The following is a 55944-nucleotide window of genomic DNA, read 5'->3' on the forward strand; positions in this document are numbered from 1 at the left end:
ATCAGCCAGCGTCGGCTGGGGGGCTTTGCATGCGCTGTGGGGCTGGTGCGAGCGGCGGCTAGCCCCGGGTGTCGTTCCCGTTCAGATCACCGATCAGTTCGGGCAGGCCGGGGCGCTGGCCCGGGCCCGATTCCAGGTCGAGTCGGTTGCAGGCTTCGGCGAAGCGCAGGTAGGTGTCCACACTGGCGATCACGATTCGCACGTCGATCTTGATGAGTTCGATGCCGATGACCGAGATGCGGATCTCCGCGTCGATGACCAGGCCTCGGTCAAGGATGAGTTCCAGGACGTCGTACAGTCCGCTGGTTCCGCGTGATGGACCGCCTTGCTGTGCGGGGAGCATCGCTGCCACTTTCCTGAGTCGTCCGAACTGGGCCGTTCAGAACTTCGCGGGTGTTGTACGCCTCTCTCACGGGGTGTTGTGTCGGAGCGGCGTCCGCCTGGAACCTGCTGGGCATGTGCCTCACAAGTAGCGGCGGATGGGGGCGACGGCAAGTTCCCGTGCCCGCTGCGTGACAGGGCGGCGTTTCCAGCGTGAGTGCAGCATCTGCTTGCTCTTTCGCAGGTCTTGGTCGAAGTGCTGGTCGAGGGTGGCGGTGAAGTCCTCGTCCAGGACCGCGAGCATGACCTCCTCGTCGTGGTTCAGGGAACGGCGGTTGAAGTTGGTGGAGCCGACCAGGGCCGCGATCCGGTCCACGGTGATGACCTTGGCGTGCATCATCGTGGGCTGGTACTGGAAGATCTTCACACCGCAGGAGAGCAGAGTCGCGTAGTAGTGCTGGCCGGCCAGTTGGCAGACCCGCTTGTCGGTATGCGGGCCGGGCAGCAGGATCTCCACCTCGACACCGCGGCGTGCGGCCGCGCACAGCAGCTCGATGAAATACGCGTCGGGAGCGAAGTAGGCGGTCGCCAGGCGGAAGTGTTCCTGCGCGGATTCGAGGGCGACCCGCAGCAGGGTCTGCATGTCCTGCCAGCCGAAACTGGCCGAGCCTCGAACGACCTGTACCACCGCTCCACCAGCGGGCGTGTGCTCGATGAAACGGTCCCGTTCATCGAACAGGGTGTCGTGACACTCGGCCCAGTTCTGGGCGAAGGCGGCCGCGATGCCATCGACGGCAGGCCCGCGTACCTGGACGTGTGTGTCGCGCCACTCGTTCGCGTTGCGGGCGTCCCCGCACCACTCTTCGGCGATCCCCACCCCGCCGGTGAACGCCATGTTCTCGTCGACGACCAGCACTTTGCGGTGACAACGGTGATTCTGCTTGAGGGGAGAGAGATAGAGCGGCTTGCGGAACCATGCCACCTGGGCTCCGGCCTCTTCCATCATGTCCAGCAGCTCCTGCTCGATGAGGCGGCTACCGAAGCCGTCGAGGAGCAGGCGGACCCGCACACCGTGGCGGGCCCGGTCGGCGAGGGCATCGGCGAACTGGCGGGCTATCTCGCCACGCCAGTACACGAACGTCATCATGTCCACCGTGTGCTCGGCAGCACGAATTCCGTCCAGCATCGCCTTGAAGATCTCATCCCCGTTCCGCAACGGGAGGAGCGAATTGCCCTCGGTGGCGGCTACTCCGATCAACCGTTCCAGACGTCGCCGCATCCGTTGCCTGCGCTCGTCCGCGGGCTGGCGCGGCACCTCGGCATGCTGGGCTGACGCCGCGGATCTGCTGTCTGTGCTTGTCATGCTCTTCCTTGGCCGGTCGAGGCAACTTCCCCAGATGCCCGGTGTGGCCGACGGGGTGAGCTGACTGTTGAGGAACTAGTGGCTACGGTCAGTGGTGGCCGCGGGCGCTGGAAGACGCCCCGCCGAAGAGCCTCGCGACCGCACGAAAAGGAAGAGTGACAACCGTGGCGATGGCCCCGCCAATGGCACGGAACACATCTGCAATGGCCTTGAGCATTTCCTGGACCTCCATGCTGGTTTTCCTGCTGAGCTGAGCACTTGGCACCCTGTGGGGGCTGCCTCTGCCGATTGCCCTGCGGATGGAGCCAGAAACAAATTCACGCGGTTCCGTGGCGAGGCGTGGTGCTGGGCGTAGCGACGGACGGAGCCGTCATGTCGAGCAGGAGCAGGGCGTCGTGGTTGGGGCTGCCAGGGTCGGCGGTGTAGACGCCGATGCGCTGGCCGGGGGTGCCTTCGACGTGCAGCGACTGGGACGTGAGGGTGAGCGTGCCGACCTGGGGGTGGCGGAAGGTCTTGTGGGCGGGTTTACGTCCCGTCACTTCGTAGCGCTCCCACAGACCGGCGAAGTCGGGGCTCTTCAGAAGCAGTTCGCCGACGAGGTTGGTGAGGTCGGGCGCGTCGGGGGCCGTGCCCGCGATGGCACGCAGGCGGGCGACACAGGCGGTGATCTGCCGCTCCCAGTCGGGGAAGAGGTCGCGGGCCGCGGGATGCAGAAAGAGATAGCGGGCGAGGTTGCGGTGCTTGGCCGGCCAGTCGTCCAGGCCCGCGTAGAGGGCGAGGCCGCCGGGGTTCCAGGCGAGCATCTCCATGCTGCGGCTGATGACGTAGGCGGGGTTCGGGCGCAGTGACTCAAGCAGCAGCTTCAGGTGTGGGCGCACACTGCGGCTCGGGGCCGGGGGCGGTTCGGCCACGTAGCGGGCGGCGCGGGCGGCGAGCTCGCGCAGGTGCTGGTGCTCCTGGTCGTCCATGCGCAGGGCGCGGGCCAGCGAGTCGAGGACCGCTGGGCTTGGGCGGGTCTCCTTGCCGCGCTCCAGGCGTACGTAGTAGTCGATGCTGATGCCGGCGAGGGTGGCCAGCTCCTCGCGACGCAGGCCGGGGGTGCGGCGGACACCGGCGCCGACGGTGAGGCCGACGTGTTCGGGACTGGTCTGGGTGCGGCGGGCGCGCAGGTAGCGGCCCAGCTCGGCGCCCTCGTTGTGCGCGCTCTGGGATGCCATGGATCCAGTCTTATCCGGCCAGTGCCCGCGGCGCAGGCGCGAGGGGGGCCCTGTCATTACCCCTGAAGGGCCCGCCCTGCCACATCTCCGCGATCCGGCCGACGCTGGATGAGCAAGACGCCGACACCCCCGCACGACGTTGGATGAGCAAGACGCCGACACCCCCGCACGACGCTGGATGAGCAAGACGCCGACACCTCCGCATGACGCGAGTTGCCGGCGCAGGCGCACCCTGCCGGACCGCAGGACGATCAGGGTGTTGAGCGATGTCACGATGAGAAGAGGGCGAGATGCGCTACGTCAACCTGCGTGACCTGGAAGTTTCCCGGATCGGTCTGGGCGCCATGGGCATGTCCCACGGCTACACCGGTTCCGGCACCGACGACGCGGAGTCGATCAGGACCGTGCACCGAGCGCTGGAGCTGGGCGTCACGCTCATCGACACCGCCGAGATCTACGGGCCCTACACGAACGAGGAACTGCTGGGCCAGGCGCTGAGGGGGCGCCGGGACCAGGTCGTGCTGGCCACCAAGTTCGGCCTCGTCTCGCACGGCGGCGGCGGATCCTGGAACCTGGACTCCGGCCCGGCCAACATCCGCACCGCGGTCGAGGGCTCCCTGAAGCGGCTCGGCACCGACCACATCGACCTGTACTACCAGCACCGCGTCGACCCGAACACGCCGATCGAGGAGACCGCCGGCGCTGTCCGCGACCTGATCGCCGAGGGCAAGGTGCGTGCCTTCGGGCTCTCGGAGGCCGGCCCCGACACGATCCGCCGCGCCCACGCCGTCCAACCGGTCACCGCGGTCCAGTCCGAGTACTCACTGTTCACCCGCGGCATCGAGGAGCGCGTGCTGCCCGTCCTGCGGGAGCTGAACATCGGCCTCGTGCCGTTCTCCCCCCTGGGTCGCGGCTTCCTGACCGGCACCGTCCGCTCCACCGACCAGTTCGACGAGACCGACTTCCGGCGTGGCAACCCGCGCTTCAGTGGTGAGAACTTCCAGCGCAACCTGGCCCTGGCCGACGAGGTCAAGGCCCTGGCCGATGAGGCCGGCGCCACGCCCGGTCAGGTGGCGCTGGCCTGGCTGCTCGCCCAGGGTGACGACATCGCCCCGATCCCCGGTACCAAGCGGGTGTCCCGCGTCGAGGAGAACACCGCCGCCGACGCCGTCACGCTGACCGACGAGCAGCTGGACAGGCTCTCCAGCCTGCCGCCCGCCGCGGGCGCCACCCACACCGAGGCCCAGGCCCGGATGCTCGAACGCTGACGCCGCCCCGCCCCCCGGCCGCGACACCAGCCGACCCCCGTTTGGAGTAACACCCCATGCGTGCAGCAGTGATGTACGGAGCCGGAGACGTCCGCGTAGAGGACCGGCCCGACCCCAAGACTGTCCAGCCGACCGACGCCGTGGTGCGCACGCTCGCCGCATGCGTGTGCGGCAGCGACCTGTGGCCCTACGCATCCATGCCCGCCACCGACACCGGGCGCCCCATGGGCCACGAGTTCCTGGGAGTCGTGGAGGAGACCGGGACGAACGTGACCGCTCTCACCCCCGGTGACCTGGTCGTCGCCCCGTTCACCTACAGCGACAACGCCTGCGACTACTGCGCGAAGGGCCTGCACATCTCCTGCCGCAACGGCGGCCGGTACGGCTTCGACGGCGTGGACGGTGGGCAGGGCGAAGCAGTCCGCGTCCCGTATGCGGACGGCACTTTGGTGAAGCTGCCGGTGGCCGCCGACTCCGCGCTCCTGCCCTCCCTGCTGGCTCTGAGCGACGTGATGACCACCGGTCACCATGGCGCTGTCACCGCCGGAGTCGCCCGCGGCGACACCGTGCTCGTCGTCGGGGACGGGGCCGTCGGCCTGTGCGCGGTGATCGCCGCCAAGCGGCTCGGCGCCGAGCGGATCGTACTCGCAGGCCGTCACGCAGACCGCACCACACTCGGCGGGCACTTCGGCGCCACCGACGTGGTCGCCGAACGCGGCGAGGAGGGCATCGCCCGTATCCGCGAGTTGACCGGCGGAGTGGACAAGGTGATCGAGGCCGTCGGCACCGGCCAGGCCCTGGACACCGCCCTCGGGGCGGTCCTGGACGGCGGCACCATCAGCCGCCTGGGCGTGCCCCAGCATGAGCAGGGCCCGATCGGCCCGGCCGTCTTCATGCGGAACATCACCCTCACCGGCGGGGCCAGCCCCGCCCGCGCCTATATCGAGCAGCTGCTGCCCGACGTCCTGGACGGCACCATCACCCCCGGCCGCGTCTTCGACCGGACCTTCTCCCTCGACCGGACGTCCGACGCCTACCGGGACATGGCCGAACGCCGGGTCCTCAAGGCCCTCATCCATCCCTGAGCCCCAACTCGCCCGCACCACGAAGGACTTCCCCCATGCAGCACGTGACCTTGAACAACGGCGTCCGCATGCCGCTTCTCGGCTTCGGCGTCTACCAGATCCCCGCCGAGGACACCGAACGCGCCGTCTCCGACGCGCTGGCCGCCGGCTATCGCCTGCTCGACACCGCAGCCGCGTACGGCAACGAGGAAGCCGTCGGGCGCGCCATCAAGTCCAGCGGAATTCCGCGCGAGGACCTGTTCGTCACCACCAAGCTGTGGGTCCAGAACGCCCCCGCCCAGGACAACACCAAGCACGCCTTCGAGACGTCCCTGGGCAAGCTGGGCCTGGACTACCTCGACCTGTATCTGATGCACCAGCCGTTCGGCGACGTCTACGGTCAGTGGCGCGCGATGGAAGCCCTGAACCGCGAGGGCGTGGCCAAAGCGATCGGCGTCGCGAACTTCTACCCCGACCGGCTGATCGACCTGATCGTCAACAACGAGGTCACCCCGGCGGTCAACCAGATCGAGACCCACCCCTTCTTCCAACGCGCCGACTACCAGGACCTGATGCGCGAGCACGGGGTGCAGATCCAGTCATGGGGCGGCTTCGCCGAGGGCCGGAACGACCTGTTCACCAACCCTCTCCTCGCCGGCATCGGCAAGGAGTACGGCAAGTCCGTCGCCCAGGTCGTCCTGCGCTGGCTCACCCAGCGCGGTGTCATCGCCATCCCCAAGTCCGACGTGCCGAGCGCATGACCGAGAACATCGACGTCTTCGACTTCCGGCTCACCGACGAACAGATGGTCCAGATCACCACCCTCGACACCGGCGGCTCCCTGTTCTTCGACCACCACGACCCCGAGATCGTCGCCCGTCTCGCCGAGCGCCGCTTGGATGCCTGACCTACGCCACCCAGAGATCGGGCGGCCGACCAGGAGCCGGCCGCCGCTCGCTCTTCCCCCCATCGGATCGCCGCGTGAAGGGACTAGCCATGCACCAACGGGACCACACCGCCGCCCGGCGTCGGACGATCCTGCGCGCCGCATTGCTGACCGGGGTCACTGCCATGACCATGCCTCACGTCACCAGCTGCTCATCCGCGGACGAGCAGCAGACTCCGGAACCGAGCCGAACGCCGGGTCCGACGGCGGGTGGTGGGGTGCGCGGCAAGGTGTTGCTCGCGTACTTCTCCCGCCCCGGCGAGAACTACTACTACGGGGAACGCACCCACCTGGAGGTCGGCAACACCGAGGTCATGGCTCGCAAGATTCGCGCCCTCATCGACTGCGACGTGTACCGCATCGAGCCCGTCGACGCCTATCCGGCGAGCTACGACGCGACCGTGAAGCGCAACGTCCGTGAACAGCAGGCCGACGCTCGCCCCGCCATCAAGGGCGGGCTGCCTGAACTCGACGGCTACGAAACCGTGTTGCTGGGCAGTCCCATCGGGAACGTGCGCGCACCCATGATCATGACGACGTTCACGGAGCAGCTCGACTTTGCCAACAAGACCGTAGTCCCCTTCACCACACACGCAATGAGCGGCTTGGGCACCACCGCACGCGACTACGCCGACTCATGCCGGGGCGCCATCTTCGCCCAAGGTCTGGCCGTCCAAGGAGAAGAAGTCGGAAAGGCGGACCGCGCCATCAGGGCCTGGCTGAACCGCATCGGTTTCGCCATGGCCTGATGCGTCCGTCGCCAACCGCCGGTGCGATGTCCGGCCGGCCGCGCCTACGGGTGCGTGTCCGTGATCGCGATGACCTCGTCGAGGCGGTCCAGGGCAGCCTGCAGGTCGTGGACCTTGGCCTGGATGCGGTCACGCTCGGCGCGCAGCATGGCACGTTGATCGGCGTCGGTGTGCCCAGAGTCCCAGCACGGGAGGAGTTCCGTGATCCTTCGGCTGGTCAGGCCGGCGGCGTACATCTGCTGGAAGAAGCGGACCAGGGTGATGGCGTCCTGCCGGTAGAGGCGCTGGCCGGATGGGCTGCGCTCCGCGATGAGCAGCCCCTGTTGCTCGTAGTAGCGCACGGCGCGTACGGAGACGCCGGCGCCCCGCGCCACCTCGCCGATGCGGACCAGCCGCTCGGTCGCGGCCTCTGTGACGGTCATGGTGATTCCTCTCACCCCGGCCTGGACGTCCAGCACTTGCCTCTGACGTCAACGTCAGGTTTTAGCGTACCGGGCATGGACATCAACAACTCAGTCGCCCTCGTCACCGGAGCCAACCGCGGCCTGGGCCGCGCCTTCACCCAGCGCCTGCTCGAACGGGGCGCCCGCAAGGTCTACGCCACAGCCCGCCGACCGGAGGCCGTGGATCTGCCCGGGGTCGAGGTGCTGCCCCTCGACATCGCCGATCCCGCATCCGTGAAGGCCGCCGCAGAGGCTGCCGCGGACGTCTCGCTGCTCATCAACAACGCGGGGATCCAGACGGGAACGGACCTGGTGACCGGTTCGCTGGACGCGGTCCGGCACGAGCTGGAGACCAACGTGTTCGGGCACCTGCAAATGATCCGGGAGTTCGCGCCGGCGCTCGCCGGGAACGGCGGGGGAGCGATCGTCAACGTGCTCTCCGCCATGTCGTGGTTCGGAGGCAAGGGCGCCAATGCCTACCACCTGACCAAGGCCGCAGCCTGGGCCATGACCAACGGCGTCCGCCTGGAGCTCGCCGAGCAGGGCACGCTCGTGACAGCGGTGCATCTCGGTTTGGCCGACACCGACATGGCCGCAGGCTGGCCCGTGGACAAGATCGCACCGTCTGACCTGGCCGACGCTGCGCTCGACGGTGTCGAGGCAGGCTCCGCCGAGGTCCTCGCCGACCAGTGGAGTAGGGACGTCAAGTCCCGGCTGCCGCTGACGCCGGAAGACTTCAACGCCGCGATGGACCGCGCCCTGGCGGCGCTGTCGAGTCGGCGGTAGGAGCGGGCGCGGGCCGTCTCCGCTATATACATCAGCGAGAAATGAGGGTGCCCTAGGTCACGGGAGAAATGCGGAACCAGGAAACGTAGATCTGCATCCGGGGTTTTGGCTCATGCGGGGCGCCAGATAAGTTGCTCACCTGGCGTCCCGACTTCCGGTCGTGATGTACTCGAATGTACTCGTCGCCAATGCCGGCGCTTTTCCACTTGCCCGAGGAGATTAACATGAAGCCTTCCCGATCTCGCTTGATCGCCATAGGCGCTGCCGTCGCGTGTGCTGCAGGCGCCGTGGCCATCTCCCCAGCGATTTCGGAAGTGCAATCACCTTCCGAGGAGGATCGAGAGGGTAATGCCGATCGCGTGATCATTGCTGGGGAGCGTGTGAACATCCTCCAGAAGAAGAGCGAAAAATGGAAGGAGGGGGCCAAGACGCAGTGGGACTGGTGGGTCACGGACAGCACCCCTGCACGGGTCTATGGCGAGTGCGGAAAAGACTGGAAGCAGCACTTCGCCGGTGGCGCGACGGAAGCGAAGCTGTCGCGTGACGGGAAGTCCGTGGTGGTGGCTTCCTCGGCCGGTGGGGTCGCAGTAGTGCCGTACAACCCTGCAGGGCCCGCACGGCCGAAGACGGCGGCCTCCTTCGTAGCGTGTCCGGGCGGTAGTCCGCATTCTGCCGAAATGCTTCCCGACGGTAATGTCGCGGTGGCGACGGCGAGTGGAATCTTCCTGTACTCGGCCACCCGCCCGGCTGATGGAAAAAACGGTTGGGGAGATGGGGACTACGTGGACTGGGTGGAGCTTCCCGCCGCGCATGGCCTTCATTGGGACGAAGAGCGAAAGAAGCTCTGGGCGTCGGGCAGCACGAAGGGCCTGGATAAAGCAGACGGCAAGGGGATGGTCCTGGGTATCACCTATTCCGGCAAGCCCAAAACTCCCAAGTTCGGCAAGACGCCTGCAAAGTACGTGATGCCGACGACCGGTAAGGAACTCGGAGATATAGGGTGGGGAGAGGGTAATGCCTCAGATGGAGTTGCCTATTACGATTCTCCCCACGAGCTCTCTCCCATTCCTGACGGAGTCCGGGATGGCGGGACCATGGCCATCACGACAGACCTGTCGATATACGAATTCAACCCCGACGCGGCGGGAGAAAAGTTCACCTCGCCTCGTCGGCCCATTCCCGGAGCGGCTGAGTGGAACCACGACAAGCACCCACTCAACGAACTCAAGGGACTTTCCATCCGTTCCGACGGGGCGGCAGCCTACGCACGCGGAGCAACCTTCGTGAAGAACGAACGCACGTGCAACACCTACAGTGCTGCCTATATCGACTTCTTCATCAAGGGGAAGCACGACGAGCTGCAGCTCGCACAATGCAACAACCCAAACGCAAACCCTGCTGACGCGGACAAGAAATACACTGCGGGGAGCATCTACAAGGTGCGCTGGGTCGCTGCGAGTGTGACCTGACGGTCCAGGTGGCCTTCGAGGACGGCACCACCGCCGACTTCACCTTCCGCTTCCGCTCAGGAGCCCACTTCCGGCGGCCATGACGCGAGCGCAACGGTGCAGTGGGTGTACCGGGCGCACCGCCCGAAAGTATTCGTCAGGCGCCGTTCCAGACCGGGGCGTCCACCCCCCACAGGCCGGGCGGGCGCGCCCAGTCCACCGGTCCCCCCTCGTACGACACCGGCGGCAGGGCGTGCCGCAGTCGGCCCATGGGGCTGGCGGTCTCGGTCAGCCGGTGCTCGGCGTCGAAGCCCCCGTCTTCGCCCGGAGCGCTTGCCAGATCGTGGACCAACCAGTGCGCGGTCTGCGTCAGGGCCAGACGGACAAGACGGGTACCGCCCGTGCGGTGCTGCTCGGTGAGCGCGCGTAGGACCCCGGCCGCGAGCAGATATCCGGTGCCGTGGTCGAGCGCCTGGGCGGGCAGCACACCGGGCGAGTCCGGCGAACCCTCCAGCTCGGCGATGCCGGTGACCACCTGTACGAGGCTGTCGAAGCCGCGCCGCTCGTGCCACGGCCCGTAACGGCCCCACGCGGAGAGCTGAGCAATCACGAGACCCGGACGGCGCTCGGCGAGTGCCTCGGGTGTCAGTCCGAACCGTTCCAGCGCCCCCGGCCGGTAACCGGTGACCACCACGTCCGCGGTCTTGAGTAGTTCGTCGAAGAGCCTGCGGTCGGCGGCCGCTGTCAGGTCGAGGGTGGTCGAGCGCTTCCCCATTCCTGTGTCGTTGTGGGCCTCCTGACTTTCCGGCAGCTGCGGGGCGTCGATCCGCAGCACGTCGGCGCCGAGCAACGCCAGAGTTCGGGTGGCGACCGGTCCGGCCAGCACGCGGGTCAGGTCCAGGACGCGTAGCCCCGCGCACGGTAGCGCTCCACCAGCAGGCATCCGCTCCGGGGCTTCGTCGATGCGCGCCATCGTCAGCAGCGGCTGTCCCGCGACCATGACCCCCTGCTCGCTGGTGGCCCAGCCCTCGGGGCTGCGCGCAGCGACGGCCAAACCGCCCGCCGCGTACACGCGCTCCTCTACCTCCAGCGCGGGAAGCCGTGCGATGGCCCGGCCCACCGCGCCCGCCTCCTCCCCGCCGATGTCCTCCGGCACTCCGAGAGCGGCGAGCAATCGGGCCCGGTGGTGCGGGTAGTTGGCGTGCGTACGAACCCATCCATCGGTCGCCCGCCAGAACCGGGACAGCGGCGAGAAGGTCGACCACGCTTGCCCGTCGACCCGCACCAACCGGTCGCTGAGGAACGCCGTCGCGACTGCCTCGTCATCAACCCGCACCCGGGGAACGGGGCGCCGCGTGCGAACGGAAGTGAGCTCGGCTGCCGCGAGCGAACACGCCGCGACAGTCGCACGCGCCAGCTCCATGACGGGCAGCCGCGACGGCAGCCCTCCGGACGAACCGCCGTAGGACACCCGGTCGAGCAGCGATGAATCGGCACCCAGTGCCGCCCAAGCCTGCGAAACCCCCGAGGGAAGTGAGGAATCCATGCCCACACTATGGCACTGAGTGTCACCTTCGGGAAGGGATGGATCTGGGATCTGGGACGGACTTGAAGTGCGGATGGCGCGTCCGTCCACGGGCGCCGCATCACGCATGGTGCGGCAATCGGACCAAGCCCAAGAAGCGGGCTGCCGCAGGTGTGCGGCTGCTCGCCGCGCCAAAACAAGGCAGGAAAGGCGGGGTACACGTCATTGCTGACGGAGGTCCGCGGCGGTGATGATCGGCGCCGGGTGCCGCACCACCCGTAACCCGCCCAGCCGAAACGGAACGCCTGTGAAGATCGCCATCGTCCTCTACCCCGGTTTCACCGCCCTGGACGCCGTCGGCCCGTACGAGACCCTCAACGCATTGCCCGGTTGGGACACCGTTTTCGTCGCCGAACACGCCGGCCCCGTCACCAACGATCAGGGGCACCTGACGTTCACCGCGCAGGCCGGATTCGACGAGGTGAAGGACGCCGACGTTCTCGTGGTGCCCGGCGGCCCGCCAGCGGCGATCGACGCCCAGACCCGCAACCCGAACTTCCTGATGTGGCTCCAGCAAGTCGACGCCGCAACCACCTTCACGACGTCGGTCTGCATGGGCTCCGTCCTGCTCGCCGCAGCCGGTCTTCTGAAGGGCCGGCGCGCGACCTCGCATTGGCTGGGCCTGCACCAGGGCCGACTTGATGGCTACGGCGTCACCCCCGTCGACGATGAACGGGTGGTCACGGACGGCAAGTACGTGACCGCCGCCGGGGTCTCCGCCGGAATCGACATGGGCCTGACCCTCGCCGGCCGCCTTGCCGGAGACGACTTCGCGCAGATCGTGCAGCTGATGATCGAGTACGCCCCCGAGCCGCCGTACTCGACCGGCTCACCGCACACCGCTCCCGCGTCGCTCGTCGACGCCATGCGCACGCAAGGCTTCCCGCACTCTTGAGCCGCCATCCGAAGAGGCAGCTCAGGCAGCGCACTCGCCCAACCGCGCCGCTCTGCCCGCCACTCAGTGGGCCCCGCGAAGAGCCACGTCCGACAGCCGATGGTTCCGCCGGATGTAGATGTCGGCGTCGTCGGGCACCGGTACGACCGGGCTGAACGGGCCCTGCTCGCTGTAGGCCTCTGGCGGCGCAAACCTCGAAAATGCCTCGAGTGCCTGCGCGGCAAGGTCAGGGTCGAATGGTGCGGCTGGTGGCCGACCTAATAGCGGAACTGGGCTGCCGCGAGCCCTCCGCCTTCGCCGAGCAACTCGTGACCCTCGCGGACGGCGCCGCCAGCCGGGCCATGGTGCTGGGCGACTTTCACAACACTGCCTAGTGACCCGCGCGAGGGTGCGCGGGCCTCAGCGCGACAGATGTTCGGTGTCGCCGGTCTTCACGCACGGGTAGTAGGTCATCTCGCCCTCGCGGCGCGCGAGTTGATAGCGGATGATCATGTTGTGTTTGCGGGCTATCTGCCCGGCCATGTGCAACGCCCGCTCGATGGTCGACGCCGAGCGGGTTTCGATCACACTCAGGCGGCGGGCGTACGAGCTGGAGCGGGTGCCCAGGGTCGCGCCGTAGCGGTTCACGATGATCTCGAAGCGCGGGCGCAGGGTGTCGGCCACGTAGGGAGGCTGGTACAGGGTGGTCATCGCGAGGAGCCTTTCAGCGGTGGGGCATTCACGCTGGTGCGCTATGTGTGCGTTGGCGGCTTTCTGTACACACAAAGCTAAAGGAAAGGCAAAGGCGGGGGCGGGAGTCGAAGGGCCCCACTACACGGAGTCGGAAGCCCTCACGTGCCAGAGGCCTGTGGGGGTCGGATACGAGCGCAGTGACGGCCCCGGCGGTTGTTGTGGTCACGCCGTTCACCGAGGGTGTTCATGCCGTGGTGTCTCAGGGGTGGTGGTCGGTGGAACAGCAGCGCTCGATCTGGGTCGGCTCGTATTTCGTTAGCAGGTGATGCTCGCGGGCTTCGGGCTTCGGGCATCGGACAGACGCTGAACCGCCGTGCCGCCACCAGCCCCGACGCCCGGCAATGGGATACCCACGCCCAGTCGCATCGCTTTCGACGGACAGCGTGACCGGGACGGCCGCGTCAGGCCCTGTATGCGAAGTGCGGCTTCGAGGTGGTGGGCCTAAGCCAGTCATCGTCGCCAGGCATCGTCGGATTCACTGCCCCTCGCAGTGATGTTCCACCCCGTGCGCACCCCTGAGCCAGCCCGCACAGGGCGGGTCGGCCTCGCCCCGGCTTTGGTCAAGCTCCGGTGATACCAGGTCCTAGCCCTCGGGCGTGATGGTCTTGGTGCGCCGCCACGCGATGTAGCCCACCCCGCCCACCAGCGCGGCGCCCAGGGCGATCTGTCCTACGCTCCCGGCGGTGGTGCTGCCGCCGACCCCGGCCTTGGAGCCTCGCCAGTGGTGGTTGGTGACGGTGACACTGGTGTTCCATTGCTCGCCGGTCGGGCAGGTGCCGTCGATGCCCCAGGACGATTTCCTCCCGACACCGTTGGGCCCGTCGCCCTTGAAGCCGGATGCTCCCGCCAGGACGGCGGAGCCGCGGTAGTTGGTCTGGTCGCCGTAGAGGTTCGCGCCGCCGCCTCCGTACATCGTCAGCTGGACCGAGCCGCCGGAGAATGCCTGACTGTTGGCGCTGATGGACTCCTGATCGCTCTTGGGGCAGGAGACAGTGATCTCAACCGTCGCTCCTGGCGCGGCAGTGGCCGGGGCTACGGAGGCGGTGGCGCCGTCACCGGCGAGCGCGGTGGTGGCCGTGGTGAGGGTCAAGGCGGCGGATGCGGCGAGAGTGCAGGCTATGCGGCGCATGGGGGCTCTCCGGGGCCGTGCGGGCGGTCGACGCGCGGCGAGACCCGGCCAGGGGTAAGGGGCGCCCGCCGCGCTTCATCCCATCGGACACCGTTTGCATGCCGGGTGCCCCCCGGATGCCGCCGACCGGGTTCCCTGTACACGGACAGAGCCCGCACCGACGTGTGGCCGGGGCGGGTCCTGTCCGTGTGCGTGCTTCCCGACTCAGGCAGCCGGGACTATCGGGGCGTCGGTGCCCGGGGCGGGCGTCGGCGCGGGCTTGACGGTGTCGGTGTCCGGAGCGGGCTTCGGCGCGGGCTTCACCACGTCGTCCGGGACGGGCTTCGGGTCCGGCTTCACCACGTCGTCCGGGACGGGCTGCGGGTCAGGCTGGACCTCGTCGTCCGGGGTGGGCTGGGGGTCGGGCTGCACCTCGTCATCGGGGACGGGTGCGGGGGCGGGCTCGTCCCCGGCCTTGTCCATCCAGGACTTGAGGACCCCGCTGGGCGACAGCGTCACGTGCATGCCGTTGTTCTCGCCGGAAGCCGTGCGTCCGTTGGCATCCAGCGAACCGGCGGAGGTGACGGCCTGCCAGTGCGTGGGCGAGAACTTGTAGACCCGGGCCATGGAGCCGTCGGCGAGGGTGTCGTTGCGGACGTGCTCACGCTTCTCCGGGTGCGGCTTGGGCTTGGGCTTGGGCTTCGGCTTGGCCTTGTTCATCCAGGAGGTGAGGGAGCCGCTGGGGGTGAGCTTGATGTGCATGCCGTTGTGGTTGACGTACACGGTCCTGCCGTTGGCGAGCAGCGTGGCGCCCTTGGGGCCGGAGATGACGGCCTTGGCCTTGTTCTTGCCCAGCTTGTAGACCTTGGCGATGGAGCCGTCGCGCAGCTTGACCGTCTTGGCCTTCTTCGGCTTCTTGGTCTTGGAGTGCGCGATGGACTCGACGCTGATGGACGCGGGGCCGGCCGTGTGGGATGCGGTGGCGGCCATGGCGCCGGAAGCGGCCCCCAGGCTGATACCGGCGGCGGCGACTACGGCGATGGCGGTGGTGCGCAGAGTACGGGCGGTACGCATGAGGAAGGTGGCCCTCTCGGGTCGGTCTCAGTGGGGGGTGCGTTGCCGCTTCGTTGCGGCGACATCTACGAAGCTACGCACCTCACATCAACACCACCCGTAGGAGATGTAACAGATTTAAGGAGCATTTGCCGCAAAAGGGACACGAGGGCGGGTGGCTCCACCGTAAATCTTCCTGCACGGGCTGCTGGCGGCCCCGTAAGCCCTGGTCAGCAGCCCAGCGGATGCGCCGAGCGCGGCGGCGGGCGGGGTCGACAAGACGGCACGCGGGGCGGTTTTCATCGGCTTCTCATCCCCGCAGGCCGACGGAGACAGAGACGAAATGCGCCGGCTGTGAGGATCAAAGGGCAAGGCAAAGCAGCACCCACGATCACGGAGACTCCCCATGAAGAAGTCCACAGCGATCGCGACGTTCGCGCTCATCACGCTCGGGACGCTCGGTTCGACCGCCGCCGTCGCGAACGCGTCCACCGCCCCCGGCAAGGGACACAGCCACACCGTCGAGCGCCCGGCTGGTACCGACTCCAAGCCCGCGCACAAGACCGGTGAGGGCTCGTACTCCACGACGGTGAAGGTGCCGGCCGGGACCGACAGCAAGCCCGCGAAGAAGTCCGAGAGCGCCACGCCGAACTACAGCAAGACGGTGGAGAGGCCCGCCGGGACCGACTCGATCCCCGCGCACAAGCGGTAACCCCCGCAGCGCCGGAGCAGACGTCCGGCCCCCGCCCACCACCGTGTGCGCGGGGGCCGGACGCGTGCCACGCGTACCGGATCCGTGGTCGCGGCATCAGACGAACCGGGATCCCAGGGCGACAGAGGGGCACGGAGTGCGAACTGCAGTGCGGTTTGCTGGAATTGGTAGCGGGATGGCTCGAGGCGCGCCGATTCGGCTCGGCACGCCGGGATACGCGCCGCCCTCCGGACGACGGTTTCGCACGAAACGCTGTCTGAGTGGCCGTATCGGGGGAAGCCGTGAGGCATGGCTGTTCTCAGGAAATTCGCACGCCCCATGCTCGCCTCCGTCTTCCTGTCGGGAGGCATCAGTACCCTCCGGGACCCCAAGCGCGTGGCTTCCGCCGCGGAGCACGTCGCGGTTCCCCTGAGTTCCCGGATTCCCCGTCTCACGGAGGACCCCGAACGCCTGGTCCGCATCAATGGTGCGGTGCAGGTCGGCGCCGGCGTGATGCTTGCCACCGGGCGGGTTCCGCGTTTCGCCGCGCTCGCGCTGGCCGGCTCTCTCGTGCCGACGACCTTGGCCGGCCACGCCTGGTGGAAGGAGGAGGACCCGGACCGCCGAGCCGCGCAGCGCACCCAGTTCATCAAGAACCTCTCACTGTTCGGTGGCCTGCTCATCGCGGCAGCCGACACACACGGCAAGCCGTCCCTCGCCCACCGCGGCCGCACCACCGCCACCCATGGACGAGCCGCCGCCAAGTCCGGTGCCACCCGCGGTCGTTCCGCCGTGAAGTCCGGGGCTCACCGTGGCCGCACTGCCGCGAAGTCCGGTGGCCGGGCAGCCCGCCTTGCCGGGCGCGACGCAGCGGGTGCACTGAGCAAAGCGGCAGGGTCGGTCCGCTAGCTGCGGGTCTCGGTAAGCCCACTGGGCCTGGTCGGCACCGCGTAGGAACACCGACACATTGACGGGAACGGCCAGGCCCCCGAGCCGCGGCGGGTCGCGCAGCGCGGCTCGGGCGGTGATGTCATCCAGGCCGACAGTCACGGCGTCCTGTGACGAGTTCGCCTACGCCACCCGCGCCCCGCGCCACCCGCGTCGAGCAGGGCGAGCGGCAAAGCTTCCGCCAGTCAGCGGAGCCCCGCGAGCGAAACTGTGCAACCGCGGGAAGCGTGGGTTCGGTCCCTGGTAGAGCGACCTGGAGGATCCCATGCGCGCCCGTACCGTGCTCGCCGCAGCAACCCTGACCGTGACGGGCCTGATGATGATCTCCGTCTCGCCCGCTGCCGCTGCCCCCGAACACCCCGACGGGCCCGGCTTCCTGCTGATCAGTCAGGTGACAGCGGAGTGTGTCGGGCTGCCCGAGAGCCCCGCCCTGGATCGCGGAGTTCCGGGCCTGGCCATGGTCCACACTCAGCAGATCCCCGCCGGCGCCTCACCGGAGACCATTCGTGACTGCCTGTCCGATGCCGCCACGAACCCCGACAACCCCGTCAAGGAACTCACCGACAAATACGGCGCCCTGCTCGAGATCACGCCCCGGCTTCCACAGGCGGGTCTGCCCAGCTCCTCCCTGCCAGGCGCTGAAGGCCGGCGAGCCGCAGCGCCCGCGGAGGTTCCCTTGGCGCTGATCGACGGCACTCTCAACACGCCGTGCATCGGCATTCCGGTCGATGCCGTCGATGCCAACGTGCAGAGCATCTTGGCCCTGACCAACGTCGGCATCCTCCAAGACGTGCTCAGCTCGCCACGGCAGAAGAAATGCGTCGAGGGCAACACCTCCGCGGACGGGCCGCTCGCGCTGACACTCGACAAGCTGCCGCGCCTTTCGGACGTCAGCACCAGCTGACGAGAGCTCGGGCCTGCCCTGGCCGAGACGCTGGGCGGCGCCGCCCTCGGAAGCCGCCATGCCGGGAGGTCAGTCGTTCAGCTCCCGGTCGAAGTCCTTGGCGCACGCGTCGCGTTCACTTTGCGAATCGGCATGGTCGACACAGTCGTCGAAGTTCTTGAACTCGTCGGAGTTGAGGATCGAAGCGCCGATCGCGAGGATGACGCCGGAGGCGATCAGCCCCAGCGCGCCGAGCACCGCACCGATGACGGACATCTTGCCGTACGGCGCCCGCCCGCCACGTGCTCTGCGTGCGCCGATGATGCCGAAGACCAGTGCCAGCAGGCCCAGTACGACACCGCCGATCACGGTCCAGAAGAAGACGAGCGCGACGACGCCCAGAACGAGCGCCGTGATCGCCATGCCGTTGCTCGATCTCGCAGGCGGGTGTGGGTGCGGGTGGGACTGCGCGTAATCGTGCGATGCCGAGGGCTGAGGCTGGGGCTGGGACCGGTCGGAGAATGACATGCCATCACATCCGTCTCTGTTGCCGTCCAGGGCGTTGTCGTACGTGCCCGAGTGCCCCCGAGCGGCCCACGCATGCGCCCGCGCGCTCGCGACGGGCGCTCCGGGGCGGTTCCGGAGCCGCCCGCCCTCCGCCTCAGTGGCTGTCGTCAGCCGCCGGTGCGCCCGGGACGTGGCGATCCCCGCCGTTGCGGTCCTGCCAAAGACGGTAGACATCCACGGAGCTCTCGCGCGGCTCGTGGCGCATCGGCAGTCGGCGCTCCTGCCAAGGCTTCGCGAACTCGTCGTAAAACGTGCTCAGTTCGAAGTACTTGCGGTCGTCGACGTAGTGCGGCTCGTAGGCGTCGCGGGTCGTGCCGAAGACGACCTCGTCGGGAGAGCAGTAGTAGAGCGCGCCCAGGCACATCGGGCACGGCTGGGCCAGGACATAGACCGTGGCGCCGATCAGGTGCTCGGTGCCGAGCTTCACGCAGGCGTCCCGGACGGCCAGCACCTCGGCGTGCGCTGTCGGGTCGTGGGTCTGGGCGACCTGGTTGGCGCGCTCAGCGATGATCTCGCCGTCCTTGACGATGACAGTGGCGAAGGGGCGTCCGCCGTCCAACACGTTGGAGCGGGCCAGGTCGATCGTGCGCTGGATGAAATCCATGAGGTGCCTCCGGGCGGATCCGTTCGACTGCTTTCCGGTTCCACGAGTGTGGCTGACCTGGAGCTATAGAGTCCAAGACACGCTGACGATGCCTCCCATCGGTGGGGGCTATACATGGCGTTACGCTGGCGATATGGCTCCTGTGGAACTGCGGCACCTGCGCTATCTCCTCGCCGTCGTGGAGCACGGCAGTTTCACTCGGGCCGCCGACGCCCTGCACCTCTCCCAGCCGACCCTGTCGCAGCAGATCCGGGCGCTGGAGCGGGCTGTCGGCCTGCCGCTGCTCGATCGATCCGGGCGCGCCGTTCGGCCCACTGACGCCGGGGAGGTGTACGTGGACCATGCGAGAAGGGCGCTTCGCGAACTCGCCGCCGCTGACCGTGCTGTGCAGGACGTACGGGATCTCTCGCGCGGCAGGCTGCGGCTCGGCGTTACTCCCACCTTCACCGCCTACCTGGTCGGACCGCTCATGGCCGCCTTGCATGCCCGCCACCCGGGGCTCGACCTGAGCGTCCGTGAGGCGACGCAGGTGCACATCGGGGAGGCGGTGCTCGCCGACGAGCTGGACGCGGGGATCGGCTTCACCGGCGAACCCGTGCCCGGCGTCGAGGCCGTGCCGCTGTTCATCGAGGCGCTCGCCGTCGTCGCGGGCACCGGGGCAGGTGGCGCGGCGCCGCTGAGCGTTGATGAGCTGGCGGGACGGGACCTGGCGCTGCTCGCCGGCGACTTCGCGACCCGCGCCAGGATCGACGCGTACTTCGCCGGCCAGGGCGCCGCACCAAGGGTGGCCGTCGAGGCGGACTCGGCGCTGGCGCTCCTTGAGATCGTACGGGGCGGGGCGCTGACCACGGTGTTGCCGGAAGCCGTGATCCTGGACCGGTCGGGCCTCTCACAGGTGCCGCTGCGGCCGCCGCTGCCGCACCGCACCGCGGCCCTGTTGACCCGGTCGGGCGGGCATCGCTCGGCGGCCCTGCAGGCTTTCGTCGTGCTGCTGCGCACACTGGTGACCGAGCTCGGTCTGCCGCCCGCCGGGCCGGGCGAGGCCGGAGCGCCAGGTGCAGCTCAGCTAGGGACAGAGCTTGCCGAGGGGTGAGCTGCTCGCCATGGTCACTGCTGGGCGGCGGGTGCCGGGTTCCAGGTCGCGGGGTCGATACGCCCGCCGTACAGCGGCAACGGCACGGGCTGGTCGTCCGGGCGGAACTGGTCCCAGATGCGGCTGAGCCCGGCGGTGCCGAAGCGGCGGACGTTGCCGGTCTCGTCCAGGTCGATGACGTCGGTGAGGGTGGTGTCTCCGTCCGCCGGGGTTTCGGCGCGGACCGTGCCCTGCGGGTCGATCAGCAGGCTCCGGCCTACCCCGGAGGGGGCGGCGGCGTTGACGCTGGCGACAAAAGTCTGGTTGGCGATGGCGTTGGCGCGGTTGAGCACGACCTCTTGGGCGCGGTCGCTCGTCGAGGTGCGCACGACGTTCACGATCAGTTCGGCGCCCATCCAGGCCAGGTGCCGGGAGACCTCGGGGAACCAGGTGTCGTAACAGATCGAGAGCCCGATCCGGCCGACGCCGTCGAGGTCGACGACGGTGAACTCCCTGCCCGGCTGCGTCGTCTCGTACGGGCGCCAGGGAAAGATTTTGCGGTAGGAGGCGACGCGCTTGCCCTGCGGGGAGTAGACGGGGGCGGAGTTGTAGACGTGGCCGTCCCTTCCGCGCTCGTAGACGCTGCCGGGAACGAGCCAGATGCCCAGGTCGCCTGCGAGCTCGGCGAGCGAGGCGTCGCGGGACCCGTCGAGCGGCTCCGCGCCTTCCTCGGGCGCGGCCTGAGCGCCCGTCGAGGTCTCGCCGAGGTGCAGCTCGGGGTAGACGACCAGGGCGGAGGGAGCGCACCCTCGGGCGCGCCGCTCCACGTCGGCGGCGAACCCGGCCAGGTCGCCGAAGGGGCGGCCGGGTGCCTGGACGAGGATCAACGGCAGGGGACGGGACACAGGGGATCACCGGGCCAATCGAGAAGGTGACGGTGGGGCGAGGGCGCACTGCGGTGAAGCCGCACCCGGCGCCGGAGCACATTCATTAAACGAAATTTATTCAATGATTCGAGATGGGTCAACGCCTCGGCCGAAGGCACCTGTGCAACGATCTGGCATGGCCCGACCGAAGAACCAGGAAGCCCGCCGCGCCCAGCTGATCACCGCGGCAGCCAAGACTCTCCAGGAGCGCGGGGCGACCGGGGTGAAGCTGCGCGACATCGCGCAGGAGGCCGAGGTCACCCCCGCATCGGTGCTCTATTACTACCCCGACATCCGGGCCCTCTTCGTGGAGGTCTTCGCCCAGGGCGCCGCCCGCTACTGCGAGGAGCGCGAGCGGCGCATCATCGCGGCCGACTCGGCGGTGGCACGGTTGCGGGCCTGCGTCCACTCGGGAGTCCCCTGGCCCGGAGAAGCGGAGGTGACGAGCCGTCTGCTGTTCGAGCTGTACCCGGTCGCCCTGCGTGAGGAGCCGGCGCGGCGGATGCAGCGCACCTTCTTCGACCGGCAGGCCGGTCTCTACCAGGACATCCTGACGGAGGGCGCGGCCGCCGGGGACTTCACCCTCGCGGCTCCCGCACCCGATCTGGCCCGTACCTTCATCGCCATGGAGGACGGCTATGCCATGGACGTCCTGACGGGCGGCACCACGGCAGCGGAGCAGGAGCTAAGGCTGCTCAACTACGCGCACCTCGCCACGGGCAACGCGGAAGTAGCAGCGCCCTCCTGACACTTCCGGTGTTCCTCGATGCAGATCCACCGTTGACCGTACAGACCCAGATGGCCCGATCTCTAATGAGCAGAAAGGCGCAGTCGACTCGGCGAAGGGCGTGTTGTACGTGGGCGACAGGGCAATCGAGGAGGTTCTCGACGATCGCTACGAGGTCAAGGAGATCGCGGGGGAGGGCGGGATGGGGCGCGTGCTACGGGTCCTGCACCGGCAGTGGGGAATCGACCTGGCGGTCAAGACACCGAAGCCGGAGGTGTTCGCGACCGAGGAGCAGCGCGAGCGGTTCGTCACCGAGGCCGAGGCGTGGGTCGCGCTCGGGCTGCACCCGAACATCTGCGGATGCCACTACGTGCGTGTGGTCGACGGCGTCCCGTACGTCTTCTCCGAGTATGTGGGCGACGGCAGCCTGCACGACTGGATCGCCGACCGCCGCCTGTACGAGGGCGGCCAAGAGGCAGCGGTGGCACGCATGTTGGACCTGGCGATCCAGATGGCCTGGGGCGTGGGCCACGCGCATGCCGCGGGCTTGGTGCACCGGGACGTCAAGCCCGCCAACGTGCTGCTCGACGTACAGGACGGCGACATCGTCGCCAAGGTCACCGACTTCGGCCTGGCGCGCATGCGGCCGATCGTCGCCGAGGACGCCGACGACCCTTCGTACGGTGTCAGCGTCCCGGTGTCCGCGGGTGGGCGGACACCGGCGTACGCCTCCCCGGAGCAGCTCTCGAACCGGCCGGTCGGGCGGCGAACGGACGTCTTCAGCCTCGGTGTCACGGTGCTTGAGATGTTCACCGGCGGGCCGCGCTGGGGCCGGGGACCTTTCGCGAACGACACGATCAGAGAGCGACACGGGATCGAGTCGTACGGGCCTGGCCTGCCGCCGCTGCCGCCGGACCTGGCTGGTCTGCTGGAGCTCTGCCTCGCCCCGGACCCCGAGCAGCGGCCGGGATCGATGGCCGCAGTCGCCGGTGAACTGGCGGCGATCTACCAGCGGTTCACCGGGGAGCGGTACCGGCGCCTGGAGCCGAAGGCCGCCGACCTGCGCGCCGACGAGCTCAACAACCGGGCACTGTCCCTCCTCGACCTCAACCGCGAGGAGGAGGTCGCCGCCGCGTTCACCGCGGCGCTGACAGTCGACCCGCAGCACGCCGAGGCGACCCTGAACGCGGGGCTGTGGCGCTGGCGCGGCGGTGAGATCACCGACGAGGAGCTGGTCACCGATCTCGACGCAGTCCGCACCGACACCGACGACGCCTGGCCGGCGCGGCACGCGCTCGGCCTCGTCCACCTCGAGCGGGGCGACCTCGGCAGGGCCCGGCCGCTTCTCGAGCGCGTCGACCGCGAGCAGCCCGGGCTGCGGGACGTGGGCGACGCACTGGGGACGCTCGGCTCCGGAACGGTGCCGGACGCGGACTGCATCGGGGTCACCGAGATCCGGTGGAACCCGACCGCCGAAGGCGAACTCGACCCGATGCTCCACATCGACGTGTCCGCGGACGGGAGGACCGCCGTGACCGGTGGCGACGACGAACACGTCCGCGTGTGGGACGTACGCACCGGCCGGTGCCTGCACACCCTGCGCGGCCACACGGCCAAGCTCCGGTCGGTGCGGATCACTCCCGACGGCAGGTACTGCGCCTCGGTCGAGTACGACGCGGCCCTGCGGATCTGGGACCTGTCCGACGGCAGATGCCTGCGGGCCATCAGGGCGGCGCGGTCCTTCGAGTGGGCGGCGGTCAGCGCACGGGAGGGCATCGCCGTCGCCACGGAACCGGTCTGGAAGGACGGTGTGCACGGCGTCGAGATCGTCGTGTGGGATCTGCGCCGACGCGAGGTCCGCCACCGACTGTACGGTCCGCTGGCGCAGTTCCCGAAAGCCGAGCTCAGCCCCAACGGCAGATGGGTCCTCGCGGCCGGATACGAGGACTGCGTCGCCCGCCTCTGGAATCTGCGCACGGGGGAGTGCGCGCAAGTGCTGGCCGGGAAAGGCGTGAACCAGCCCGCCGTGTGCTTCGACACCGGCAACGGCGTCGCGGCGATCGCCGACAACCACGACGCCATCAATATCTGGGATCTGCGCACGGGGCGGCGGCTTCGGACACTGCGGAGCCAGGTCAGGTCGCTCGCGCTCAGCGCCGACGCCGCGAAACTCCTGGTCGGTGCCGCCGACGGTGCGGTCCGTGTGTGGGACGTGGCAACCGGCAGGTGCCTGCGCACGTATCGGGGCCACCAAGGCAGCGCGGGCCGCGTGCTGTGGGGAGCGGGCGATCGGTTCGCGTTGTCCGCGTCGCGCGACAACACCGTGCGGCTGTGGCGGATGCCCGAGTCTCCCGCCGTTCCGTTCCAGGTGTGCTGGCCTCGCAGGCACGGCGTGCTGAACCTGTTGGACGAGAAGGTGAAGTCGCTGCTCGAGACCGCGGCGGCCCGGGAGGCGGCAGGTGACCGCGCCGCCGCGCTCGACGCGCTCCGGGAGGCCCGCGCAGTGCCAGGGCACGAGAGGGCTCCCGACGTGATGGCCGCCTGGCGGGCCCTCAGCCGGACACTGGTCCGCACCGGCGTTCGTGCGGTCTGGCACGCCCGCAGTTTCGCGGCGCACCGCTCGGGCGTCGGCTCCCTCGACATCAGTGCCGGCGGGGAGGCGCTGGCCACCAGCGGCGGCGGTGAGATCCGGCTCTGGGACGTGGGCAGCGGCGCGCTCATGCGGACCATCACCGTTCACGAACGAGGCGAGCGCGGCGGCCCCTTCGCCGGCATCGACAAGGTGCAGCTCAGTGCCGATGGCGGCACCGTCATGGCGTGGGGCCGCAGCGGAACGGCCACGGCTTGGTCGACCAGTAGCGGCGCGGAAAGGTACTCGATGTCCGACGAGCGGCTCATCGGCACCGACGCCACGCCCGAGTCGATCAGGTGGATGATTCCCATGGCAATGAGTCCCGACGCGGCGCGCTTCACCGCTGATGGACGCTGCGCTCTCATCGGTGGCGACGGCGCGGACCAGCGGTTCAGGCTCTGGGACCTTGAGACCGGCACCCTGCTGCGAAAGCTCGAGGGCCATAAGGGAATGCCCAGGGCAGCGTGGGTCGGCCCGGCCGACCGGATCGCCGCCACGGGCGCGAGCGACGGGACGGTCCGCCTGTGGGACCTCGGCACCGGCCGCTGCGATGCCGTACTGCGTGGACACACGCATGGGGTCATGGCCGTGACGATGAGCGCCGACGGGAGCCTGGTGGCCTCCGCGGGCGGCTACGACGATCTGTCGATCCGCGTGTGGGACACGGCGACCGGCGCCTGCACCGCGGTGCTCGAAGGGCAGCGCGACAACGCGCGGAGGATGCGGTTCACTCCGGACGGGCGCTTCCTGATCTCGAGCCACGACGGTGCGGAGATGCGGCTTTGGGACCTGGCGAAGGGCACCTGCCTGCGGACGGTGGAGACCCAGCCCGGCCAACTGGGTCAGCTCGCCGTGACGGCCGACGGCGCATACGCGGTCACCGGCGGAAGCGACGGGCACGTACGTCTGTGGACGCTCGACTGGGAGCTGGCGAGACCGCGGACTTGATCTGCTCACGGCCCCGCGGACCTGACCTGCTCACAGCCCCCAGCGCTTGCGGTACCGGCCGGCGAATTCCTCCGCGTACTGGTGCGGGTACGAACTCTGGGTGTCCGTGAGCTCGAGGACCTCGTCGTCGGCGACGAAGAACAGCCCGCGGCCGATCCTGATCTGGCCGTCGGTGACCGGCGCGTAGACCTGCCATCCGCAGTCCACCCGGTGGGCCACGAGGTCCGCGGCGCGGTAGTCGGGGCTGTCCAGGTCGTGGGCGAGCATGTAGCGCCTCACGATCGCGATCGCCTGGTGGCGGGGCAACTGTGGCATATCGGTGCGGTGCACGACGCCCGCCATCACCAACTGGTGGTACGCGCCGTCGAGGTCGGCGTCCTCGCCGTGCCCGAAGACGTCGGCCAGCATGCCGCGTTCGGCGAATCCCCCTTCGGCGGCCTGGACCAGGCGCAGCGCGGCCGGCTCGGTGTCCTGCGTGATGCGCCGGGGCAGCTTCGACACGATGCCTGCGACGGTCGCGCTGGTCCAGACCCCGGGAATCGCCGTCGCGATCTCCTCCGCCTTCAGTGATTCGCCCCGCAACCATCGCCCGCTCTCCCACCAGTAACAGAAGGACAGCAGACCGACCTTGCTCCGTTCGTCGAGCAGCGGATCGGCGACCCATTGCGGCGCTCCCGCGAACAACCCAGGGTGTGGCGCGTCACCGCGATAGGCGTCGGCCAGGCTCGGCGGATCCCAGATGCCGCCGGACAGGACCGCCCGGCCGCCCGCAAGCATCCACAGGGTCGAGCCGCCGCGTTTGGAGCCCTCGAACCGTGCTCGGGACGGTTCCATCCGCGGACCCCATGCGGAGCCGGCCGCGACGAACGCCGCCGACAGGACGGCCCATCGCGCCCACGTCTCGGTGAGGCCGGGCAACTCCTTCGGCGAGACACTCTGGGCGGATCGTGCGCCGTGTGGATCGGCAGGCAGGGCGGCCTTGCGCGGGCTGCGCGTCTGTCTGCCGCCGTGGCTGACGAACGCGGACAACCAGGTGGGGAGCTTCTCCGCCGACCAGTCGAAGGCTTCGAGATCGGCCCGGTAATCCTCGGGCGAGAACAGGTGCTCGTCGGGGAACGGCTCGTCGCCGTAGTCGACGTCCACGTCGTTGATGGTGCCGTCCACGCGGAGTTCGATCGTCATACGCCACCACGGCCCGCGCGGCAGTCGGGCGGTGGTCCGGCGCAGCTCGCGGGCCAGGCGCAGCGCATCGGGGCCCGGCACGGCGTTGATGGAGGCATGGTCGGTCGAGTGCAGGACGGCGGAGGCCTCGGATCGCAGCGTCAGGGCGAACACCGCAGTGATGAGACGGCAGTCGGACGGAGCTTCGCCGATGAGACACTCGGCCAGACGCTGGGTCTGCCGGTCGGCGAGGGCGAGGACTGCCGGATCGGCGTCGGGCTCGGGGATGAGCACGTGGCTCAGGTCGGAGCCGCGCCTGGGGAATGCGTCGTCAAAGCCTTCCGAGAAAGCGTCGTCGTCGCCCGTCACAGTGGCCATGCCCTTCGCAGCTTGTCGATCAGCGTGTCGGGGCCGAGGGCCCGCTTCAGCTGGAACAGGTAGCCGACGGGCGACTCCTGGGCGAGCTCGCGGCGTCTGCGGCGCCATTGCAGGGGCGCGCCGACGACGCAGCCGGCGACCACGGCGGGGACGGTCAGCGCCGGGGTGACACCGACCGCGTTCGCCGCGACCGCGGCCATCGGCGGGAGCGCCACCGACCTGACATTGGCCAGGGCCCGGGCGGTTTCGAGGCCGGCGCTGCGCATGCAGTCGTCCAGGTCGTCGAGCCGTGCGCGGACCTCGCGGTCGACTTCCGAGTGCAGGTACTCCTGGTAGAGCCCCGCGTCCCGTACGTCGTCGATGGCGCCGAGCCGCTCGACCTGGTCGGCCGTGAACTCACGGAACCCATCCAGCTCGGACCCGAACTCGGCGCGGATGGCGAGGATCTTCTCGATCGGGACGTTCCGCAGATCCGCGGGGATCACCGTGGCGAACGCCAGGAACGCGAACGCCTCCTCGATCGTCGGCCGCGCCGCGGAAGCATCCGCGGGGAGGTCGTCAAGGAGCACCGACGCGAGCCGCTCGACGGTCCAGCCGGACATGGCGGCGTGCGGCAGTGTCTGGTCGGTGATCGGGTGCAGGCAGTTCTCGGCGGCTATCTGCTCGGCCAGCGCGAGCATGTAGACGGTGGCCAGCTGGGGGTGCATCGCCGCCCAGATCCCGCCGCGGCCCGGGCGGACGAGCGCGAGCCCCTGGTCGACGGCCGAGTCGAGGAGGTCCTCGCTGATGCGGCTGGCGTGGACGTATCCGAATCGCGGGTTGAGCCAGCTCGGGTCGTCCTCGTCCGGTTCCTCCCGGCCCGCCGAGTACACACCCGCGTTGCCGAATCCGGCGTCGGCGAGCGGTAGGCCCCAGGTCTCGATCCGGTCGAGGCCGAAGCGGTCCCGCAGGGTGGTGCCGTGTTCGCGGAGCAGTTCCAGGAACGGCTCGGCGACTTCGACGGCGGCCCATGCGGGCGGTTCGAGGTCGAACAGCCAGCGCGCGGCGTGGAGTTCCCGCGCGGCGGGGGAGTCCTGGAGCGGGTAGCCCGGCGGCCTGATCCGGGCCATCTTGGGCCAGTACAGGGCGGCGTACTTGAGCCAGTCGTCGTCGCGGACGTGGATGTGCGGGTAGTAGAGGGCGAACCGGTCCATCAGGCATTCCCTTCGCGTCGGGCCTCGTCGAGGTGCCGCAGAGCATGGGCCGCCTGCTCGTGGTCGCCCCTCGACCGGGAGAGCCTCGCGGCCTCGGCCGCGTACGGCACCGCCCGCTGGTACTGGCGCAGATGGTCGACCAGGATGCAGGAGATGCTGAGCATCGCCTGCGCCCGGAACGCGCTCTTGCCCGCACTGAGCGCCCTTCCCGCGATGGTCTCGAAAATCTGAACCGCGCTCTCGTACGCTTTGAGCTGCCACTCGCAGATGCCCGTGAAGATGAGGCATTGCAGTTCCTGTTCGACCTCCCCGAGTTCGGCGAAGACCGCAGCCGCCCGGACATGGATGCGCAGTGCGTCGGCGAAGCCATGCCGTTGCGCGAGTTCGATGCCCAGTCGCAGCAGGGCGGTTGCCGTCGCGCGGCGCTGAGCCGCGGGCCCGCTGATCGCGGCGCCCCGCAGCAGCGGGTCGATCGCGTCGTTGAGGCGGCCCTTGTCGATCATTGAGGTTCCCAGGTCGAGTAACGCTTCGCCCTCGGATCGGTTCTGCGGTATCACGGCCCTCCACAGTGATCGGCATCCGTCTCACGACCCTGCCACATCTCGGAAGCACTTGGGGCTCAGAGTGCCCTTCAGGCAGAACTCTGCCGGGTGCCACATTCGCTGACGTGCCGTCGGCGCCTGCGTCGGCGCCGACTCCGGTGTGGGTGGGTGGAGTTGGAGGGCGGGGGACCCGCATGTCAACGAGAGTTGACGAACCTATCCTGTCAACATAAGTTGACAGGATGGGTAGTCAAACGCTGCTTGCCTGCGGGATGGCCGCTGGCCCTCTCTTCACCGTCGCGTACCTACTGGGAGGCGCCAGCCGTGTGGACTACAACCCGCTCCGTCATCCCGTCAGTTCGCTCTCCCTCAGCCGGTCCGGGTGGACGCAGACTGTCAACTTCCTCTTCACGGGCTCACTGACGCTGATCTTCGCCGTGGGCCTGTGGCGTGCTGGGCCTTCCTGCTGGGGCGCACTGCTGGTCGGCGTGTGGGCGGTCGGTCTGCTGGGCGCCGGTGCCTTCCGCACGGATCCCGTGAGTGGTTACCCAGTCGGCACCCCCGATCAGCTACAGCGCCCCACCCGTGCAGGGGTTCTGCATGACCTGTTCTCCCTCATCGGATTCCTCGCCCTTGCTGCGGCCTGCTTCGTCTTCGCCATCTCCAACTCGCCAGGATGGGCCCTCTACTCGATCGCCAGTGGCGTGCTCTTCGCGGCCACGATGGCGCTCGCCAGTGCCGCGTTCAGCCAACATCAACGCTGGGTGGATCTGGGCGGTCTGATCCAGCGCGTCTCACTCACGATCGGCTTGACCTGGCAGACGCTGCTCGCCGTGCGCATCCTGCACGGCTGACGGTGGTCCCATACTTGCTGGTCAAGGTCGAATTCGAGGGTGGTTTGCGCAGTTCAATGGTGACGGGGACGGGTTCGGCGGGCTCGTCTTGCCAAGGGCGTGCGTACTCCGGTGACGACGCGACTCAGGTCAGTCCTTCGCGGATGCGAGAGGGCGGGTGGTGGCAGGTTTGTTCACCTTGCATACGGTGCCGTCGGCGGGCAGGGTGCCGTCGACAAGGGCGGCGTCGACCGCGGCGTTGACACAGGGCACGGTGCCGTAGGAGCCGTGGCCGACTCCTTCACGAGTGAGCAGGACCGCGGAGTCCAGGGTCTGGGCCATCGTCCTGGCCCAGTGGTGCGGAGTGACGGGGTCCAGTCGCCCCCCGACCACCAGTGCCGGAGGCGCCCCGGCGGCTGTGAGTGGCTGAGTGACGCGGTCGTTGTTCGGCGCGGGCCACCGGGCGCAGTTCAGGGCGGAGTAGGCGGCCCGGGTCCCGATCCGCTCGGCCTCAGCGACAGCCCTGGTGGCTGCGGCCTCATGCGCGGCGATGCCGGTCGGGGTCTGCCAGTCGGCGCAGCGCACCGCGGTGTGGGCTTCGAACATCGCGGTCGGCACCGGGAAGGGGGACACCGTGACGCTGGCCCACAGGGTGTGCAGGGGTGCGCCGTTGCCGTTCTGCGCGGCCAGCAGAGACGCAGTCAGCAACGGCCAGGTGTTCTGATCGCCGGCGAGGGCTCGGGCGGCCTCCAGCGCCTTGGCGCCGTCGAGTTCGCCGCCCGGGGTGACGCCTTTGCCGGGTGCGATCTTCAGTGGCTTCGCTTCCAACGTGTCGATCAGCGTGTCGAACGCGGCCTGCGGGTCACCGTCGCCGAACGGGCACACCGCGTTTCCCTCGGTGCGGCAGGTCTCGAACCAGGCGTCGAGTGTTCGCTCGCTGGCAACGGCGACCTCGTTGAGGAAGGTGAGCGAGTCGTCGAACCACAGGTTGGTGTCGACGGGAGCGTCGAGCACCATCTGGCGGACGCGGTGGGGGAACAGCGTGGCGTACATCGGGCCGACCACGGTGCCGTAGGACAGGCCGTAATAGGTGATCTTGTCCTCGTCGAGCGCGGAGCGGACCTGGTCTATGTCGCGTGCCACGTTGTCGGTGGAGAGGCTGGCCAGGAACTCCTTGCTCTGGAGTGCCACGCAGCCGTCGGTGAACGCGGTGGCGTCGGCGAGCAGCCGTGGCGGCGTTTTGCCCCCGCGGACGGCCGGGTCGAACGCGGTGCCGGCGGCGCCGGCTCGCTGCTCGTCGGTCAGGCAGCGTACGGCCTGCGACCCGCCGACACCGCGCGGGTCCATCGCGATGATGTCGAATCTGGCGAGCACCTGGGACGAGAAGGCACCGGGGGTGCCGGCAGTCTTGGGCAGGTTGCGGAGCGTCTCGGTGGCGGGGACCCCGGGCCCACCCGGGTTGAATATCAGGCTGCCGATGCGATGGTCGGGATCGGTGGCCCGGTGCCGCATGACCGCGAGCCGGACCTGCGTGCCGTCGGGTTCGTCGTACTCCTGCGGCACCTTGAGGGTGGCGCATTCGAGGTCGTTCCCGCACTCGCTCCAGGCGAGCGGGCCCGGGGACGGGGCGGAGGCCGGCGTAACCTCCGCGGACGTGTTGCGCGGTCCCGAAGCGCCCGAGGAACACCCGGTCAGCGCCATGAGGGCGGCGACAACGGCCGCCCCGTACTGGGCGGCGGTCCTTGGCCTCGACCGGATCATGGTGACCCTCCTTTTCCGTACTCGTGTCATTCCGAGCGACCGGGCGTTGCCGGTCGGGCAAGAAGCCAGCCGAACAGGGCCGACGTGGTCGCGTCCCCTTTCCTCGAGGGGTCAGTGACCGGCTGCGTCGAGCAGAGAGGAGTACCGCAGGCGGAGCGCGCGCTCCATGCTCGCCAGGACGGCCCCGCCTCCCAGCGCGAGGTTCAGCCAGAGCGGCAGATGGACGGGCGCGTCGAATGTTCCGACCCTCTGGGCGACAGGAGGTAGGTGGGAGAGGGGTTCGGCAAGCTGCAACAGGTTCAGGCCCACGCCGATGACGAGCAGGAGTGCCGAGCCGACGCCGATCGCCCGGCTCAGTCCCGGATGGCGGGCACCGAAGCGGGCTCGCCGCCCCTCTGCCGAGGCCGGGTCGGGCGCGAGCTGACGCGGCTGTCCCGCCGCGGGGCGGTAATGGCAGCGCTTGATCCCGTAGTTGCTCATCGCCACCTCGATCACGCCCCCTTCGACCGGGAAGACCGCGGGCAGTTTCGACTCGGCCGCGTGCCTGCCGTCCAGGAACAGATGCGCCCGGATCTTGCTGTTGTCCAACCGCGCCCAGTGCCGCACGTCGACGGCGTGCAGGCGGGCGCGACCGTCGGCGCCGGGGAGCCGGAGCCAGAACAGCGAGCGCAGGGGCACCTGCCACCAGCGGAACTGCTGGAGCTCCCGTCCGTCCCCGGGCCTGAGGCGCCTGGACGCCGCCCAGTCCTTCCAGGCCATTGCACCGCCCCCTTCGTTCATCACCCGCACCATCGCTAGTACAGCGTGTTAGTAAAACGCTAGCACACTGTACTAGTACGGCGTGCTAGTACGGCGTGCTAGTACAGTGTTCGGAGGAGAAAGTGGAGGTGAGCGGAGCATGGAGACACGCGAGAAGATCCTCAAAGCCGCGGCAGAGATGATCGCCGAGGACATGGCGGCGAAGCTGAGCGTGAGAGCGGTCGCCGCGCGCGCGGGAGTGAGTACCGGCTCGCTGAGGTTCCACTTCCCCACCCAGCGCGCCCTGCAGGACAGCCTGCTCTCACGGATCTACGAGCACGTGTTGCCCGGCGACCCGATCCGGGACCAGGCGTTGCCGCCCCGCGAACGGCTGTTGACCTGCCTTCGGCAGGTGCTCGCGCCCCTCGGCGTCAACGAAGACGCGCGGACGGCGTGGGGCGAGATGTATCGGACCTTCATCGAACCCGAGCCGACCGAACAACGGCGCGCCGCCTACCTCGGTCATGAGCGGGAGGCGGAGCGCCGGGTCGAGCACTGGCTGACGGTGCTCGCAGAGGAAGGTGCACTGCCCCCGGGTGACCACACCCGGAACGTCAGATTCCTTCTCACCGTCCTCAACGGGCTCTCGGTCGAACGCGCCCTGCCCACCCGCGAATCCGTCCTTGTCGCCGAGACGGAGACCCTCAACGCCGCCGTCGACTACGTCCTCGGGGCCGGTCCCGCGCCCTCCGCCCGGCCGAGCTTGCCGTAAACCGCAGCGGCCGTCCCTCTGTAGCGCGACGCGGATCCGGCTGCTGTCAGCGGGGGAGCTGGGCGTGGATGGTCTTCCCGCCGGGGCTGGGTGTGATGGTCAGCCGGCTGGTGAGGTCGCGGATCATGTGCCAGCCGAAGCCGCCGCTGGCGCCGTTGATGTCGGGGGTGCGCTCGCGCGGGTATGCAGGGTTTGAGTCGCTGACTGCGGCGGTCACCGTGTCTGGGCCGGCGGACAGTTCCAGGATGTACCGGCCGCCGCCGTGACGCAGGGCGTTGGTGACGAGTTCGGAGACCACCAGGACGAGCGAGTCGGCCTGTCCGGGTCGGGCGCCGGGCTGAGACGGTCAGTGAAGGCGCGGACTGCCTGGCGGGCCTGGCGAATGGCGGCTGCGCTGTCGCCCCGCACCACGCTCGGTGCGGCGAGTGTCGAGGTGATGGTGATCGTTGTGCTGTTCATGCGCGTACACCCCGCCTGTGATCGGTTGCGCCGCTTGTGCCGTGACACCCCACCTGCCCGTTTCGGCGGCACTCACACGTCTGGGACGAGCTTCGTTGCAAGTTTCAGGCACTGTGAACGCCAAGGCTTCCCTGTCCGCCTGCACAGAAAAACTGTCACGGCGAAGGTAGACATGTGGGGGTTGCTGGGTTACTGTTCTGTCCGTAGCCAAGAGGTCGAGCAGGCCCGGCAGAGACGAACTGCCGGGGGAGCAGTACATGTAAGTGCAGTCGGCAGTACCAGCAGTTCGCAGTACCAGCACACAGTTGATTCAGAAGGAAGAACGGAGGAGTTGAGGCGCCATCAGGATCGCCCGGGCAAGAAATCTGAGCCTGGGTACCGCAGGACATCGATAGGCAGGTGGTCTCCGGTCACGCAACTAGCGATCCCCGCACCCCGCCCGCATCCCAGGCGGCTGTGCGGACACAGAAGGCCGGCGCAGGACTAGGGCCGGCAGATGGTGTTAGCAGTTCCTTCGGGGCCCTGGTGTCACACAGCACCAGGGCCCCTCCAGCATGTTCCACAACGAGGTGAGATGACAGCAGACGATTCCTTCGGCCGTCTCGATGACGACGACTACCCCGCCTACACCATGGGACGGGCTGCCGAAATACTCGGCACCACACCCGCCTTCCTCCGGGCCGTCGGACGAGCCCGCCTGATCACTCCCTTGCGCTCGGAGGGCGGCCACCGCCGCTACTCCCGCTACCAGCTGAGGATCGCTGCCCGTGCCCGCGAACTCGTGGACCAGGGCACCCCCATCGAAGCCGCCTGCCGCATCGTCATCCTCGAAGACCAGCTCGAAGAAGCGCAGCGCCTCAACGAAGGACGCCGCGCTGAAGTACACCGCGCTGGTGCTGAACCGCGCCCCATGTCGGACGCCTGACGCGCCTGCCAGGAAAGCCGTGATCTCCCGCCCTGAACGGCACCCGCTGGGCGTGGCTGTCTCAAGTGGGGTCGGATAGTCGGGCCAGTCGGCTGCGCAGACGCGCAGAAGCTCCACGAAGAGCACCGAGTTGTTGCACCTCGGCCGCCGTGAGTTCCGTCCGTCCTGCCAGCGCGAGCACCGCGGCATAGGGTCGTTCGCCCTCGGCGAGCTTCGCCGCTACGGCGTCACGGACGGCTCGCAGCACTGAGTGGTCCGCGTTCGGATGCTCCGCCAACAGGCGAAGCAGCCTGTTGTCGTTCCAGGCACTGTCGTGGGCCTTGCTCAGCTCCAGCAAGGTGCCGGGCGGCGTAGCAGGATTGGTGGCCAACGCCTGCCAGACGAAGGGGTACTGACATTGAGCGAGGCGATGCAGGGCGGCACTGTCGTTCTCAGTACGCGCCCGTTCAAGGTAGTCGCCAGGCGTGTGCACGGACGCGGCCTCCAGGGATCACCGGAGTACGCATCCTGGGTCGTTCGGCGTAGTCCTGGCAAGCCGGTACACCACCCCCACCGCCCCCGCTCCTCCGGGTGATCGTCTCCGCCACGTGGACTGATGAGCCCGGGACGCACTGGCCAGGCACGGCCTCAGAGGGCGAGCGGTTAGCTCCGCGTCGCCAGCTTGGCCAGCGCCTCCCGTACCGCAAAGGAGATCTCCGCGTCGCGGCTGAGGGCCTGGCGGAGAGGCTCGACGGCCCTAGGGTCCCCCAGGTTCCCCAGGGCCTGCGCGGCAAAGTAGCGGACCCGTTCATGGTCGTCGGTGAGGGAGTCGAGCAGGTTGTCCAGCGCACTCCGGTCGCCGAGATGCCCCACCCCGGTGGCCGCGTGCTCGCGGACCAGCGGGAACTCGTCCCGCAGTGCTGAGCACAGCGGACCGACCATCAACTGCCGGCCCGCGTCGGAAAGTTTGCCGTGGCCGTAGACCGTCAGGCCGTAACCGACGGTACTGCGGTAGGCGATGTTGGCCAGTTCCCGAGCCGCGTACGACCTCAGCATCTTCCGCTGATCCGCCAGTACCTCGAGCAGGCCGCGCAGCATCAGTTCCGGCCCACCCACGGTGATCAGTGCCGGGTTCACGCAGTCAACGGCCGGAATCACTTGAGGTCCGTCGTCGATGCCGTTGTATCTCTCAGTCCAATACGCCTCATCGCGCAACAAACGCAGCAGGCGCTCCCCGACCTCGGCGCCACCGATCGCGGCCAGCGATCCGATCATGGACGAGACGGCAGGTGCCTGCAGACTGACGATTTCTCTCCCCAGGGCGTCGAACAACGGGTCCACTGCGCGCGGATCGCGCAATCGCTCCAGCGTGCGTGCCGCTTCGCGACGGACGGAAACATCCCCGTCCCGCAGGGCGGCGCACACCTTGTCCACCGGGTTCGCGCGACGGAATTGCGCTTCCGCTTCCGCTTCGAGCTCGACACCACGCTGCCAACAGGCCTCACAGCACAGTCGATTGACGTGTCGCCGCGCCGCATCCGAGCCGTCGGAGACGTAGACCCATCCCCGTCTTTGCGGTCCGGCAGACGGCATCATCGTCGCGCGGCACAGCTCACACCGGTCTCCGTCACCGGAACGCCCCTTCTTCCACCATCGCATGCGTCCCCCTGCACCCGCCGCCCTCAACTCAAACGACACTACTGGCGCACCCAGCGGCCTGTCCCGGGCTGCACCAAGTCCACGAACGAGAATCTCGCGGCGCATGAGGTCCTCGTGAAGACGAGTGGACGCCGGAGCCGCTGGCACGCTCTGCCCTGCTCCCCCCGTGGCAGGGCAAGGAAGGCCTGGGGCGGTGAGGAGCGCGGGGCGATGCACCACGCTCGCCTGCCCTGGCCCGCATCAGCGGCCCCGGTCGTCTTCTGGTGATTTCAGTGGGCCGGCGGTTTTCTCGCACCCCTCCTGCGTGCGGTAGACAAAACAAATCCCGGGTGTGACAGGCATCCTGCGGTTGGCTTGAGAGTGCGTTTCCGCTGCTGCGACGGCTGTGTTGGGGTGGACGGGGGTACACCGGACGAGAGGCTGGGACAGGTGGGGCGCCAGGAGAAGACGATCGATCCCGAGGCGGGGCCGGTCCAGAGATTCGCCTTCGAGCTGCGTGCGCTGCGCCGTGAGGCGGGTGGCCCGCCCTACAGGGTGATGGCCCAGGAGGCGGGATACTCGGTTGCTGCGCTGTCACGCGCGGCGGCGGGGGAGACGCAGCCTTCCCTGCCGCTGACGCTTGCCTACGTGAAGGCCTGCGGAGGGGACACGGGAGAGTGGGCACGCCGCTGGGAGGCCGTTCGTGACGAAGAGGCCAGTCCCTCCGGGGCCTTGGACCTGGACCTTAGCCATGCGCCCTACCGGGGACTGACCCGCTTCGAGCCGGGCGACCTGGGGCGGTTCTTCGGCCGGGGCCGCCCGACGGAAAGCCTCGCCGCCATGGCCTCGGCTCAGCGGTGTGTGATGGTGGTGGGCCCTTCGGGCATCGGAAAGTCCTCCCTCTTGCGCGCCGGGTTCATTCCCCGCTTGCAGAACACGAAGGACCCGGCGTCGAGACCGGCCGCGATCCGCATTCTGACGCCGGGTCCAAGGCCGGTGCGCGATCACGAGAAGGTGTTTGTCCCGGCCGAGGGGCCCGGCGAAACATGGCTGGTGGTCGACCAGTTCGAGGAAATATTCACCTTGTGCCGTGATGTGGCAGAGCGGCGGGAATTCATCCGCCTGCTGCTCACGGCGCAAGATCCCGGGTCGCGACTGCGGGTGGTGCTGGGCGTGCGGGCGGACTTCTACGTGCGTTGTCTTGAGCACGAAGGCCTGGCCGATGTCCTCGCGCAGGCATGCGTGCCGGTCGCCCCGATGACCCCGAACGAGTTGCGTGAGGTGATCGTCAAGCCGGCGGCGGCCGAAGGGCTGATCGTCGAGCGGAAGCTGACTGCCCGCCTCGTCGAGGAGACGGGTGAAGAACCGGGCGGACTGCCGCTGATGTCGCACACGCTGCTGGAAACCTGGCGCCACCGTCGAGGTCGTACCCTGGCCCTGGCAGGTTATGAAGCCGCCGGTGGTCTCCACGGTGCGATCGCCCAGACCGCCGAGCGCGTGTACGCGCAGGCATCCAGCGCCCAGCAAGAGGCGATGAGAGTCCTCTTCCTGAGGCTGACCGTGCCTGGTGACGGCTCCGAGGACACCCGGCGGCGTGTGGAGTTGGAGGAGCTCGAAGGGCTCGATCTCACCGCGCTGCTGCAGGAACTCGTGGCGGCCCGGCTGATCGTGACGGGCGAGGGCACCGTCGAGGTGGCCCACGAGGCGGTCATCCGTGCCTGGCCGCGGCTGCAGCACTGGCTGAGCGAGGACCGGGATGCGATACGCGTCCACCGACAGCTGACCACTGCCGCCGGCATCTGGCATGACCTGGGCGGCGACGAGAGCGCGTTGTACCGCGGGGTCCAGCTCGCCGTGGCCCAGGAGTGGGCCGAGAGCCGCTCCGCGGCGCTCAACGATCAAGAGGCCCGCTTCCTCCACGCCGGCCTCGCTGCCGACCAGCGGCGCACACGCCGTACTCATCAACTCATCGCAGCTCTCAGCGTGTTGCTGGTCCTGGCGCTCACCGCAGCTGGCGTCGCGGTCCACAAGACATCAGCAGCCGACACTCAACGCCGTCTCGCCCTCTCCCGCGAACTTGCCGCCCGCGCCGACGAGATGAGCGAGAAGCAGCCCGCGGCAGCCATGGTCGTCGCCCTGCGCGGATACCGGCAGGCATCCACCACGGAGGCACGCGGCAGTCTGCTGAGCGCTTATGCCGACTACAACGCCAACCAACTCACCGGCCATACCGGCGCGGTACAGACCACGGCTTACGCACCGGACGGCCGCACCTTGGCCTCCGCGAGCTTCGATCACACCGTCAAGTTGTGGGACGCACGCTCCCACCGTCTGCTTGCCACGCTCGCCGGCCACACCGAGGCCGTCAACACCGTGGCCTTCTCGCCGGACGGCCACACCCTGGCCACCGCGAGCAATGACCGCAGCGTCAAGCTGTGGGACACACGCTCCCATGACCTCATCGCGACGCTCACCGGCCACACCAACATGGTGGAAGGAGTCGCGTTCTCGCCCGATGGGCGCACCCTGGCCACTGCCGGCAGCGACCGAACCGTGCGTCTGTGGAACATACGCAGCCATCACCAACTGGCGGTCCTGAGGGGCCACACCGACCGGGTGCTCCGGCTGGCGTTCTCGCCGGATGGCCGTACGCTGGCCAGCGCGGACAACGGACGCACGACCCGCCTCTGGAAGGTCTCCTCCCGCACCACCGTCGCCGTCCTGGCCGGACGCACCGGCGCCGTCAAGACCGTGGCGTTCTCGCCGGACGGCCGCACGATGGCCACCGCGGGAACCGACCACACCGTCAAGCTGTGGGACACCGGCACCCATCGCCTGCGCGCCACTCTCACCGGCCATACCCAACCCGTGCAACAGGTGGCCTTCGCCCCGGACGGCCACACGCTGGCCAGTACGAGTACTGACGGAACCGTCCGCCTGTGGCGGCCTTCCTCGTCCAAGCGGCTGGCGACCATGCACGTTGAGGATCCCTCCTACGCGCTCGCGTTCTCGCCGGACAGCCGAACACTTGCCACAACCGGAAAGGACTCCACCATCCGCCTGTGGAGCGTGCGTTCCACCCGCGCCATCGCCACGCTGGCCGGCCAGTTCGGTACGGTCACCTCAGGCGTGCCCTTCGCTACACGTCGCGCGGCCCTCACGGTGGATCGAGACCACCTCATCGCCCGCTGGTCACCGACCGCAGGGTCTGTACACCCGACCCCCGTCGAGGATCGTCCCTCCAGCCCAGGTGCTGTGACCAGCAGCGATGGGCATGTGATGGTCACAGCAGCTGATGACGGCACCGTGCGTGTACGGAACCTGGTCACGGGCCGAAGCGCAGCCACACTCACCGACGCGCCTGGCAGCGTGAGCCGACTGGCGATCAGCGCGGACGGCCGCACCGTTGCCGCCGGCGGTGAGGGGGGCACCATCCGGGTGTGGGATGTCGGCACTCGCCGGACCAAGAAGGTGCTGCGCGGGCCCCGGGCCGTGAACGGTCTGGCGATCGACCCGCGTGGCCGCAGTGTGGCCGCCACCGCTTCCGACGGCAGCAGCCGCCTGTGGCACCTCCGTCCAGGGGGGCCCGCCAGGCCCCTCGTCGGCCCCCGAGAGGCTGCCGGCGCCGTGGCTTTCAGCCCCGACGGCCGCACCCTGGCGGTAGGCACCACAGACAACAACAGCATGCGCCTGTGGGATGTCGCCACCCACCGCACGAGAGCGACGCTCACCGGACACACCGGCTCCATCCTGGGGGCCTCCTTCAGCCCCGACGGCTCCACGCTCGCCACTACCAGCATGGACCGCAGCATCCGGCTGTGGAATCCCGAGACCGCACGCCTGCGCGCCACCCTCACCGGCCCCACGGCACTTCTCTCCACGGCAAGCTTTTCTCCGGACGGTCGTGCCCTGGCGACGTTCGGATCGCCCGACACTCCCCGTGTCTGGAGCACCGATGCCGACGACGTCGCCGCACGTGTCTGCCGCCTCAGTGGGGATCACCACTGGGCGCAACTGCTCCCGGACCAGCCGGTTTCAGAGGTGTGCTGAACGTGTCCCGCGGCGGGTCAGCTCCTCACTCCTCACGGGCCGCACGTCACTCCTCATGGGCCGAACGTCATGATCTGGGGAGGCGGATCTCGGTCCTCGTCTCCTGGGATGGACCCGAGAGTGAGTACGAGAAGGCCTCCGCCCGGCGATGTCCTGACTTGGTCGTAGGCACGCTGGGTGAGCCGGGTCGCGTGCGGAAGCCGCAGCAGGGCGGTCGGTTCGCCACCGGTGAGGGGGACGGAAAGAAGAGCTCCAGCCCGGGTGCGGGTAGCGCCTGCGTAGACGAGCATCACGTCCCCCTCCACCCGGATGGGCTGCAGGGCGCCGTCGTCGGGGGAGGGGACTTTGCTGCGCTCCTTGCCCGTGCGCAGGTCAAGTCCGATGAGGGCGCTCCTGGTGCCGACGTCGGAAGAGGTCTGCGGCAGGTAGAGCGTGTTGCCCTCGATCAGCGCGTTGGGACATGACTGATAGGAGGAGTCCGGCATGTCTGCTGAAGTGCAGCCCGGGTCCACCTCATCGCTGAGGGCGAAATGGGATCGAGGTTTTCCCTTGTCGCCGAGGACAGTCACTCGGACCTTGGTGCGCGCCTGCGTGGATACGTTGATGACAAGGGGGTCCAGGCTGTAGACGCCGTACGGGGTCTCACCTTTGGGAAAACTGTGTGTCCAACGGGCCTTGCCGGTGGCGGGGTCGATCTCCTGAACCTGGTAGTCGTATGGTTCGGCGCTTCCGCAGTTCACGAAGGCCACCAGTCTCTGCCCGCCTGCGAAGCCTGATGGACGGCAGCCGTCCTTGAGGTCGAGCATGCCGAACACCTTCTCGCCGTCTTCGATGGCGAAGGCGCTGTTCCCACCGATGCGGGTGGCGGTGACAATGTCTCCGCTGATGACCAGGTCCTGCCTGGTCATGATGTCCATGCCGTGTTCGTTAGGAATCTTGACGGTCCAGCCGCGTGACCCCGTCGTCAGATCAAGTTGCATCAACTGGTTGCAGGTTCGAGTCTCGCGCTCGGAGTCGTAGTAGGCGACGACGATCTTGCCGTCATCGCTCGATGTGTGCGAGGCGCCGCAAATCGCATGGGGAAGTTTCAGGTGCCCCTTCGGCCAGGCTGCGCTGCCCGTGTTCGCGTCGAAGGCGTACACCGTTTTGTACGTCGCTTTGACCAGCACGTCACCCAGCCCCCACATCCCGGGGCTGTCCGCACCTCGGCCGGGGACCGTGGGGCTTTCCGCGTACCACAGAGTTCGTGCCTCGCCTGCCTTACGGCCCTTGTTGTAGTCCCTCTGCGGTGGGGCCGAGGACGTGGCGGGAGCGGACGGTGTCGGGGCTTGCGGGCCCGCTGAGGGACCCCTGGCGTCCCCCTTCTCCGTGCCGCGCGACTGAACGACACCGACCCCCACACCGCAGAGCAGGACGAGCACGAGGGCCGTAAGCAGCAGTTTCCGCCGCGAAGTCGGGGGGCCGTCGCCTCCCGACTTCGGGGGCAGGGGCGCGGGCGCTGGTTCGAACGGGGGCGGAGGCGGCCCAAAACCTTCAGCTTCTGGAGGCCGGCTCACGGAAGAACTCCCTCCAGCAGGCTCTCCCGCGCTCTGCCCTCTACGCCCAGCCGTGCTGCCGGCCATCGTGGTTGGGGCGACGCAGGTCCGCTTTTCACGTACACAGATCTCCTGACGGGGTGCAAGGTCCGATCGGACTCCTGGCCAAACGCGTGGCGAGACGGTGAACGCGAGTGCCGCTGTCTCGCCCGTCACCTTCGGCCAGGTCCCAGTCATCTCAGCGGTCCGTTGTTTTTCTCGCACCCCCCACCTGGGCTGGTAGACAAAACGTCGACGGCCCGCCCCGTTTCCCGTGTGCCGGTCTGGCAACGCAGGATCACCTTGCGGACCGCATCGGCCTCGGGACGTAAACCCATGGACCGATGCCGTACGGAGGGGCATGTGACAGCGTTTCGAGGTGCCCACGGACCGGCCGTGGCGGCACGATTGACGATCCGTGACACGGAGGTCGCATGACCGTCTCGCCGTTCGCCGCCCACAGGAGCCTGACACGCCGCCGCATGCTGGGAGCCGCGCTGGCCGCCGGGGCCGCCGTGCCGCTCACCGCCATCGCAAGCCCCGCGTGGGCGGACCCGGGCATGCCCGCCCCCGCCCCGGAGCGGCTCACGTTGCCCCTGCCCACCGGGCCGCACCCGGTGGGCACGGTCCCACTGCACCTCGTCGACCGGTCACGCCCCGACGACATCGCGGGCCCCGGGCGCTACCGGGAGTTGATGGCCACCGTCTGGTACCCCGCCCGGGACGTCGAGCACTACCCGGTGGCGCCCTGGATGCCGGCCCGTGCTCTTCAGGCGTTCTTCGATGACGCGGGGTACGGTGCTCTTGCCTCCGTGGCACCGCTCACCGCCGGGCACGTGGGCGCTCCGGTACTGCGGTCGGGCCGACGCCTGCCTGTCGTCGTGTTCTCGCACGGCGCGCACAGCCACCAGGGCGACCACACCATCATGGTCCAGGAGCTGGCCAGCCGCGGCTTCGCGGTGGTGACGGTGGCTCACCAGTACGACACCTACACCGAGTTCCCCGACGGCAAGGTCGCCGTCCCGCTCCGTGATCCGAAGGCGCCGACGCTCCCCGGAGACTTCGCCGCTGACCTGCGCTTCGTCCTCGACTGCGTCGAGCAGCTCGCCGCGGGGCACAACCCGGACGCCGACCGGCGCGAGCTGCCCGCCCGGCTGCTCGGCTCCCTCGACCCCCGGCGCGTGGGCGCGTTCGGCTGGTCGAAGGGCGGGACGGCCACCGCCTGCGCCATGCTCGCGGACGACCGCATCCGGGCCGGTCTGAGCCTCGACGGTCCCATGCAGATGAATCCGCCGCTCGCCGGTGACCTGGACCGGCCGTTCATGATGATGTCCGCCGAGTTCACCCGGGCCACGGACCCCGAGGTCGCCGCGTTCTGGTCACATCTGCGGGGCTGGCGGCTGGACATCCGGGCCCGGGGCGCCGCCCATATCTCGTACGGCGACAATGAGGCGCTGTTCGCCCAGGTGGCGAAGCGGTTCGGGTGGAGCGAGCAGCAGCTCCAGGACGTGATCGGCACCCTCGATCCCGGCCAGGCGGTGAAGATCCAGCAGGCGTACCCGCTCGCATTCTTCGACGAACACCTGCGCCACCGCCGGGGGCACCTGCTCGACGGGCCGTCCCCGGCCTTTCCCGCCGTGACGTTCCTCCCTTGAGGAAGCGGGACGACTGGGCCGAGTTCTATTTGAACCGCCTCGGCCAAGCTGCGCACCGCGGGGCCCCGCCCGCGCCCTCGGCATCGACATCATCGTCGCCGTCTCATGGCAGCGAGCAGCCGCCGGAGGCTGTGCCGCCGACGCGCCAGAGGGCAGCCGCCGTACTTCACCGCAACATCCGATCCATGAACCAGGGACACCAACATGAGATTCGACAACCACCGCGTGGTCATCACCGCCGCCGGCCGCGATTTCGGACGCACTTTGGCCATTCGTCTCGCGGACCTCGGCGCCGAGGTCTTCCTCTCCGCGCGCACTCTCGACGCTGCAGAGCGGGTCCGCGACGAGATGCGCGACCGAGGGCACCACCAGGTACACGCCTTCGCCTGCGACCTGACGCAAGCCGCCTCGATCCGCGACTTCGCTGCGGGCGTCGCCCGGCACACCAACCGCATCGACGTGCTGATCAACAACGGCTCCCGCTACCTCGATGGCCCAGACCTCCTGACCGCCTCGGACACCGACGTCGTCGACACCATCGCGTCCGGCGCCACCGGCACCGTACTGACCGTGAAGAACTTCCTCCCTCTCCTGCTCAACTCGGACAAGCCGGATGTGGTGACCATGGTCTCCGCCTGCGGAACAGCCGGCCATCACCGCTCGGACGCACACGACGCCTTCTACGCCGCCAAGAGCGCACAGGCGGGGTTCGCCGAGATCCTCTCCAAGCGCCTGCGACCGCAGGGGGTCCGGGTGATCTCCCTCTATCCGCCCGACTTCGACAACCCCGACCCGCTCTCCGATGAGTGGGAGACGACACCGCGTGAGGCCAAGGACGCCCTCACCGCGCAGTCACTCGTGGAGTGCGTCCTCTTCGCAGTCGCCCAGCCCCGAGACTGCTTCATCAAGGCGTTCCACTTCGAACAGGTCTGATTGATGGGCCGATTGGGGGTAGCGCGCCTTCACGCACTGACTGTACGGAACCCGCAGTTGCCGCTGCTGGAGGCGGGGGTGTTGGCCGAGCGGGCCGCCACCCGGTAGCGGTGGCAATAGGAGGCATGGCACAAGTAGGAACCGCCGCGCATGACGCGACGCTCTCCCTCGCGGGGGCCTGGAGGATCGACTGCGGGGGAGTGGGCGTAGTAGTCGGGAGCGAACCAGTCCGCGCACCACTCCCACACGTTTCCGGCGACCTCGTACAGACCGAGACCGTTGGGCGGATACGTGCGTACGGGCGCGGTCGCGAGCCAGCCGTCGGCCGTGGTGTTGGCGTGGGGGAACGGCCCCTGCCAGATGTTGCACAACCAGCGCCTCGCGGGGGTGAGTTCGTCACCCCAGGCGAAGCGGCGGCCTTCGAGGCCGCCGCGGGCCGCGTACTCCCATTCGGCTTCCGTGGGCAGGCGGCGGCCCGCCCACGCGCAATAGGCCATGGCGTCCTCCCAGGCCACGTGCACCACAGGATGCTCCGGCTCCGCCGCCGACAGCGGTCCATGAGGGTGGCGCCAGTCCGCTCCCCGGACATCAAGCCACCAGGGGGTGGCCGGATCGGCCCCGCGGACGTCGGTCCTGTCGGCGGCGACCGCGAGGTGGAACACAGCCGAGCTGCGCTCTCGCTCGGCGACGGTCACATACCCGGTGTCGCCGACGAAAGACTCGTACATCGCCACGGTCACCGTCGTGACATCGATGGCGAAGGGTGCGACGCGTACCGCGTGCACGGGCTGTTCGCCGTCCGCCGCATACCCCTCGTCGAAGGCGTCGCCCATCAGGAACCCACCGCCGGAAAGGCTCACTTGGTCGTGCACGGGTGGGTCGGCGGCCGGTGCGGGGCGCGGACCGTACGGGCGGGTCCGGGTGACTGGTGCGCAACATCCCATTGACGTCTCCATGGCGCGAGTATATGAATTCGCACATAGGTGAAGTCACACATAGGCGCCGCGTTCTCGGCTCCTGGCTCCGCCGCCCCGTCGTTCCTTCGTTCCGTTACCGGGAGTCCGCGCCTGTGAAGTTCGAATACGTCCTGCTCGGCCTGCTGGTCCGTCGCCCCTACAGCGGCTACGACCTGCGCAAGTGGCTGGAGACCGAAGGGCGGTTCCTGTGGGCGCGGGCGCACCACAGCCAGATCTACCGCAAGCTCGGGCAGATGGAGGCCGACGGCTGGGTGCGGCACGAGGTCGACGCCCGCGAGGGCCGCCCTGACGCCAAGGTGTACCGGCTCACGCCGCGCGGTCACGAGGTCCTCCTGGACTGGGTGCGCTCGCCCTACGAGCCGCCAAGCCGCTTCCAGGAGATCGACTTCCTCGCCCGGTTCAGCATCGCGGGCCCGCTCGAACGGGACGCGGCGATTCGGCTCGTCGGGACCGAACTCGACTACCGCCGCAAGCAGATCGCCGAGAACCGGGGCCGGGACCGCACCTTGCGCTACGAGGACCCGGCGCCCGGCCTCGACGCGGAGCTGGACCTGCAGATCCACAACGCGCTGCACGGGCTCGGTGCGGCGGCCATGGACCGCTGGGTCGCCTGGCTGGAACAGACCCGGCGCGACCTGACCGAAGGGAAGCCCGTTCGATGAGAGCCATCATGGTGATGTTCGACAGCCTCAACCGGCACATGCTGCCGCCCTACGGGGCCGACTGGACCCACGCGCCGAACTTCGCCCGCCTCGCCGAGCGGGCCGTCACCTTCGACAACGCGTACGCGGGTTCCATGCCGTGCATGCCGGCCCGCCGCGAGATCCACACCGGACGGCACAATTTCCTGCACCGCAGCTGGGGGCCGCTGGAGCCGTTCGACGACTCCATGCCCGAACTGCTCAAGCAGAACGGCGTCTACACCCACCTCGTCAGCGACCATCCGCACTACTGGGAGGACGGCGGCGCCACCTACCACGGCCGCTACAACACCTGGGAGTTCTTCCGCGGCCAGGAGGGCGACCCGTGGAAGGGACAGGTGGCCGACCCCGTCATACCCGAGGATCTGAAGAAGGTACGCTTCGGCGCCTACCGCCAGGACTGGGTGAACCGACCCCACATGGCGACGGAAGACCGGCATCCCCAGACGCTCACGTTCGATGCCGGCCTGGAGTTCGTGCGTACCTACGCCGACGCCGACCGGTGGTTCGTGCAGATCGAGACGTTCGACCCGCACGAGCCGTTCTTCAGCCACCAGCCGTACAAGGACCTCTACCCGCACGACTACCAAGGCCCGCACTTCGACTGGCCCGACTACAAGAAAGTCGTGGAGAGCGACGACCAGGTCGCGCACGGCCGGTTCGAGTACGCGGCGCTCCTGTCCATGTGCGACCACTCGCTGGGCCGCGTCCTGGACGCCATGGACGAACTGGAGTTGTGGGACGACACGCTGCTGGTCGTCTGCACCGACCACGGGCTCCTGCTCGGCGAGAAGGGCTGGTGGGGCAAGAGTGTCCAGCCGTGGTTCAACGAACTCGTCCATCTGCCGCTCTTCGCCTGGGACCCGCGCGCGGCCACTGCCGGAGCCCGGCGCGAGGCACTCGTGCAGACCGTCGATCTGGCCCCGACGTTCCTGGAGTTCTTCGGTGTCGGCCGCCCGCGCGACATGCGCGGCGAACCACTGCCGATCGCCGAGGACACACCTGTGCGGGAGGCGGGCCTCTTCGGCATCCACGGAGGACACGTCAACGTCACGGACGGGCGGTACGTCTACATGCGGGCCCCCGCCTCGCCCGACAGCGCCCCCCTCTTCGAGCACACCCTGATGCCGACGCACATGCGGGGCCGCTTCACGCCCGCCGAACTCGTGGACCTGGAACTGGCCGAGCCCTTCGATTTCACCAAGAACGTCCGAACCGTGCGCGTGCCCGGCCGCACCCTGATCAACCCCTACCATCACGGCACGCTCCTCTTCGACCTGGAGAGCGACCCCGAGCAGCTTTCGCCCCTGGTCGACGATGCCGCCGAACTACGCATGGCCACCTTGATGGTGCGGCTCATGCGGGCCGAGGACGCGCCGCCCAGCCAGTACGAACGCCTCGGGCTGCCCGCCGAAGGGCCGGTGACACCGAAGCATCTGCTGGTCCGGTCCCAGCGTGCGCAGGCGGAACGCTCCGCCATGCCGCTGCCCCGCGCCGAGGACTACCCCGAGGGGCGCCTCTCGCTGCGTACGCCGCTCAACGCGTTGCTCTCCGACCCGGTGGCCGTCGAGGTGGTGCGCAGGCACCTGCCCGGTGTCGTCGACTCCGAGCTCCTCCAGATGCTGGGCGCCACACCGCTCATCGATGTCGCCGCGATGGCGGGAGCACTGTTCCCGGCGCGGGATCTCCGCCGTGTCGCCGAGGAACTGTCGCAACTCTGAGCTGCGACTCGCACAACTCTGAGCTGCGAGTCGCACAACTCTGAGCATCAAGTCGCACGACGTACCACCCACAACTCACAACGTCGCAGAGCCGCTTGAGCCGGTGACGGGGTTGCCGCCCCGCCACCGGCATGTGGCCTTCTCCCTCCCCGCAGATCTCCCGCCAAGAAAATCGCAGAGAAACGAGACGGCGCGATGACCGAGCTTAGCCAGAGCACCGCCATACCCACAGCCGAGGTCCGGGTCAAAGGGCGCTGGCGACAGCTGTCCCTGCTCGGCGGCACCATGCTGGTCGACAGCACCGAGGCGAGTCTCGTCAGCAGCCTGTTCCCGCTGATCCGCCAGTCCCTCGGGGTCTCGCTCGGCGCACTGGGGATACTGACCGCATCCGGCAAGATCGTGGGCGCGTTCACCGGGCCCTTCTGGGTGTGGGCCGCGCAACGCTGGTCGCGCAAGAGCGTCCTCGTGGTGGCCACCGGGCTGTGGGGGGTCTGGGGCGTAGCCGCGGGCTTCTCGCAGAACTTCACCCAACTCCTCGTCCTCTACACCATTCTGGCGGCGGGCTACGCTGCCGCACACCCCATCATCACCGAGCTGATCGGCGACCTCTTCGGCGGATCGTCGCGTGGCCGTGCGGTCGGCGTGGTCTACGGCGCGGTCTCCCTGATCAGCGCCGGGATCGGACCGCTCAAAGGCCAACTGGCAGGCGTCGACGAGGGCTGGCGCTGGGGCCTGTGGGGCATCGGCACCTTCAACATCCTGCTCGGCATCGGCCTGTGGGCCTGGTTCCGCGACCCGGGACGAGGAGCGGCCGAGCAGCAGCTGGCCGACCTCGACCGCGCCACGCGGGACGCTCACTCCAAGCTCACCTGGGACAAGGCGCTTTCACTGCTCAAGATACGAAGCCTGGTGTTCCTCCTGGTCTCACGACTCCTCTCGGGCCACCTCCTGGTGGGCACCTTCGGAGTGGTCTTCCTGGTGGACGAGTACGGATTCAGCACGCAGAAGGCGTCGATCGTGCTGCTGCCCTTCGGCATCGGCTACTTCCTGGGCACGCTTCTGGGCGGTGTCGCGGCCGACTGGGCCACCCGGCGAAGCCCGCGCCGCGGGCTGGTGGCGGTGCTCCAGGCGGCCCAGTTCGTCTTCGCGCTCGTCGCCTTCTTCGGTACGCAGTTCGACCACGGCAGCATCGCCTTGTTCGGCGTCTTCTTCGCCCTCATGGGCGCCACGCAGGGAGTCAACCCCAGCATCAACCGGCCCATGGTCATGGCCATCACCCCACCCGAACTGCGAGGCGCTGCCTTCGCGCTCTACGTCTCCATCTTCGAAGCGATCGCCTGGGCCGCATTCAGCCTCGGCGCCGGCTTCCTCGGTGACGCCATCGGCCTGCGCACGGTCTTCCTGTGGGCTCTCGTGATCCTCATGCTGATCAACGGCGCTTTCCTTACGCTCCTCTACCGCCCCTACGCCGACGACGTGGCCCGCGTCCAGCGGGAGCTGCGCGCCCGACGCGAACAGGCGCTCGGGCACAGCAGCTGACCCGGGCGAGGCAGGCGGACGCACCGCCAGTCCTGCCGGGGGCCCGCAGTCCGAAAGGGGCCTACTCAGAAGGGCGCCGGGCCGTGGCCCGTGACCGTGGCGCTCCCGCTCTCCGCGTCCATGTCGATCCGGGCGGTGCCCTGACTGCCGTCGGGCATGCGGATCGTGACGCTGCTGCTCTGCACTGCGGCCCAGAAGGATGCCTGCAGCCCGTCGGCGTGAACCACGCCCGACCAGGTCCTGGACGCTCCGTGGTCGACGGCTTGCAGGGCGGCCATCACCTCGGTGGCCTCTCCGCTGATGACGAGTGTGACTGGGCCTTCGTAGATGTCGTTCATGCGTCCAGCCTGCCCGAAGAATCAACGACGACTCCGTCTCCGCTGTGAGCCTTCAGCGTGGACTGTCGACCCGCTTTCGATTGACCCGCTGGTCGATGTCGAGGGTGAGATGGAGAGCTTCCAGCACGCTGGCAGGGGAGATCTGGTTCTCGGCCTGGCCACGGAGTACGGCCATGACGTGGTCGATCATGCCGGTGTACTGGTCTGCCGACGGGAGGTCCAGCACACGCGGCCCGTCGGCGGTATAGGCGGTGACGGTGCCGGAAGGTTTGCCGTCGAAGCCCATCGTGGAGGTGGCATCCAGGACGCCGTGAGCGAACGTGGCTGTGTAGCCGCCACGAGCTCCCCATGCCTCGGGCATCAGAGAGGAGATGGAACTGCGAGCTGTCGCGTCGTCAAAACCGAAGACGGCCTCGATGGCGGCGGAGTCCTTGTCGCGCGCCACAGTGGTCACGGTGACGTCCTGAGGCAGTCCGAGGGCGCGCGTGATGATGTCCATGTCGCTGTGCATGGCCTCCAGCGGCAGGGCCTTCAGCCCGAGTGAGGCACCCGGCCACAGGGGAGCGGTCATGTTCCACAGGGTGAGCTGTTCCAGCCGCCCGTAGGCGCCCTCGTTCACCGCGTCGAACAGGGCCTGATTGGCCGGGATGAACCGCTCGAACATGTCCACGAAGACGTGCTTGTCGCTGCGCGCCGCCGCCGCGGTGACGCGCTTGGCGTCCTCGATGTCGCCGGCCAGGGGCAGCTCGACCAAGGCGTGCTTGCCCGCTTCCAGGGCGCGCAGCACGTACGCGGCGTGCAGGGGAACGGGCAAGCAGATGTCCACCAGGTCGTACGAGGGGTCTGTGAACGCGGCGTCCACATCGGTGGAGGAGGCGAACCCGAACTGGCCGGCCGTATGTGCGGTCTTCTGCGGGTCGCGGCCGAACATCACCACCTCCACGTCGGCGCGGGCGGCGTAGACGGCGGCGTGCGCCTGACCGAAGTTGGTTCCCAGCAGGGCGATCTTCATGATTCTTCCTTTTCGGATGGCGGGGGATCCTGGCACGGCCAAGGCCACGGCCAAGGCCAAGGCCACGGCCACGGCCACGGCCGCAGCCGTGACGCCGGGCGGACGGGTCGGTGTGTGCGAGTCATGCAGACCGCCTCCGTGGGAGGCGATCAGGACCACGACAAGCGCCGCCCACCTGCGCAGATCCACCGCACTAGACGCGTTTCGGACAGGTGGTTCTCGCCCACGCCTCAGACGCTAAGGTCCTTTTAGGACACCCTGCGTCCGTAAAGGGCGTCATTCTGGAGACATGACGACCGACCTTCCCGCCCGGATGCTCCGCTTGCTGTCTCTGTTGCAGACGCGCCGCGAGTGGTCGGGTGCCGAACTCGCGGAACGGCTCGACGTCACCGCCCGCACGGTGCGCCGCGACATCGACCGCCTGCGCGAACTCGACTATCCCGTCGAGGGCACCACAGGCCATGCCGGCGGCTACCGCCTGGCCGCGGGTGCCGCGATGCCGCCGCTGATCCTCGACGACGACGAGGCGACCGCCACCGCCGTCGCCCTGCGCACCGCCGCGGGCCAGCTCACCGGCATGGAGGAGACCACGCTGCGCGCCCTCGCCAAACTCGAACAGGTTCTGCCGATGCGTCTGCGCTCGCAGGTCGCAGCCCTGCAGCAGGCGACGGCCACCATCGAATGGGAGCGCCGCGGCCCTCGCACCGACCCGGCGACCCTGGCCGCACTGGCCGCCGCCTGCCGTGACCGAGAGACCGTGACCTTCGCGTACACCACCCGCAGCGGCCACGGTGCCGACCGGCGCGTCGACCCGCACCACCTCGTCTCCTCCGGCGGCCTGTGGTACCTCCTCGCCCACGACCACGCCCGCGAAGACTGGCGCGTCTACCGCCTCGACCGCATCGGCGACCTGACGCCGACCCGCCGCCACTACACACCCCGCCCCGTGCCAGGCGAGGATCCCGCCGCCTACGTGGCAAGGAAGATCGCCTCCGCGCCGGTGCGCTACCGGGCGATCGCGACCCTCCGGGAGCCCGCCGACGCCGTACGTCGCCGAACCTGGGCCTTGGCCGACCGCATTCAACCGACCGGTCCCCACTCCTGCACGGTCGACTGCTCCGGCGACCACCTCCCAGGGATCGCCCAGATCCTCGCCGGCCTCGGTGCCGAGTACACCCTGGATGCCGACGACGCCGTCCGCGATCACCTGCGCAGGGAAGCCCACCGCATCCTCGACGCCGCTGGATGAGCCCCGGAACCATGCCTGGCCGCTCTTTTAGGACACGAGGTGTCCTAAAAGGGGCCTAATGTCTCTTTTGTGGCCGAGTGGGCCGCCTGTCTACAGGCAGCACCCCCAAGCCCTCAAGCAGTCCCCAAGTAGCCCCACCCCACAAAGCAGCCCCCAAGCACCCCCACCCTCAGGAGTAACACTATGAAGATCGCGATTCTCGGAACCGGCGCAGGCGCCCGTCAGCACGCAGCCCGCTTGTCCGCACTCGGCCACCAGGTCATCGTCGGCACTCGCGATCCGGAGGCCACTCTCGCGCGGACCGAACCCGACATGATGGGAACCGAACCCTTCGCCGCCTTCCACGCCGCCCACCCCGAGCTGACCCTGGCGACGTTCGCCGAAGCCGCCGACGCGGGCGAACTGGTGATCAACGGCATCGACGGCGCGAACGCAGTCGCCGCGCTGACCGCGCTTCCCGCCGGAGCCCTCACAGGCAAGATCCTCATCGACTACGCGGTCCCGTACGTCTACCAGCAGCCCGGCGACCCGGAACACTCCTGGCCCACGCCCTGGGGTGAAATGCCGCGCCTGGACCCCGTCGACACCGACAGTCTCGCCGAGCAGATCCAGCGCGCCCTGCCCGATACCTTCGTCGTCAAGACCTTCGTCACCCAAGAACAGGAGACCGTCGTCGATCCGGGAGAGTTCGCCGGGGGCGACCACACCATGTTCCTGGCCGGCGACCACGAGGGGGCCAAGACCGCGGCCCGCGAGCTCCTGAACGCCTACGGCTGGAATGACATCATCGACCTCGGCCCCCTCGCTGCGGCCCGCGGCCTTGAGATGTACGCCCACTTTCACACGGCCGTCGGTCTCGCTCTCGGCGGTCGCTTCGGCGTGAAGATCATCCGCTGACGGAGGTTCCGTCGCTCCTCATTCCGACGCCGCATCGCGAGCGGTACCGGCCGGACCGGCGGCGACGGAGTCCGATGTCACGCGTGATCCGGGATGGCGCAGCGCGCACAGGAACGCGATGCCGAGCGCGATGGCCATCCCGTAGAAGACCCACTGGTTGGCCTGGGCGAAGTCCATCTGGATATCGCCCATCGCTTCACGCATCCGTGTCGCCGCCGGTCCGTCCCCGGTCGGAGCTCGGCCGTCCGCGTTCCCGGAGACCGCCTCGGCCACCGAACGCCCGGTGTCCCGGGCTGCGTCCGGCGACAGGCCCCGGCTCTCCAGGGTGTCCGCCACACGGTTGGTGGTCATGTGCGTGAGCATCGTGCCGAAGACGGCAAGGCCCACGCTCGCCGCGAAGTTGCGCACCGTCTGGGTGATGCCGGTGACTTCGCCGTACGAGGCGCCGATGGCCCTGTTGACCGCGTCTGTGGAGGCGGGGGCCAGCAGGAACCCGATGCCCGCGCCGGCCAGAGCCACGTAGGGCCACTGGTTGTGCATGGACAGATCGGTCAGCTTGCCGGCCCAGAGCGCGAAGCCGACCGCCCCGAGGGCCGTGCCGATCTTCAGGGCCGGTCGGGCGCCCCTCTTGTCGAGAATTCGGCCGCCCCACTGGGAGGCGATGGCGAAGCCCACGAAGAAGTACAGCAAATACAGTGCCGCTTGATTCGGCGAGGCGCTGAGCGAGACCTGGGCGTACACGGAGGCGAAGAAGAACAGCGGGACGAACGCGAGCATCGCGAAGAACAAAACGAGGTTGTCCACCGTGAACGCCTTGTCCCTGAACACCTGCATCTTGATCAGGGGTTGAGCCACCGTCATCTCGTAGCGGACGAACACCGCGAGCACTGCCAGGCCGCCGATGATGCAGACCCAGGTCAGCACACTGCTCCAGCCCCAGGCCTGGGCCTGCTGGAGACCCAGCACACTCAGTCCCATGCCCACCGCGACCAGCACGGCTCCCCGTACGTCGAGCTTCTCCGGCCGCCGCACGTTGGGGACATGAGCCATGAAGGTGAGGATGAGCGCGATCACGGCGACCGGGACGTTGACCCAGAAGATCGCGCGCCACGTCCACCCGGTGAGCCACCCGCCCAGCAGAGGGCCGACGGCCGTAAGGGCGCCGGACAACCCGAAGAACAGGGCGAGCGCCCGCCCACGTTTCTCGACCGGGAAGACGTTGACCACGACGGCGAGCGCCGCGGGGAACATCAGAGCAGCCCCCAGTCCCTGGGTGGCCCGGAAGATGATCAGCCAGCTCTGCGCGAAATCGCCTTTCGGGACACACCCGCAGAGCACTGATGAGATGACGAAGACGAGGGTGCCGATCAGCATGATCCGGCGGTTGCCGATGAGGTCGGCGAGCCGGCCGCCGAGGGCGAAGAAGGCCGCGAGGGCGAGCAGATACGCGTTGATGACCCACTGCATCCCGGAGGATGTCAGGCCGAGCTCCTCGATGATGTCCGGCGCGGCGATGGACACGATGGTCTGGTCGATGAACGTCATCGACACCGCGAACAGCATGGCCGCGAGCGCGAGAGTCTGGTTCGGCGCGCTCGCCGACGAGGGGGCGGCGGAGACCGTCCGGGACCTTTTGGTACCCATGTGATCAAGTCTGTACCCGACTGGCGGCGCACGCACGTTACGCGGGATCCCCGCCGCTGTGGTGGGCGAGACTCTAGGGAGATCACCAGCCCTTTGAGCGGCGCGATCGTCCCTGCAGAACTGGCACTGGCTCCTGAGCGCCGGGCAGGCCGGCGAACGTGATTCCCACTATGGGAGCCGGCGCAACGCAGTCGGAGACGCCGGTACGCCGACTCCTGGGAGCGACGCCCGGAGACACGTGTGGCAGCCATAACTGCCGTCCCAGGTCAAGGAGTTCAGCAACCCTGTCACGTAACGTACGCCAGCCCAGCTCCCCAACTCCCCAACTCATCGCGCCCACGCGGCATTTCTGCCGGCCCAGGTTGGATGGTTCGGCTCATCGCCGTGGCGCGCGCCCACTGAGTTCGTCGGGTCACCCCACTTGCCCACGGCTCTGGGATGGGCGACCAACCTTCAACTTGTCAGAAGCCGTCGGCGGGCGAGTAGTCACCCCCGCAGCTGCCGGCCGGTGCTCACATCGCGTTGCCGCGCAGCAGCGCCGTGGCCGCGTGCGTGGCGCGGGTGGCGACATCCTCGGGGGAGTGGCGGGAGAGGGTCAGGAAGTCCTCCGCGTCCAAGGTGATGTAGCCGTGGGCCAGGCAGAAGAGCTGTTCGAGCAGGAGCAGTGCCTGGGAAGGGTCGGTGTGGCCCGCCTGCCGTGCGAGATCGAGCAGCAGCGTCATCAGTCGGCGGCCGGCCCGCGCCAGGTCGGCGTCGCGCAGGGGCCGCAGCTCCCGGGCGAAGATCACGTCGAGGCCGGCGCCGCGGTCGGACACGTGGCGTGCGTATGCCCCCGCGGTGGCCGCGAGCCGGTCGACCGGGTCGGGCCCGGCCGCCTGCGCGGCGGCCTCCATGGCGCGGGTGAGCTCGTCGGCGGCCTGCGCCGCGACGACGGCGAGCAGCGCCTCCCGGTTGCGGAAGTGGCGGTAGGGGGCGGCGGTGCTCACCTTGAGCCTGCGGGCGAGTTCGGCGACGGAAAAGCCGGCCATCCCCTTCTCGGAGAGCAGCGCGAAACTCTCGGCGATCAACGCCGCGCGGAGCTGTCCTCGGGCGGGACGGTCATTGCCCGCCCCAGCTGCGGCCTCGGCCACTCGACCCACCTGCCTTGACCAGAAGTAAGAGGCCTCTTACTGTAAAAGTGATAGCCCTCTTACTTCTACTCCTGGAGGTCACACGTGGCAGGGATCGACGGCAAAGTGGTGGCCATCACGGGCGCGGGCAGCGGGATCGGTGAGGCGAGCGCACTGCTGCTGGCCTCGCGCGGTGCGAAGCTCGTCCTCGGAGCGCGTCGCAGCGACCGACTGGAAGCGCTCGCCGCCCGCATCGAAGCCAAGGGCGGCACAGCCGTCTGGAAGACGACGGACGTGCGTCACCGCGGCGACCTCGCGGACCTGGTGGGGTGTGCCCGCGAGCGCTTCGGCGCGCTCGACGTCCTCGTCAACAACGCCGGGGTCGGCCCCATCTCCCCGTTCGACGAGCTGCGCGTCGATGACTGGGACCAGATGATCGACGTCAACTTCCGCGGCGTGCTGTACGGGATCGCCGCAGCACTCCCCGTCTTCCGCGAGCAACGTAGGGGTCAGTTCGTCAACGTCGTCTCGACCGCCGGGCTGCGTATCGTGCCGAACCAGGCTGTCTACGCGGCGACGAAGAACGCGGTCCGCACCCTCTCGGAGGGACTGCGTCAGGAGGCCGGGCCCGACCTGCGGGTCACCGTGGTCTCGCCAGGCTACGTCGGGACGGAGTTCGCCAACTCGGTCACCAGCCCCACCGTCAAGTCGCAGGCCCGGGCGGTCGACTTCGCCCTCGCCCCCGACGACATCGCCCGCGCCATCGCCTTCGCGATCGAGCAGCCCGCGAACATCGACGTCGGCGACATCGTCGTCCGCCCCACGGCCCAGGGCTGACGCCTCACACAGATCCTGGGACAACCCGCCGGTCCGCTGGCCGACCATGAGCCGCCCCAACGAGACGGTCACGTGGTGGGCGCAACCCTCGGGCCGTCGGTGACGCCCATGGTCAAGGCCTGTCGACGTCACAAGAAGCTGCTGAGCGACCTGAACCCCTTCTGACCGCAGAATGGAGAGGTGATGCATACGAATGAATCCTCTTTCGAGCTACGGCTCAGGCACTCCACAGGGCATGTGGGCCCTAGGGGCCGTATCTCCTTCTGGGCGGGGGAGCTGAGCGGTCTGGGAGACGTCGAGCTTGTTCTCCCTGCCCTGGAGATTGTCCCCGTGCAGGAGCGTGGAACCCATAT

General features: G+C 68.8%; 51 protein-coding genes and 2 pseudogenes (1 of these 53 cut by a window edge). 27 read left to right on the plus strand and 26 right to left on the minus strand.

Annotation, left to right across the window (positions count from 1 at the left end):
• Nucleotides 1-82 precede the first annotated feature (82 nt).
• The 4 genes and pseudogenes from gvpJ to ABXJ52_RS36760 form a co-directional block, all read right to left on the minus strand.
• Nucleotides 83-343 (minus strand): annotated as a pseudogene (gene gvpJ, locus ABXJ52_RS36745) (gas vesicle protein GvpJ); the annotation flags it as partial.
• A gap of 120 nt (nucleotides 344-463) precedes the next feature.
• A complete protein-coding gene (locus tag ABXJ52_RS36750; RefSeq protein WP_367049483.1) occupies nucleotides 464-1600 on the minus strand; it encodes a phospholipase D-like domain-containing protein in 1137 nt (378 codons plus the stop codon).
• Nucleotides 1601-1772: 172 nt separating this feature from the next.
• On the minus strand, nucleotides 1773-1901 hold the full coding sequence (locus ABXJ52_RS36755) for an LPFR motif small protein (RefSeq protein ID WP_367049484.1): 129 nt from the start codon (nucleotides 1899-1901) through the stop codon (nucleotides 1773-1775).
• A 100-nt stretch (nucleotides 1902-2001) separates the two neighbouring features.
• Nucleotides 2002-2901, minus strand: a complete 900-nt coding sequence (locus ABXJ52_RS36760) for a helix-turn-helix transcriptional regulator (protein ID WP_367048469.1) — start codon at nucleotides 2899-2901, stop codon at nucleotides 2002-2004.
• Nucleotides 2902-3191: 290 nt separating this feature from the next.
• Here ABXJ52_RS36760 and ABXJ52_RS36765 point away from each other — a divergent pair, with 290 nt between their 5' ends.
• From ABXJ52_RS36765 to ABXJ52_RS36780, 4 genes and pseudogenes are all read left to right on the plus strand, one after another.
• Entirely contained in the window at nucleotides 3192-4169 is a 978-nt protein-coding gene (locus tag ABXJ52_RS36765) for an aldo/keto reductase (protein ID WP_367048471.1), read from the plus strand.
• Nucleotides 4170-4225: 56 nt separating this feature from the next.
• The gene (locus tag ABXJ52_RS36770; RefSeq protein WP_367048472.1) at nucleotides 4226-5254 is read left to right on the plus strand and encodes an alcohol dehydrogenase catalytic domain-containing protein; all 1029 of its coding nucleotides are present in this window, start codon (nucleotides 4226-4228) and stop codon (nucleotides 5252-5254) included.
• A 35-nt stretch (nucleotides 5255-5289) separates the two neighbouring features.
• A pseudogene (locus tag ABXJ52_RS36775) lies at nucleotides 5290-6140 on the plus strand (aldo/keto reductase).
• A gap of 89 nt (nucleotides 6141-6229) precedes the next feature.
• Nucleotides 6230-6928 (plus strand): flavodoxin, encoded by a 699-nt coding sequence (locus ABXJ52_RS36780; protein WP_367048474.1) that lies wholly within the window; start codon nucleotides 6230-6232, stop codon nucleotides 6926-6928.
• A gap of 44 nt (nucleotides 6929-6972) precedes the next feature.
• Here ABXJ52_RS36780 and ABXJ52_RS36785 read toward each other — a convergent pair whose 3' ends face one another.
• Nucleotides 6973-7350 carry a MerR family transcriptional regulator gene (locus ABXJ52_RS36785; protein WP_367048476.1) on the minus strand — a complete coding sequence of 126 codons (378 nt, stop codon included), beginning with the start codon at nucleotides 7348-7350 and terminating at the stop codon, nucleotides 6973-6975.
• A gap of 75 nt (nucleotides 7351-7425) precedes the next feature.
• Here ABXJ52_RS36785 and ABXJ52_RS36790 point away from each other — a divergent pair, with 75 nt between their 5' ends.
• Complete coding sequence (locus tag ABXJ52_RS36790; protein WP_367048477.1) at nucleotides 7426-8157, plus strand: SDR family oxidoreductase; 732 nt, start codon at nucleotides 7426-7428, stop codon at nucleotides 8155-8157.
• Nucleotides 8158-8381: 224 nt separating this feature from the next.
• On the plus strand, nucleotides 8382-9626 hold the full coding sequence (locus ABXJ52_RS36795) for a DUF6528 family protein (RefSeq protein WP_367048479.1): 1245 nt from the start codon (nucleotides 8382-8384) through the stop codon (nucleotides 9624-9626).
• Nucleotides 9627-9762: 136 nt separating this feature from the next.
• Here ABXJ52_RS36795 and ABXJ52_RS36800 read toward each other — a convergent pair whose 3' ends face one another.
• On the minus strand, nucleotides 9763-11151 hold the full coding sequence (locus ABXJ52_RS36800) for a CoA transferase (protein WP_367048481.1): 1389 nt from the start codon (nucleotides 11149-11151) through the stop codon (nucleotides 9763-9765).
• A gap of 286 nt (nucleotides 11152-11437) precedes the next feature.
• Between ABXJ52_RS36800 and ABXJ52_RS36805 the strand changes: the two genes are divergently transcribed.
• Nucleotides 11438-12085: a DJ-1/PfpI family protein gene (locus tag ABXJ52_RS36805; RefSeq protein WP_367048483.1), complete on the plus strand. Its 648-nt coding sequence runs from the start codon at nucleotides 11438-11440 to the stop codon at nucleotides 12083-12085.
• 248 nt (nucleotides 12086-12333) lie between these two features.
• A complete protein-coding gene (locus tag ABXJ52_RS36810; protein WP_367048485.1) occupies nucleotides 12334-12459 on the plus strand; it encodes a hypothetical protein in 126 nt (41 codons plus the stop codon).
• A gap of 25 nt (nucleotides 12460-12484) precedes the next feature.
• On the opposite strand, the gene ABXJ52_RS36815 is transcribed toward ABXJ52_RS36810, so the two are convergent.
• The 3 genes from ABXJ52_RS36815 to ABXJ52_RS36825 all read right to left on the minus strand — a co-directional run bounded on the left by ABXJ52_RS36815 (nucleotide 12485) and on the right by ABXJ52_RS36825 (nucleotide 14999).
• Nucleotides 12485-12775: a hypothetical protein gene (locus tag ABXJ52_RS36815; protein ID WP_367048487.1), complete on the minus strand. Its 291-nt coding sequence runs from the start codon at nucleotides 12773-12775 to the stop codon at nucleotides 12485-12487.
• A 625-nt stretch (nucleotides 12776-13400) separates the two neighbouring features.
• Nucleotides 13401-13946 (minus strand): hypothetical protein, encoded by a 546-nt coding sequence (locus tag ABXJ52_RS36820; protein WP_367048489.1) that lies wholly within the window; start codon nucleotides 13944-13946, stop codon nucleotides 13401-13403.
• A 204-nt stretch (nucleotides 13947-14150) separates the two neighbouring features.
• Nucleotides 14151-14999 carry a hypothetical protein gene (locus ABXJ52_RS36825; protein ID WP_367048491.1) on the minus strand — a complete coding sequence of 283 codons (849 nt, stop codon included), beginning with the start codon at nucleotides 14997-14999 and terminating at the stop codon, nucleotides 14151-14153.
• A gap of 385 nt (nucleotides 15000-15384) precedes the next feature.
• On the opposite strand from ABXJ52_RS36825, the gene ABXJ52_RS36830 reads away from it, so the two are divergent.
• The 3 genes from ABXJ52_RS36830 to ABXJ52_RS36840 all read left to right on the plus strand — a co-directional run bounded on the left by ABXJ52_RS36830 (nucleotide 15385) and on the right by ABXJ52_RS36840 (nucleotide 17521).
• Entirely contained in the window at nucleotides 15385-15690 is a 306-nt protein-coding gene (locus tag ABXJ52_RS36830; RefSeq protein WP_367048492.1) for a hypothetical protein, read from the plus strand.
• 288 nt (nucleotides 15691-15978) lie between these two features.
• Nucleotides 15979-16578 carry a DoxX family protein gene (locus ABXJ52_RS36835; RefSeq protein ID WP_367048494.1) on the plus strand — a complete coding sequence of 200 codons (600 nt, stop codon included), beginning with the start codon at nucleotides 15979-15981 and terminating at the stop codon, nucleotides 16576-16578.
• A 304-nt stretch (nucleotides 16579-16882) separates the two neighbouring features.
• Complete coding sequence (locus tag ABXJ52_RS36840; RefSeq protein WP_367048496.1) at nucleotides 16883-17521, plus strand: hypothetical protein; 639 nt, start codon at nucleotides 16883-16885, stop codon at nucleotides 17519-17521.
• A gap of 69 nt (nucleotides 17522-17590) precedes the next feature.
• Here ABXJ52_RS36840 and ABXJ52_RS36845 read toward each other — a convergent pair whose 3' ends face one another.
• Together ABXJ52_RS36845 and ABXJ52_RS36850 are read right to left on the minus strand one after the other, a co-directional pair.
• A complete protein-coding gene (locus ABXJ52_RS36845; RefSeq protein WP_367048498.1) occupies nucleotides 17591-17923 on the minus strand; it encodes a DUF4190 domain-containing protein in 333 nt (110 codons plus the stop codon).
• A gap of 238 nt (nucleotides 17924-18161) precedes the next feature.
• A complete protein-coding gene (locus ABXJ52_RS36850) occupies nucleotides 18162-18671 on the minus strand; it encodes a nucleoside deaminase (protein ID WP_367048499.1) in 510 nt (169 codons plus the stop codon).
• A gap of 133 nt (nucleotides 18672-18804) precedes the next feature.
• Between ABXJ52_RS36850 and cynR the strand changes: the two genes are divergently transcribed.
• On the plus strand, nucleotides 18805-19764 hold the full coding sequence (gene cynR / locus ABXJ52_RS36855; RefSeq protein ID WP_367048501.1) for a transcriptional regulator CynR: 960 nt from the start codon (nucleotides 18805-18807) through the stop codon (nucleotides 19762-19764).
• Nucleotides 19765-19778: 14 nt separating this feature from the next.
• On the opposite strand, the gene ABXJ52_RS36860 is transcribed toward cynR, so the two are convergent.
• A complete protein-coding gene (locus ABXJ52_RS36860) occupies nucleotides 19779-20648 on the minus strand; it encodes a carbon-nitrogen hydrolase family protein (RefSeq protein WP_367048503.1) in 870 nt (289 codons plus the stop codon).
• A 157-nt stretch (nucleotides 20649-20805) separates the two neighbouring features.
• Between ABXJ52_RS36860 and ABXJ52_RS36865 the strand changes: the two genes are divergently transcribed.
• The gene (locus tag ABXJ52_RS36865) at nucleotides 20806-21417 is read left to right on the plus strand and encodes a TetR/AcrR family transcriptional regulator (RefSeq protein ID WP_367048505.1); all 612 of its coding nucleotides are present in this window, start codon (nucleotides 20806-20808) and stop codon (nucleotides 21415-21417) included.
• A gap of 109 nt (nucleotides 21418-21526) precedes the next feature.
• A complete protein-coding gene (locus tag ABXJ52_RS36870) occupies nucleotides 21527-24976 on the plus strand; it encodes a protein kinase (RefSeq protein WP_367048507.1) in 3450 nt (1149 codons plus the stop codon).
• A 30-nt stretch (nucleotides 24977-25006) separates the two neighbouring features.
• Here the strand turns inward: ABXJ52_RS36870 and ABXJ52_RS36875 are convergent, their stop codons facing one another.
• The 3 genes from ABXJ52_RS36875 to ABXJ52_RS36885 are packed head-to-tail and all read right to left on the minus strand — an operon-like array spanning nucleotide 25007 to nucleotide 28211.
• Nucleotides 25007-26515 carry a hypothetical protein gene (locus tag ABXJ52_RS36875; protein ID WP_367048509.1) on the minus strand — a complete coding sequence of 503 codons (1509 nt, stop codon included), beginning with the start codon at nucleotides 26513-26515 and terminating at the stop codon, nucleotides 25007-25009.
• Nucleotides 26503-27708 carry a DUF6236 family protein gene (locus ABXJ52_RS36880; RefSeq protein WP_367048511.1) on the minus strand — a complete coding sequence of 402 codons (1206 nt, stop codon included), beginning with the start codon at nucleotides 27706-27708 and terminating at the stop codon, nucleotides 26503-26505. Before ABXJ52_RS36880 ends, ABXJ52_RS36875 begins: the two co-directional genes overlap by 13 nt.
• Nucleotides 27708-28211, minus strand: a complete 504-nt coding sequence (locus ABXJ52_RS36885) for a hypothetical protein (RefSeq protein WP_367048514.1) — start codon at nucleotides 28209-28211, stop codon at nucleotides 27708-27710. Before ABXJ52_RS36885 ends, ABXJ52_RS36880 begins: the two co-directional genes overlap by 1 nt.
• Nucleotides 28212-28522: 311 nt before the next feature.
• Here ABXJ52_RS36885 and ABXJ52_RS36890 point away from each other — a divergent pair, with 311 nt between their 5' ends.
• Nucleotides 28523-29104, plus strand: coding sequence for a DUF998 domain-containing protein (locus ABXJ52_RS36890; protein ID WP_367049485.1), 582 nt, complete (start codon nucleotides 28523-28525; stop codon nucleotides 29102-29104).
• A gap of 129 nt (nucleotides 29105-29233) precedes the next feature.
• Here ABXJ52_RS36890 and ABXJ52_RS36895 read toward each other — a convergent pair whose 3' ends face one another.
• Both ABXJ52_RS36895 and ABXJ52_RS36900 read right to left on the minus strand, forming a co-directional pair.
• Nucleotides 29234-30844 carry an alpha/beta hydrolase gene (locus tag ABXJ52_RS36895; protein WP_367048517.1) on the minus strand — a complete coding sequence of 537 codons (1611 nt, stop codon included), beginning with the start codon at nucleotides 30842-30844 and terminating at the stop codon, nucleotides 29234-29236.
• 111 nt (nucleotides 30845-30955) lie between these two features.
• Complete coding sequence (locus ABXJ52_RS36900) at nucleotides 30956-31603, minus strand: hypothetical protein (protein WP_367048519.1); 648 nt, start codon at nucleotides 31601-31603, stop codon at nucleotides 30956-30958.
• A gap of 139 nt (nucleotides 31604-31742) precedes the next feature.
• On the opposite strand from ABXJ52_RS36900, the gene ABXJ52_RS36905 reads away from it, so the two are divergent.
• Nucleotides 31743-32354, plus strand: coding sequence for a helix-turn-helix domain-containing protein (locus ABXJ52_RS36905; RefSeq protein WP_367048521.1), 612 nt, complete (start codon nucleotides 31743-31745; stop codon nucleotides 32352-32354).
• A gap of 46 nt (nucleotides 32355-32400) precedes the next feature.
• Here ABXJ52_RS36905 and ABXJ52_RS36910 read toward each other — a convergent pair whose 3' ends face one another.
• Nucleotides 32401-32652: an ATP-binding protein gene (locus ABXJ52_RS36910; RefSeq protein ID WP_367048525.1), complete on the minus strand. Its 252-nt coding sequence runs from the start codon at nucleotides 32650-32652 to the stop codon at nucleotides 32401-32403.
• A 735-nt stretch (nucleotides 32653-33387) separates the two neighbouring features.
• On the opposite strand from ABXJ52_RS36910, the gene ABXJ52_RS36915 reads away from it, so the two are divergent.
• Nucleotides 33388-33738: a MerR family transcriptional regulator gene (locus tag ABXJ52_RS36915; protein WP_367048526.1), complete on the plus strand. Its 351-nt coding sequence runs from the start codon at nucleotides 33388-33390 to the stop codon at nucleotides 33736-33738.
• Between the two features lie 61 nt (nucleotides 33739-33799).
• Here the strand turns inward: ABXJ52_RS36915 and ABXJ52_RS36920 are convergent, their stop codons facing one another.
• Entirely contained in the window at nucleotides 33800-34210 is a 411-nt protein-coding gene (locus ABXJ52_RS36920; protein ID WP_367048528.1) for a hypothetical protein, read from the minus strand.
• A 170-nt stretch (nucleotides 34211-34380) separates the two neighbouring features.
• Nucleotides 34381-35376 (minus strand): HEAT repeat domain-containing protein, encoded by a 996-nt coding sequence (locus ABXJ52_RS36925; protein WP_367048530.1) that lies wholly within the window; start codon nucleotides 35374-35376, stop codon nucleotides 34381-34383.
• Between the two features lie 429 nt (nucleotides 35377-35805).
• Here ABXJ52_RS36925 and ABXJ52_RS36930 point away from each other — a divergent pair, with 429 nt between their 5' ends.
• On the plus strand, nucleotides 35806-39405 hold the full coding sequence (locus tag ABXJ52_RS36930) for a hypothetical protein (protein ID WP_367048532.1): 3600 nt from the start codon (nucleotides 35806-35808) through the stop codon (nucleotides 39403-39405).
• Nucleotides 39406-39458: 53 nt separating this feature from the next.
• Here the strand turns inward: ABXJ52_RS36930 and ABXJ52_RS36935 are convergent, their stop codons facing one another.
• Nucleotides 39459-40574 (minus strand): PQQ-binding-like beta-propeller repeat protein, encoded by a 1116-nt coding sequence (locus ABXJ52_RS36935; RefSeq protein ID WP_367048535.1) that lies wholly within the window; start codon nucleotides 40572-40574, stop codon nucleotides 39459-39461.
• Between the two features lie 839 nt (nucleotides 40575-41413).
• Between ABXJ52_RS36935 and ABXJ52_RS36940 the strand changes: the two genes are divergently transcribed.
• Together ABXJ52_RS36940 and ABXJ52_RS36945 are read left to right on the plus strand one after the other, a co-directional pair.
• Nucleotides 41414-42634, plus strand: a complete 1221-nt coding sequence (locus ABXJ52_RS36940; RefSeq protein WP_367048537.1) for an acetylhydrolase — start codon at nucleotides 41414-41416, stop codon at nucleotides 42632-42634.
• Between the two features lie 204 nt (nucleotides 42635-42838).
• Nucleotides 42839-43567, plus strand: coding sequence for an SDR family oxidoreductase (locus ABXJ52_RS36945; RefSeq protein ID WP_367048539.1), 729 nt, complete (start codon nucleotides 42839-42841; stop codon nucleotides 43565-43567).
• A gap of 29 nt (nucleotides 43568-43596) precedes the next feature.
• On the opposite strand, the gene ABXJ52_RS36950 is transcribed toward ABXJ52_RS36945, so the two are convergent.
• A complete protein-coding gene (locus ABXJ52_RS36950) occupies nucleotides 43597-44439 on the minus strand; it encodes a formylglycine-generating enzyme family protein (protein WP_367048542.1) in 843 nt (280 codons plus the stop codon).
• A gap of 197 nt (nucleotides 44440-44636) precedes the next feature.
• On the opposite strand from ABXJ52_RS36950, the gene ABXJ52_RS36955 reads away from it, so the two are divergent.
• The 3 genes from ABXJ52_RS36955 to ABXJ52_RS36965 all read left to right on the plus strand — a co-directional run bounded on the left by ABXJ52_RS36955 (nucleotide 44637) and on the right by ABXJ52_RS36965 (nucleotide 48505).
• Complete coding sequence (locus ABXJ52_RS36955) at nucleotides 44637-45206, plus strand: PadR family transcriptional regulator (protein ID WP_367048545.1); 570 nt, start codon at nucleotides 44637-44639, stop codon at nucleotides 45204-45206.
• Entirely contained in the window at nucleotides 45203-46966 is a 1764-nt protein-coding gene (locus ABXJ52_RS36960; RefSeq protein ID WP_367048548.1) for a sulfatase, read from the plus strand. Before ABXJ52_RS36955 ends, ABXJ52_RS36960 begins: the two co-directional genes overlap by 4 nt.
• A gap of 195 nt (nucleotides 46967-47161) precedes the next feature.
• Entirely contained in the window at nucleotides 47162-48505 is a 1344-nt protein-coding gene (locus tag ABXJ52_RS36965) for an MFS transporter (RefSeq protein WP_367048551.1), read from the plus strand.
• A 65-nt stretch (nucleotides 48506-48570) separates the two neighbouring features.
• Here the strand turns inward: ABXJ52_RS36965 and ABXJ52_RS36970 are convergent, their stop codons facing one another.
• Together ABXJ52_RS36970 and ABXJ52_RS36975 are read right to left on the minus strand one after the other, a co-directional pair.
• Entirely contained in the window at nucleotides 48571-48843 is a 273-nt protein-coding gene (locus ABXJ52_RS36970; RefSeq protein WP_367048553.1) for a DUF4873 domain-containing protein, read from the minus strand.
• A 52-nt stretch (nucleotides 48844-48895) separates the two neighbouring features.
• Nucleotides 48896-49855 carry a Gfo/Idh/MocA family oxidoreductase gene (locus ABXJ52_RS36975; protein ID WP_367048555.1) on the minus strand — a complete coding sequence of 320 codons (960 nt, stop codon included), beginning with the start codon at nucleotides 49853-49855 and terminating at the stop codon, nucleotides 48896-48898.
• Between the two features lie 289 nt (nucleotides 49856-50144).
• Between ABXJ52_RS36975 and ABXJ52_RS36980 the strand changes: the two genes are divergently transcribed.
• Nucleotides 50145-51104: a YafY family protein gene (locus ABXJ52_RS36980; RefSeq protein ID WP_367048557.1), complete on the plus strand. Its 960-nt coding sequence runs from the start codon at nucleotides 50145-50147 to the stop codon at nucleotides 51102-51104.
• Nucleotides 51105-51287: 183 nt separating this feature from the next.
• Entirely contained in the window at nucleotides 51288-52001 is a 714-nt protein-coding gene (locus tag ABXJ52_RS36985; RefSeq protein ID WP_367048560.1) for an NAD(P)-binding domain-containing protein, read from the plus strand.
• Between the two features lie 18 nt (nucleotides 52002-52019).
• Here ABXJ52_RS36985 and ABXJ52_RS36990 read toward each other — a convergent pair whose 3' ends face one another.
• Complete coding sequence (locus ABXJ52_RS36990) at nucleotides 52020-53645, minus strand: MFS transporter (protein WP_367048562.1); 1626 nt, start codon at nucleotides 53643-53645, stop codon at nucleotides 52020-52022.
• Between the two features lie 512 nt (nucleotides 53646-54157).
• Nucleotides 54158-54775, minus strand: coding sequence for a helix-turn-helix domain-containing protein (locus ABXJ52_RS36995; protein WP_367048564.1), 618 nt, complete (start codon nucleotides 54773-54775; stop codon nucleotides 54158-54160).
• Between the two features lie 84 nt (nucleotides 54776-54859).
• On the opposite strand from ABXJ52_RS36995, the gene ABXJ52_RS37000 reads away from it, so the two are divergent.
• A complete protein-coding gene (locus ABXJ52_RS37000; protein ID WP_367048566.1) occupies nucleotides 54860-55591 on the plus strand; it encodes an SDR family oxidoreductase in 732 nt (243 codons plus the stop codon).
• Nucleotides 55592-55921: 330 nt separating this feature from the next.
• A protein-coding gene (locus ABXJ52_RS37005; protein ID WP_367048568.1) for a hypothetical protein crosses the window boundary here: on the plus strand, nucleotides 55922-55944 show its beginning. It continues 424 nt past the right edge of the window; only the first 23 of its 447 coding nucleotides appear in the window; it begins with the start codon at nucleotides 55922-55924; its stop codon lies off the right edge, out of view.

It is taken from the genome of Streptomyces sp. Je 1-332 (assembly GCF_040730185.1).
In the GTDB taxonomy this organism is placed as follows: Bacteria; Actinomycetota; Actinomycetes; order Streptomycetales; family Streptomycetaceae; genus Streptomyces.

Coding starts and splice junctions, on each gene's coding strand:
- ABXJ52_RS36850 (WP_367048499.1), bottom strand. CDS start 18,671: ATGGATTTCATCCAGCGCACGATCGACCTGGCCCGCTCCAACGTGTTG.
- cynR (WP_367048501.1), top strand. CDS start 18,805: ATGGCTCCTGTGGAACTGCGGCACCTGCGCTATCTCCTCGCCGTCGTG.
- ABXJ52_RS36905 (WP_367048521.1), top strand. CDS start 31,743: ATGGAGACACGCGAGAAGATCCTCAAAGCCGCGGCAGAGATGATCGCC.
- ABXJ52_RS36985 (WP_367048560.1), top strand. CDS start 51,288: ATGAAGATCGCGATTCTCGGAACCGGCGCAGGCGCCCGTCAGCACGCA.
- ABXJ52_RS36960 (WP_367048548.1), top strand. CDS start 45,203: ATGAGAGCCATCATGGTGATGTTCGACAGCCTCAACCGGCACATGCTG.
- ABXJ52_RS36760 (WP_367048469.1), bottom strand. CDS start 2,901: ATGGCATCCCAGAGCGCGCACAACGAGGGCGCCGAGCTGGGCCGCTAC.
- ABXJ52_RS36940 (WP_367048537.1), top strand. CDS start 41,414: ATGACCGTCTCGCCGTTCGCCGCCCACAGGAGCCTGACACGCCGCCGC.
- ABXJ52_RS36975 (WP_367048555.1), bottom strand. CDS start 49,855: ATGAAGATCGCCCTGCTGGGAACCAACTTCGGTCAGGCGCACGCCGCC.
- ABXJ52_RS36800 (WP_367048481.1), bottom strand. CDS start 11,151: ATGGATTCCTCACTTCCCTCGGGGGTTTCGCAGGCTTGGGCGGCACTG.
- ABXJ52_RS36750 (WP_367049483.1), bottom strand. CDS start 1,600: ATGCGGCGACGTCTGGAACGGTTGATCGGAGTAGCCGCCACCGAGGGC.
- ABXJ52_RS36880 (WP_367048511.1), bottom strand. CDS start 27,708: ATGGACCGGTTCGCCCTCTACTACCCGCACATCCACGTCCGCGACGAC.
- ABXJ52_RS36755 (WP_367049484.1), bottom strand. CDS start 1,901: ATGCTCAAGGCCATTGCAGATGTGTTCCGTGCCATTGGCGGGGCCATC.
- ABXJ52_RS36785 (WP_367048476.1), bottom strand. CDS start 7,350: ATGACCGTCACAGAGGCCGCGACCGAGCGGCTGGTCCGCATCGGCGAG.
- ABXJ52_RS36915 (WP_367048526.1), top strand. CDS start 33,388: ATGACAGCAGACGATTCCTTCGGCCGTCTCGATGACGACGACTACCCC.
- ABXJ52_RS36815 (WP_367048487.1), bottom strand. CDS start 12,775: ATGACCACCCTGTACCAGCCTCCCTACGTGGCCGACACCCTGCGCCCG.
- ABXJ52_RS36820 (WP_367048489.1), bottom strand. CDS start 13,946: ATGCGCCGCATAGCCTGCACTCTCGCCGCATCCGCCGCCTTGACCCTC.
- ABXJ52_RS36845 (WP_367048498.1), bottom strand. CDS start 17,923: ATGGCGATCACGGCGCTCGTTCTGGGCGTCGTCGCGCTCGTCTTCTTC.
- ABXJ52_RS36980 (WP_367048557.1), top strand. CDS start 50,145: ATGACGACCGACCTTCCCGCCCGGATGCTCCGCTTGCTGTCTCTGTTG.
- ABXJ52_RS36840 (WP_367048496.1), top strand. CDS start 16,883: ATGCGCGCCCGTACCGTGCTCGCCGCAGCAACCCTGACCGTGACGGGC.
- ABXJ52_RS36875 (WP_367048509.1), bottom strand. CDS start 26,515: ATGGCCACTGTGACGGGCGACGACGACGCTTTCTCGGAAGGCTTTGAC.
- ABXJ52_RS36925 (WP_367048530.1), bottom strand. CDS start 35,376: ATGCGATGGTGGAAGAAGGGGCGTTCCGGTGACGGAGACCGGTGTGAG.
- ABXJ52_RS36795 (WP_367048479.1), top strand. CDS start 8,382: ATGAAGCCTTCCCGATCTCGCTTGATCGCCATAGGCGCTGCCGTCGCG.
- ABXJ52_RS36790 (WP_367048477.1), top strand. CDS start 7,426: ATGGACATCAACAACTCAGTCGCCCTCGTCACCGGAGCCAACCGCGGC.
- ABXJ52_RS36900 (WP_367048519.1), bottom strand. CDS start 31,603: ATGGCCTGGAAGGACTGGGCGGCGTCCAGGCGCCTCAGGCCCGGGGAC.
- ABXJ52_RS36830 (WP_367048492.1), top strand. CDS start 15,385: ATGAAGAAGTCCACAGCGATCGCGACGTTCGCGCTCATCACGCTCGGG.
- ABXJ52_RS36780 (WP_367048474.1), top strand. CDS start 6,230: ATGCACCAACGGGACCACACCGCCGCCCGGCGTCGGACGATCCTGCGC.
- ABXJ52_RS36890 (WP_367049485.1), top strand. CDS start 28,523: ATGGCCGCTGGCCCTCTCTTCACCGTCGCGTACCTACTGGGAGGCGCC.
- ABXJ52_RS36895 (WP_367048517.1), bottom strand. CDS start 30,844: ATGATCCGGTCGAGGCCAAGGACCGCCGCCCAGTACGGGGCGGCCGTT.
- ABXJ52_RS36835 (WP_367048494.1), top strand. CDS start 15,979: ATGGCTGTTCTCAGGAAATTCGCACGCCCCATGCTCGCCTCCGTCTTC.
- ABXJ52_RS36865 (WP_367048505.1), top strand. CDS start 20,806: ATGGCCCGACCGAAGAACCAGGAAGCCCGCCGCGCCCAGCTGATCACC.
- ABXJ52_RS36825 (WP_367048491.1), bottom strand. CDS start 14,999: ATGCGTACCGCCCGTACTCTGCGCACCACCGCCATCGCCGTAGTCGCC.
- ABXJ52_RS36945 (WP_367048539.1), top strand. CDS start 42,839: ATGAGATTCGACAACCACCGCGTGGTCATCACCGCCGCCGGCCGCGAT.
- ABXJ52_RS36990 (WP_367048562.1), bottom strand. CDS start 53,645: ATGGGTACCAAAAGGTCCCGGACGGTCTCCGCCGCCCCCTCGTCGGCG.
- ABXJ52_RS36965 (WP_367048551.1), top strand. CDS start 47,162: ATGACCGAGCTTAGCCAGAGCACCGCCATACCCACAGCCGAGGTCCGG.
- ABXJ52_RS36770 (WP_367048472.1), top strand. CDS start 4,226: ATGCGTGCAGCAGTGATGTACGGAGCCGGAGACGTCCGCGTAGAGGAC.
- ABXJ52_RS36970 (WP_367048553.1), bottom strand. CDS start 48,843: ATGAACGACATCTACGAAGGCCCAGTCACACTCGTCATCAGCGGAGAG.
- ABXJ52_RS36885 (WP_367048514.1), bottom strand. CDS start 28,211: ATGATCGACAAGGGCCGCCTCAACGACGCGATCGACCCGCTGCTGCGG.
- ABXJ52_RS36765 (WP_367048471.1), top strand. CDS start 3,192: ATGCGCTACGTCAACCTGCGTGACCTGGAAGTTTCCCGGATCGGTCTG.